Source organism: Actinomadura sp. 1N219, from assembly GCF_044326405.1.
Lineage (GTDB): Bacteria > Actinomycetota > Actinomycetes > Streptosporangiales > Streptosporangiaceae > Spirillospora.
Genome location: NZ_JBIRAY010000004.1, coordinates 337,640 through 395,310, shown reverse-complemented (window position 1 = coordinate 395,310; position 57,671 = coordinate 337,640). Strand labels below are relative to the sequence as shown.

Annotated in this window: 46 protein-coding genes and 1 pseudogene (1 of these 47 cut by a window edge); 23 read left to right on the top strand and 24 right to left on the bottom strand. The window is 70.4% G+C overall.

Annotated features, from left to right (window positions below):
• Positions 1-320: the 3' portion of a protein jag gene (locus tag ACH35V_RS16655; protein WP_395973244.1), read on the top strand. 169 nt of this gene lie to the left of the window's left edge; 320 of the gene's 489 nt are visible here — the last part of the coding sequence; its start codon lies off the left edge, out of view; it ends in the stop codon at positions 318-320.
• 312 nt (positions 321-632) lie between these two features.
• Here ACH35V_RS16655 and ACH35V_RS16650 read toward each other — a convergent pair whose 3' ends face one another.
• Entirely contained in the window at positions 633-1,097 is a 465-nt protein-coding gene (locus ACH35V_RS16650) for a DUF6458 family protein (RefSeq protein ID WP_395973242.1), read from the bottom strand.
• A gap of 318 nt (positions 1,098-1,415) precedes the next feature.
• Between ACH35V_RS16650 and rsmG the strand changes: the two genes are divergently transcribed.
• The 3 genes from rsmG (at position 1,416) to ACH35V_RS16635 (ending at position 4,323) form a co-directional block, all read left to right on the top strand.
• Positions 1,416-2,135: a 16S rRNA (guanine(527)-N(7))-methyltransferase RsmG gene (gene rsmG / locus ACH35V_RS16645; RefSeq protein ID WP_395973240.1), complete on the top strand. Its 720-nt coding sequence runs from the start codon at positions 1,416-1,418 to the stop codon at positions 2,133-2,135.
• Positions 2,136-2,419: 284 nt separating this feature from the next.
• Positions 2,420-3,298, top strand: coding sequence for a ParA family protein (locus tag ACH35V_RS16640; protein ID WP_395973239.1), 879 nt, complete (start codon positions 2,420-2,422; stop codon positions 3,296-3,298).
• On the top strand, positions 3,295-4,323 hold the full coding sequence (locus ACH35V_RS16635; RefSeq protein WP_395973238.1) for a ParB/RepB/Spo0J family partition protein: 1,029 nt from the start codon (positions 3,295-3,297) through the stop codon (positions 4,321-4,323). The genes ACH35V_RS16640 and ACH35V_RS16635 overlap by 4 nt, the downstream gene beginning before the upstream one ends.
• Positions 4,324-7,338: 3,015 nt before the next feature.
• Here ACH35V_RS16635 and ACH35V_RS16630 read toward each other — a convergent pair.
• Positions 7,339-8,280, bottom strand: coding sequence for a D-alanine--D-alanine ligase (locus ACH35V_RS16630; protein WP_395973237.1), 942 nt, complete (start codon positions 8,278-8,280; stop codon positions 7,339-7,341).
• 155 nt (positions 8,281-8,435) lie between these two features.
• Entirely contained in the window at positions 8,436-9,668 is a 1,233-nt protein-coding gene (locus tag ACH35V_RS16625) for a PLP-dependent aminotransferase family protein (protein ID WP_395973429.1), read from the bottom strand.
• A 367-nt stretch (positions 9,669-10,035) separates the two neighbouring features.
• On the opposite strand from ACH35V_RS16625, the gene ACH35V_RS16620 reads away from it, so the two are divergent.
• Positions 10,036-10,653, top strand: a complete 618-nt coding sequence (locus ACH35V_RS16620) for a GNAT family N-acetyltransferase (protein WP_131968986.1) — start codon at positions 10,036-10,038, stop codon at positions 10,651-10,653.
• Positions 10,654-10,816: 163 nt separating this feature from the next.
• On the opposite strand, the gene trxA is transcribed toward ACH35V_RS16620, so the two are convergent.
• Both trxA and trxB read right to left on the bottom strand, forming a co-directional pair.
• Positions 10,817-11,131: a thioredoxin gene (trxA, locus tag ACH35V_RS16615; RefSeq protein ID WP_395973235.1), complete on the bottom strand. Its 315-nt coding sequence runs from the start codon at positions 11,129-11,131 to the stop codon at positions 10,817-10,819.
• A gap of 503 nt (positions 11,132-11,634) precedes the next feature.
• The gene (trxB, locus tag ACH35V_RS16610; protein ID WP_395973233.1) at positions 11,635-12,588 is read right to left on the bottom strand and encodes a thioredoxin-disulfide reductase; all 954 of its coding nucleotides are present in this window, start codon (positions 12,586-12,588) and stop codon (positions 11,635-11,637) included.
• A gap of 256 nt (positions 12,589-12,844) precedes the next feature.
• On the opposite strand from trxB, the gene ACH35V_RS16605 reads away from it, so the two are divergent.
• A complete protein-coding gene (locus ACH35V_RS16605) occupies positions 12,845-13,435 on the top strand; it encodes a dienelactone hydrolase family protein (RefSeq protein ID WP_395973231.1) in 591 nt (196 codons plus the stop codon).
• Between the two features lie 77 nt (positions 13,436-13,512).
• On the opposite strand, the gene ACH35V_RS16600 is transcribed toward ACH35V_RS16605, so the two are convergent.
• The 6 genes from ACH35V_RS16600 to ACH35V_RS16575 all read right to left on the bottom strand — a co-directional run bounded on the left by ACH35V_RS16600 (position 13,513) and on the right by ACH35V_RS16575 (position 22,402).
• Positions 13,513-14,292: an anti-sigma factor family protein gene (locus ACH35V_RS16600; RefSeq protein ID WP_395973229.1), complete on the bottom strand. Its 780-nt coding sequence runs from the start codon at positions 14,290-14,292 to the stop codon at positions 13,513-13,515.
• Entirely contained in the window at positions 14,289-14,912 is a 624-nt protein-coding gene (sigM, locus tag ACH35V_RS16595) for an RNA polymerase sigma factor SigM (RefSeq protein ID WP_395973227.1), read from the bottom strand. The genes ACH35V_RS16600 and sigM overlap by 4 nt, the downstream gene beginning before the upstream one ends.
• Before the next feature lie 166 nt (positions 14,913-15,078).
• Positions 15,079-16,782 (bottom strand): protein kinase family protein, encoded by a 1,704-nt coding sequence (locus ACH35V_RS16590; RefSeq protein WP_395973225.1) that lies wholly within the window; start codon positions 16,780-16,782, stop codon positions 15,079-15,081.
• A 258-nt stretch (positions 16,783-17,040) separates the two neighbouring features.
• The gene (gene murJ, locus ACH35V_RS16585; protein WP_395973223.1) at positions 17,041-18,810 is read right to left on the bottom strand and encodes a murein biosynthesis integral membrane protein MurJ; all 1,770 of its coding nucleotides are present in this window, start codon (positions 18,808-18,810) and stop codon (positions 17,041-17,043) included.
• Positions 18,767-21,487, bottom strand: coding sequence for a DUF6049 family protein (locus ACH35V_RS16580; RefSeq protein WP_395973222.1), 2,721 nt, complete (start codon positions 21,485-21,487; stop codon positions 18,767-18,769). The genes murJ and ACH35V_RS16580 overlap by 44 nt, the downstream gene beginning before the upstream one ends.
• Positions 21,488-21,865: 378 nt before the next feature.
• Entirely contained in the window at positions 21,866-22,402 is a 537-nt protein-coding gene (locus ACH35V_RS16575; protein WP_395973220.1) for an aminoacyl-tRNA deacylase, read from the bottom strand.
• A 379-nt stretch (positions 22,403-22,781) separates the two neighbouring features.
• On the opposite strand from ACH35V_RS16575, the pseudogene ACH35V_RS16570 reads away from it, so the two are divergent.
• Both ACH35V_RS16570 and bioA read left to right on the top strand, forming a co-directional pair.
• Positions 22,782-24,221: pseudogene (locus ACH35V_RS16570) on the top strand (CCA tRNA nucleotidyltransferase); the annotation flags it as partial.
• A 371-nt stretch (positions 24,222-24,592) separates the two neighbouring features.
• Positions 24,593-25,906, top strand: a complete 1,314-nt coding sequence (gene bioA, locus ACH35V_RS16565) for an adenosylmethionine--8-amino-7-oxononanoate transaminase (RefSeq protein WP_395973219.1) — start codon at positions 24,593-24,595, stop codon at positions 25,904-25,906.
• Positions 25,907-26,314: 408 nt separating this feature from the next.
• Here bioA and ACH35V_RS16560 read toward each other — a convergent pair whose 3' ends face one another.
• From ACH35V_RS16560 to ACH35V_RS16545, 4 genes are all read right to left on the bottom strand, one after another.
• Positions 26,315-27,631: an MFS transporter gene (locus ACH35V_RS16560; RefSeq protein WP_395973218.1), complete on the bottom strand. Its 1,317-nt coding sequence runs from the start codon at positions 27,629-27,631 to the stop codon at positions 26,315-26,317.
• A 235-nt stretch (positions 27,632-27,866) separates the two neighbouring features.
• Positions 27,867-29,636, bottom strand: a complete 1,770-nt coding sequence (locus tag ACH35V_RS16555; protein ID WP_395973216.1) for an ABC transporter substrate-binding protein — start codon at positions 29,634-29,636, stop codon at positions 27,867-27,869.
• 179 nt (positions 29,637-29,815) lie between these two features.
• The gene (locus tag ACH35V_RS16550) at positions 29,816-30,895 is read right to left on the bottom strand and encodes an inositol-3-phosphate synthase (RefSeq protein ID WP_395973215.1); all 1,080 of its coding nucleotides are present in this window, start codon (positions 30,893-30,895) and stop codon (positions 29,816-29,818) included.
• Between the two features lie 73 nt (positions 30,896-30,968).
• Positions 30,969-31,604: a helix-turn-helix transcriptional regulator gene (locus ACH35V_RS16545; protein ID WP_395973214.1), complete on the bottom strand. Its 636-nt coding sequence runs from the start codon at positions 31,602-31,604 to the stop codon at positions 30,969-30,971.
• A gap of 35 nt (positions 31,605-31,639) precedes the next feature.
• On the opposite strand from ACH35V_RS16545, the gene ACH35V_RS16540 reads away from it, so the two are divergent.
• The 4 genes from ACH35V_RS16540 (at position 31,640) to ACH35V_RS16525 (ending at position 40,588) form a co-directional block, all read left to right on the top strand.
• On the top strand, positions 31,640-32,065 hold the full coding sequence (locus ACH35V_RS16540; RefSeq protein WP_395973212.1) for a DUF5318 family protein: 426 nt from the start codon (positions 31,640-31,642) through the stop codon (positions 32,063-32,065).
• A gap of 1,380 nt (positions 32,066-33,445) precedes the next feature.
• Positions 33,446-35,980 (top strand): transglycosylase domain-containing protein, encoded by a 2,535-nt coding sequence (locus ACH35V_RS16535; protein WP_395973211.1) that lies wholly within the window; start codon positions 33,446-33,448, stop codon positions 35,978-35,980.
• 426 nt (positions 35,981-36,406) lie between these two features.
• Positions 36,407-38,938 carry a transglycosylase domain-containing protein gene (locus tag ACH35V_RS16530; RefSeq protein ID WP_395973209.1) on the top strand — a complete coding sequence of 844 codons (2,532 nt, stop codon included), beginning with the start codon at positions 36,407-36,409 and terminating at the stop codon, positions 38,936-38,938.
• Between the two features lie 165 nt (positions 38,939-39,103).
• On the top strand, positions 39,104-40,588 hold the full coding sequence (locus ACH35V_RS16525) for a glycosyltransferase family 87 protein (protein ID WP_395973208.1): 1,485 nt from the start codon (positions 39,104-39,106) through the stop codon (positions 40,586-40,588).
• On the opposite strand, the gene ACH35V_RS16520 is transcribed toward ACH35V_RS16525, so the two are convergent.
• The gene (locus tag ACH35V_RS16520; RefSeq protein WP_395973207.1) at positions 40,585-41,580 is read right to left on the bottom strand and encodes a MerR family transcriptional regulator; all 996 of its coding nucleotides are present in this window, start codon (positions 41,578-41,580) and stop codon (positions 40,585-40,587) included. The genes ACH35V_RS16525 and ACH35V_RS16520 overlap by 4 nt on opposite strands.
• Positions 41,581-41,650: 70 nt before the next feature.
• Between ACH35V_RS16520 and ACH35V_RS16515 the strand changes: the two genes are divergently transcribed.
• On the top strand, positions 41,651-42,580 hold the full coding sequence (locus ACH35V_RS16515) for a phosphotransferase family protein (RefSeq protein WP_395973206.1): 930 nt from the start codon (positions 41,651-41,653) through the stop codon (positions 42,578-42,580).
• Between the two features lie 165 nt (positions 42,581-42,745).
• Here the strand turns inward: ACH35V_RS16515 and ACH35V_RS16510 are convergent, their stop codons facing one another.
• Positions 42,746-43,219 (bottom strand): hypothetical protein, encoded by a 474-nt coding sequence (locus ACH35V_RS16510; protein WP_395973205.1) that lies wholly within the window; start codon positions 43,217-43,219, stop codon positions 42,746-42,748.
• Between the two features lie 343 nt (positions 43,220-43,562).
• Between ACH35V_RS16510 and ACH35V_RS16505 the strand changes: the two genes are divergently transcribed.
• The gene (locus ACH35V_RS16505) at positions 43,563-44,030 is read left to right on the top strand and encodes a barstar family protein (RefSeq protein ID WP_395973203.1); all 468 of its coding nucleotides are present in this window, start codon (positions 43,563-43,565) and stop codon (positions 44,028-44,030) included.
• A gap of 159 nt (positions 44,031-44,189) precedes the next feature.
• On the opposite strand, the gene ACH35V_RS16500 is transcribed toward ACH35V_RS16505, so the two are convergent.
• From ACH35V_RS16500 to ACH35V_RS16490, 3 genes are all read right to left on the bottom strand, one after another.
• Complete coding sequence (locus tag ACH35V_RS16500; RefSeq protein WP_395973201.1) at positions 44,190-44,582, bottom strand: DUF4190 domain-containing protein; 393 nt, start codon at positions 44,580-44,582, stop codon at positions 44,190-44,192.
• Between the two features lie 260 nt (positions 44,583-44,842).
• Positions 44,843-45,610, bottom strand: a complete 768-nt coding sequence (locus tag ACH35V_RS16495; protein WP_395973199.1) for a deoxyribonuclease IV — start codon at positions 45,608-45,610, stop codon at positions 44,843-44,845.
• A gap of 119 nt (positions 45,611-45,729) precedes the next feature.
• Positions 45,730-46,029, bottom strand: coding sequence for a hypothetical protein (locus tag ACH35V_RS16490; RefSeq protein WP_395973198.1), 300 nt, complete (start codon positions 46,027-46,029; stop codon positions 45,730-45,732).
• A 220-nt stretch (positions 46,030-46,249) separates the two neighbouring features.
• Here ACH35V_RS16490 and ACH35V_RS16485 point away from each other — a divergent pair, with 220 nt between their 5' ends.
• The 6 genes from ACH35V_RS16485 (at position 46,250) to ACH35V_RS16460 (ending at position 49,697) form a co-directional block, all read left to right on the top strand.
• Positions 46,250-46,414 carry a hypothetical protein gene (locus ACH35V_RS16485; RefSeq protein WP_395973196.1) on the top strand — a complete coding sequence of 55 codons (165 nt, stop codon included), beginning with the start codon at positions 46,250-46,252 and terminating at the stop codon, positions 46,412-46,414.
• Between the two features lie 478 nt (positions 46,415-46,892).
• On the top strand, positions 46,893-47,183 hold the full coding sequence (rpsF, locus tag ACH35V_RS16480; protein WP_395973194.1) for a 30S ribosomal protein S6: 291 nt from the start codon (positions 46,893-46,895) through the stop codon (positions 47,181-47,183).
• Between the two features lie 53 nt (positions 47,184-47,236).
• Complete coding sequence (locus ACH35V_RS16475) at positions 47,237-47,815, top strand: single-stranded DNA-binding protein (RefSeq protein ID WP_395973192.1); 579 nt, start codon at positions 47,237-47,239, stop codon at positions 47,813-47,815.
• Between the two features lie 144 nt (positions 47,816-47,959).
• On the top strand, positions 47,960-48,196 hold the full coding sequence (gene rpsR / locus ACH35V_RS16470) for a 30S ribosomal protein S18 (RefSeq protein ID WP_019631633.1): 237 nt from the start codon (positions 47,960-47,962) through the stop codon (positions 48,194-48,196).
• A gap of 16 nt (positions 48,197-48,212) precedes the next feature.
• Positions 48,213-48,659, top strand: coding sequence for a 50S ribosomal protein L9 (rplI, locus tag ACH35V_RS16465; protein ID WP_395973191.1), 447 nt, complete (start codon positions 48,213-48,215; stop codon positions 48,657-48,659).
• A 162-nt stretch (positions 48,660-48,821) separates the two neighbouring features.
• Positions 48,822-49,697, top strand: a complete 876-nt coding sequence (locus ACH35V_RS16460; protein ID WP_395973189.1) for a peptidoglycan recognition family protein — start codon at positions 48,822-48,824, stop codon at positions 49,695-49,697.
• Between the two features lie 77 nt (positions 49,698-49,774).
• Here ACH35V_RS16460 and ACH35V_RS16455 read toward each other — a convergent pair whose 3' ends face one another.
• Together ACH35V_RS16455 and ACH35V_RS16450 are read right to left on the bottom strand one after the other, a co-directional pair.
• Complete coding sequence (locus ACH35V_RS16455; RefSeq protein WP_052357975.1) at positions 49,775-49,963, bottom strand: hypothetical protein; 189 nt, start codon at positions 49,961-49,963, stop codon at positions 49,775-49,777.
• Between the two features lie 101 nt (positions 49,964-50,064).
• Positions 50,065-51,390 carry an MATE family efflux transporter gene (locus tag ACH35V_RS16450; RefSeq protein WP_395973187.1) on the bottom strand — a complete coding sequence of 442 codons (1,326 nt, stop codon included), beginning with the start codon at positions 51,388-51,390 and terminating at the stop codon, positions 50,065-50,067.
• 327 nt (positions 51,391-51,717) lie between these two features.
• Between ACH35V_RS16450 and dnaB the strand changes: the two genes are divergently transcribed.
• The gene (gene dnaB / locus ACH35V_RS16445; RefSeq protein WP_395973185.1) at positions 51,718-54,441 is read left to right on the top strand and encodes a replicative DNA helicase; all 2,724 of its coding nucleotides are present in this window, start codon (positions 51,718-51,720) and stop codon (positions 54,439-54,441) included.
• A gap of 8 nt (positions 54,442-54,449) precedes the next feature.
• On the opposite strand, the gene ACH35V_RS16440 is transcribed toward dnaB, so the two are convergent.
• Positions 54,450-55,298 (bottom strand): ABC transporter permease, encoded by an 849-nt coding sequence (locus ACH35V_RS16440; RefSeq protein ID WP_395973184.1) that lies wholly within the window; start codon positions 55,296-55,298, stop codon positions 54,450-54,452.
• Positions 55,295-56,494 carry an ATP-binding cassette domain-containing protein gene (locus ACH35V_RS16435; protein WP_395973182.1) on the bottom strand — a complete coding sequence of 400 codons (1,200 nt, stop codon included), beginning with the start codon at positions 56,492-56,494 and terminating at the stop codon, positions 55,295-55,297. Before ACH35V_RS16435 ends, ACH35V_RS16440 begins: the two co-directional genes overlap by 4 nt.
• Before the next feature lie 65 nt (positions 56,495-56,559).
• Here ACH35V_RS16435 and ACH35V_RS16430 point away from each other — a divergent pair, with 65 nt between their 5' ends.
• Together ACH35V_RS16430 and ACH35V_RS16425 are read left to right on the top strand one after the other, a co-directional pair.
• Entirely contained in the window at positions 56,560-57,201 is a 642-nt protein-coding gene (locus ACH35V_RS16430; RefSeq protein WP_395973180.1) for a TetR/AcrR family transcriptional regulator, read from the top strand.
• Between the two features lie 40 nt (positions 57,202-57,241).
• Positions 57,242-57,670 carry an MmcQ/YjbR family DNA-binding protein gene (locus ACH35V_RS16425; RefSeq protein ID WP_395973178.1) on the top strand — a complete coding sequence of 143 codons (429 nt, stop codon included), beginning with the start codon at positions 57,242-57,244 and terminating at the stop codon, positions 57,668-57,670.
• Position 57,671 lies beyond the last annotated feature (1 nt).

Here is a 57,671-nt window from a genome sequence, read left to right as displayed (position 1 = left end):
TGGACGAGCTGGTCGGAAAGCGCGGCGAGGTCCTGGAGGCGCTGCAGGAGCTGACCCGCCTGGCCGTCCACCGGCAGACGGGCAACCGCACCCGGCTCATGCTCGACATCGGCGGCTACCGCGAACGCCGCCGCGCCGAGCTGACCAAGCTCGGCACCGATGTCGCGGACGAGGTCAAGCAGGCGGGCGAGCCGAAGCCGCTCGCCCCGATGACCCCTTTCGAGCGCAAGATCGTCCACGACGCGGTCGCCGCCGCGGGCCTGCGCAGCGAGTCCGAAGGCGAGGAGCCCGACCGCTACGTCGTCGTCTACCCCGCCTGACGACGTCCCGGGCGGCCTGATCGCCGGCAACCACCGCGCTCCAACGCCCACTCGCCCCACCCGGCCGATTCGCCCGCTCGAAGCCTCCCCTTGGCGGACGGCCCGAAGTTCGAGGGCTCACCCACCTGAACGGCCCCGGTGCTCCACCGCACCGGGGCCGTCCGCACATCAACCCCCACCCTCGCGCAAGGCGTGCCGCCACGTTCTTGGCGTCCCTGGTCGGGCCTGGTCGGGCCTGGTCGGCGCGAGGTCCTCGGCCGCCGGGTGTGCACCGCCGCCCAAAGCACACCGGGCGGGACCGGACCGTACGAATCAACGGGTCGTTCGACGCCACCTGCGCCTCTGCGGGACGGGCCGCGCGGTCGAATCGATGATGGACGGACTGTTCTCCTCCGCCGGATCCTGCGCGTGCGCCGGGTCCTGGGAGAACGCCGGGTCCTGGGCGACGTGGCCGCGCGGGGCTCCCTCGTCCGCCGGATGTTCGATCACACGTTCGACTCGTTCCGCTGGGCGGCCGACGGGCGCGGGATCCTCGATGATGTGCTCTTCGCGGACCACCGTGCCCGGCTCGTCGCCGTAGGCGGGGTCCGCACCGACGACGCGGCCGGTTCGGCGGCGCGGCCGCGTGTACTTCACGGTGAAACCCATGCTGATCAGCCCCACCAGGATGAGGATCCAGCCGACCAGGTGAATGTCAATGCCGCTGAGATCGACGCGGAGGGCAAACGCGAGGATCGCGCCCATGGCGATGAATGCGAGACTGACTCCGATTCCCATGTGTCGGGGCTCCCTTCCGGGGGACATCGGGCGACAAAGCGGGCCTCTACCCGACGAGCCCGAGTTATGCGGCGGGTCATGTGGTTCTCGCCATGACGCAAGGGTCGTCCAACCCCCGCGTCCGAACGCTATGCAGGGAAGTTGCACTGGGGCGTTTGCCTCGGTACGAGCCGCGAATATGCGCCGTGCCGGCATGTCGCGCGGCGGCGTTGCACCGGGACGACGTGTTGCGCAGGACCTTTCTCCCAGGTTGGGCTGGCCGGTTGGGTCAGCGTTGTGCGGGGGTGTTGTGCGGGAGCGTCGTGTTGGACGTTGCGCATGCACGGCTTCGTTGGTTTATGTGGAACGATTCGTCTGGTGGGGATTGGACGTGAGGTCGTCTTCGGTGACGCGCTGCCGGTCGCGGAGCGTTACGCGGCTTTTCTTGAGACGGCCGGGGTGGAGCGCGGGCTCATCGGTCCGCGCGAGGTCGATCGGCTCTGGGAACGCCATCTGATCAACTGCGCGGTGGTGTCGGAGGCGATTCCGGCGGACGCGCAGGTGGTGGACGTCGGATCCGGGGCGGGCCTGCCGGGTGTCGTGCTCGCGATCGTCCGGCCCGATCTGCGGATCGTCCTGCTGGAACCGCTGCTGCGACGCACCACGTTCCTGGACGAATGCGTCGAAATGCTCGACCTCGGCAACGTCGAGGTGCGGCGCGGACGGGCCGAGGACATGGTCGGAGAGATCGCGGTGGACGTGGCCACGGCACGCGCCGTCGCACCGCTCAAACGTCTTGTGACGTGGGCGCTTCCGCTGCTGCGCCCCGGCGGCGAACTGCTGGCGCTCAAGGGGGAACGGGCCGCGGCCGAGTTGGACGAGGCGGAGCCCGTCCTGAAGCGGCTCGGGGCGCGGAGCGCGGAACTGCTTCAGGTCGGGCGCGGTATGGTCGATTCTCCGACAACACTCGTCCGCGTGGTCGCAGGCCGGGGCGAGGCCGTCGGGCGACGACAGCGCGCACCCCGGCGTGCTAATGGGTCGAGGAAGAGGTCTTCATGAGCACGGGACCAGGGCTTGGCAGGCCTGACCGCGCCGACGAATCCCCCGACGAACAGCCGTCCGGCCTGGGCGGACCCGGTGTGGACTCCGCTCGGAGCGCGTCCTCCGCCGGGACGCGGGGGGAGGCGGACCCGGGCACCGCGCCAGGGACCGCGCCCTCCGGACACGCAATGTGGGGTACCACGACGTCCGGAACCGCGGAGAACGTCGGCTATGTACCGACGAACGCCGGCGCGCAGCCGCCGGGTCCGCGCAAGGGACCAACTCAGGGGGAGTCAGAACTCGTGCGCGAGGCGCTCAAGGACGCCAAGGTTTCACATGAAACAACGGCCACCGCGATCAAGCCGGTGCCGGGCCGCCGGGGCAAGGAGTGGCCGCGGCCCGACAGATGCCGCATCATCACCATCGCCAACCAGAAGGGCGGCGTGGGCAAGACCACCAGTTCGGTGAACCTTGCGGCGTCCCTCGCCATGCACGGCGCCCAGGTCCTCGTGGTCGACCTCGACCCCCAGGGCAACGCCTCCACCGCCCTCGGCGTCGAGCACCACGCGGAGATCCCCTCGATCTACGACGTGCTGATCGAGGACACGGCGCTCGCCGACATCGTCGTCCCGGCCGCCGAGATCCCCAACCTGTACTGCGCGCCCGCGACGCTCAACCTCGCCGGCGCCGAGATCGAGCTCGTCTCCAAGGTGGCGCGCGAATCGCGGCTGCGGCGGGCGCTGGACGCCTACGACACCGACAAGTACGACTACGTGCTGATCGACTGTCCGCCGTCCCTTGGCCTGCTCACCGTCAACGCCCTCGTCGGCGGGGACGAGCTGCTCATTCCCATCCAATGCGAGTACTACGCGCTGGAGGGCCTCGGGCAGCTGATCAGGACCGTCGACCTCGTCAAGGCGCACCTCAACCAGCAGCTGAAGGTGTCCACGATCCTGCTCACGATGTACGACGCCCGGACACGCCTAGCGGCGCAGGTGGCCGAGGACGTCCGGAACCACTTCGGCGACGTCGTCCTCAACACCGTCATCCCCCGCAGCGTCCGGGTCTCCGAAGCCCCGAGCTACGGGCAGTCCGTCATGACCTACGACCCAGGTTCAAGCGGCGCGCTCGCCTACAGCGAGGCCGCGTCCGAAATGGCCCACGGAGGAGCCGTCCAGTGAGCCAGCAGCGACGCGGCCTCGGCAAGGGACTCGGCGCCCTCATCCCCACCGCCCCGCCTCCGCCGACGCCCGCCGAACCGGGCAGCGCGGGTGAGCCGGGATTCCCAGGCGGGCCCGCGGTGGCTGGGACGTCCGGACCGTCCGGGACGACCGGACCGAACGGCACCGCCTCGCAGGATCCGGCGTTGGAGCCGATCGCGGGCGCGCATTTCGCCGAGCTTCCCGTCCGCTCCATCACCGCCAACCCGCGTCAGCCGCGCGACCACTTCGACGACGAGGCCCTGGAGGAACTCGCCGAGTCGATCCGCATCGTCGGGCTCCTGCAGCCGATCGTGGTGCGCAAGGCCTCGACAGGTGAGCACGACTATGAGCTGATCATGGGCGAGCGCCGGCTGCGGGCGTCCAGGCTGGCCGGGTTGGACGTCATCCCGGCGATCGTCCGCGACACCGGCGACAACGACCTGCTCCGTGACGCCCTCATGGAGAACCTCCACCGCCAGCAGCTCAACCCGCTGGAGGAGGCCGCCGCGTACCAGCAACTGCTGCAGGACTTCGGCGCCACGCACGAGCAACTCGCCGGACGCATCGGACGGTCGCGTCCGCACATCACCAACACGCTCCGTCTGCTGAACCTGCCGCCGGGCGTCCAACGCCGTGTCGCCGCGGGCGTCCTGTCGGCCGGGCACGCGCGCGCCCTCCTTTCGCTCGACAGCATCGAGGCCCAGGAGCACTTGGCCCAGCGAATCGTGCAGGAGGGCCTCTCCGTTCGCGCCCTTGAGGAACTCATCGCGATCCGCGAGGTCGACGAGCCAAAAGCTCCGCGTCAGGGACGCCGCAATAAACCCGTCGCCCCTGGACTCAAGGAACTGGCCGACCGCCTCTCCGACCGCTACGAGACCAAGGTCCGCGTCGACATGGGACGCAACAAGGGCAAGATCGTGGTCGAGTTCGCCACCCTGGAGGACCTGGACCGCATCATCAAATCCATGGCCCCCGATGAGGACAGCGGCCCCGGCGAAGCCTGACACCCTCGCCTCCTCCTGAGCGCCCCGGCAGCCCAAAACGGCTCCCCCGGGGCGCTTCGCTTCCCCGAAGCCAGATGTTTCCCGTGAAACATCCCCCCTCCGACGCCGTTCGGGCGCGCCTGCCATCGAAGCGGCGGCACGCAAATGCGCGCGGCCGGACGCCAAGCGGCTGGCCACCTGTCAGAGCACCCCGAGGATCAGCCAGCTTGTCTAGTCCCGGGCGATGCTTGACGGATGTTCCTGGTTTCATGGGGGCCTTGCGGGGCTCGGCCAACTCGATTGACCGCATCGCCATTTTGCTTCCAAGGGCATCGTGGGGCCGGGACTTCTCCCGATGCCTAGGTCGACCATGGCTGCGGCAGACCGCATCTCCCGGGAACGAGCGCCCGCCGCCGATAAGGTGCCCGTTCTCCCGGCTGACTCGCGCTCATATGTGCCGCCGGAGGTCACCATCTCGGTGCCGGCCGGGCCGGTCACCGGCCGCGGCGACGAAGCCGCGGCCCTGCGCACCCGCCTCGACTCAGACAGAACCCCGCGCCGCCACGCCGTCGAGTGCGGTACCAACCGTCCTACCGCGTCACCGGACGATCGCGATCCCGCTCCGACAGGCTTTGCGTCCGCCATCAAACCGCCGTGGAGATCGCCGTCGTCAACGAATGGCTCCACATCCTTCGGAACCGCCCTAGCCGCAGGGCACCAAGGCCGAGTCGGCCTTATGCCGACCACCGCGCGATGGCTCCCCGGCCGCTCCGCTCAGGCGTCCGGTACCCCGCGTCTGGGGCACCGCGTCTGGGGCACCGCGTCTGGGGCACCGCGTCTGGGGCACCGCGTCTGGGGCACCGCGTTCGGGCGACTTCCCTCGGTGCCGCGTGCGGGTGGTCGTTGCGGTGGGCACGCGCCGTGCGTAGCCATCACGGCCGCTCGTGGTTGGGCCCATGGGTGGTGCGCGATCCGAGCAAGGGACTGTGGGTGGTAGCTCCCCTCCGCTCATCTTGGGTTCGACCGATCCTCATGCGGCTCAACACGCGGCGGTTGGATGGTTGTTGCCGGGGCGCGGGCGCGGCGCCCCACGCCCCACTACCCCATCCTGCCTGGCCGCCTTCACCGAACCGCTCAGCAGGGAGCCCCACCGCCAGCAACGCACACTTCGCCGGAAGCACCTCCGTCGACCACCGTCCCGTTCAGGATCCTGGCAAGGCCCTCCACACCCCCGGCGCGGGCTGATCCACCACAGTGCTTTGCGATATCACCTACCGCCATTACAAACGCCGCACAGCAGTTGCATTGACGCTTGCTTGCGATCTCGCGGACAGTCCCCCTGCTTGTGTGTCTTCGTCGCCCAGAATCGGTTTCGCAGGCAGGGGTTCGTAGATGCCGCCGTGCGCTTGGGAGGGCAGCGGCTGCAGCGGTGTCGGAGAACTGACGCGGGCCTTCGTGCGGCGTCGGCCGCGAGTTCGTGTGAGGGTTTGCTGTGGAGTGCACCTACCTCCGCAGGCATGCCGCTCCAGCGTTCCGGCTGAGCCGCTCGTTGACGACCTCGGACCATTCCTGGCGGCGGATCAACCTCCGGCACGTCCGGCTGCGGCGTCTTCGCTGTGCGCGCGAGGCTGGGCGGACTGCGCTGATGTTTCACGTGAAACTGAGGCGCGCCACTCGGCACCTGGGTGCTGGAGCTCAGCCTCCGCGGCGGCAACGCGTTGGGTGCTTCCGCGAGAAGACTGCGACTTCGATCGCCAGCCCTCCCTCCCCAGTGCCGAGAGGAGTCGTGAGCGGCTGACATGGAGGGACCAGAGGCGCGTGAGGGCGGGCCCGCTTGCCTCTCTGGCCGCACGGGCTTCTCGTGAGCAATGCGCATCGTTGCCTGACGAAGCTGACTCAGCCTCGCTCTCCCCTGCCGTGAACGTTCGCGCGGTTGCGAACGTCAGTCTTCCGTTCCTGACCGGGTCGCAGACCTAAGGTCTGTCGCTCGAACGCCGTTGTGCTCGTCCGACCTAGTTTGGCGGAGTCGGCGGTACGGGAACCGGCGCTACGACCGGCTCCTCGGCCGTCTCGTGTGGTCACCGCTGTCCGCCCGGGGCCGTGCGATGTCGGGGAGGGGGCGTGATGAGTCGTCTGGAGCTCGCGTGTCTTCGCTCGTCTCTTCCTTGCGTTGTGCGTGCTGGGGCCCGCGCGAGTCCTTAGAGCATCGAATTCGCAACGGCAGGGAAAGTTCGTGGAGCGTCGAGCGGTCCGTCCCTGAGCGGTCCGCGGGAGGCGGTCGGCGCGTCGGGTCAACGCGGCTGCGGTGGGGCGCGTCGCGACACAAGGCGGCTGTGATGGACGACGGGGTCGAGTGCCTGCGGCTGGCGCGCCGGGCTCCCGGTGGCGTGGGGGCGGCGGCTGGCAGATCGGCTTGTTGGTGTCCGGTCGCCTGGTGCTTGGTGGCGACGTGTCGCGGTCGCGGGCGTCGCGGATGTCGCGGACGTCTGGAGTTGGAGTTTGTCATTGCGTCGGGTTCGTGGTCGTCCGGGCGCGGAAATGGTCTGCGTTCGCCGGCTATGCGTGCTCTGGAAGCGGCGGTCCTCGCGACATCGCGGTCTGCGACGTGCTGGTGGAAGTCGCGTTCGGAATCGCTGGTCTTGGAGCGGGCAGATGGCTCGGCGGGAGGTGCTCGGCGGCCGGTGTCGTGTGGCTTTCTGGGTGGCCGCCAGGTGCCGGGGACGCGCCGACGACTCCGGACAACGCCGTCGCCCGTGCCTGGCGAGTGCGACATCTGAAGATGCGACGTCCGGACATCTGTGCGCTCGCGAGGCGTTGTTGGGTGTCCGGTGTCGCTCGGACTTCGGGGGTGCTGGGAGGCCGGGCGGCAGGCTGTCCCGGAGGTGTTGGAGGGTGGCGTCAGAGTTGCTGGACGTCCGGGGCTGGTGCCGTTGCTTGATGGTTTGGGGGTGCTGGGGTGGTCTGCGGTTGGTGGCCTGTTGGGGAATGCGTGGCGCGGTGACGCCAGGTGGGTGTTTGGGGGGTGCTGAAGGGGGCTTAGGGGAAGCGGGAGAGGATTAGGTCTCGGCAGACTTCGCCTAGGTCCAGGCCGGCGACGCTGATGGCGCGAGGGAAGAGGCTCGTTTCCGTCATGCCGGGGGCCACGTTGACTTCCAGGAAATGGACCTCGCCGTCGGGGGAGACGATGAGGTCGGTGCGGGAGAGGTCGCGGAGGCCGAGGGCGCGGTGGGCGGTGACGGCGGCGGCGGTGGCGCGGGCGGTGGCGTCCTCGTCGAGGCGGGCCGGGGTGACGAACTCGGTGTCGCCGGCGTCGTAGCGGGCCGTGTAGTCGTAGAGGCCGCCGGGGGCGACGATCTCGACCGCGGGCAGGGCGGTCGGGGCTCCGTCGCGTTCGACGACGCTGACGGAGATCTCGGTGCCGGCGATGTAGCGCTCGACGAGGGCGGCGTCGCCGTAGGCGAAGCAGCCGACCATGGCGGCGGAGAGGTCCGCGGCCTCGTGGACGACGGATGCGCCGAGTGCCGAGCCGCCTCGCGTGGGCTTGACGAACAGCGGGAGGCCGAGGCTGCGGATGATGTGGTCGAGGACGGACGAGGCGCCGAGGTCGTGGAAGACCTCTTTGGGGAGCGCGACGGAGTCCGGTGTGCGGAGGCCCGCGCGGCGGACGACGGACTTGGCGGTCGGCTTGTCCCACGCGACTCGGCAGGCGTCCGGGCGGGCGCCGACGTAGCGGACGTCCAGGAGTTCGAGGACGTCGCGGATCGAGCCGTCCTCACCCGCCGCGCCGTGCAGGACGGGGAACACGGCGTCCGGGGGATCGTCAGACAGGGAGTCCAGGAGTGTCGCGTCCGCGTCGCGGAGTTCGACGGGGATGTCGAGGGCGCGCAGCGCCTCCGTGACGCGCCGGCCGGAGCGAAGCGAGACCTCCCGCTCGTAGGAGAGCCCGCCGGCCAGGACGACGACATGCCCGAGTTCCACTGGTGTGCCCCTCTAGATGGTGCCGTGACGTCGGAACGCACCGGCTCCCCCGATGTGAGCGCCGAGTCGTGCCGTCCAACACGATCATGCCTTCAGTCCTGCGCCGAAGGCCCGGCGACCCCGCCCGAGAGGCCGGTGCGTTTCACGTGAAACATTCAGACGACGTCCGGCCCCGGGGCCTGGACGCCGGTGGAGCCGCCCGCGATCGCACTGCCGAAAGTGTCCCGGAGACGGATCTCCTGTTCCACTACCGCGGCGAGGCGCCGGACGCCCTCGCGGATCCGGTGCGGCTCGGGGAAGCAGTAGGAGAGGCGCATGTGCCGGTGGCCGGTTCCGTCGGCGTAGAAGCCGGTGCCGGGGACGTAGGCGACCCGTTCGGCGATGGCGCGGGGTGCCATGGCCTTGGCGTCGAGGCCCTCGGGGAGGGTGAGCCAGACGAAGAAGCCGCCTGCGGGACGCGTCCACGTGCAGCCGTCCGGCATGAGCTGGTCGAGCGATTCGAGCATCGCGTCGCGGCGCGCCCGGTAGAGCTCGCGGAAGTCCTTGATCTGCTCCTGCCACGGCTGGGTGGCGAGGTACTCGCGGACGGCGAGTTGCGAGAAGTTCGACGGGCACAGGATCGCGGACTCGGCGGCGAGGACGAGCTTGGCCCGCACCGCGTGCGGCGCGAGCACCCAGCCGACACGGAGGCCGGAGGCGATCGTCTTGGAGAACGAGCCGAGGTAGATGACCCGCTGGGCGTCGTCCGCCCGGAGGGCCCGCATGGGCTCGTCCTCGAAGCCGAGGAGACCGTATGGATTGTCCTCGACGACCAGGACGTCGTGCTCGGCGCAGATTTCGAGGATCTCGGCGCGGCGGGCGGTGGTGAGGGTGACGCCCGCGGGGTTCTGGAACGTCGGGACGGTGTAGAGGAATTTGACCCGGCGGTGCTGTGCTCGGAGGTTCGCGAGGGTCTCGCGGAGCGCGGCGGGGATGAGGCCCGCCTCGTCGAGCGGGACGTGGACGACATCGGCCTGGTAGGAGGCGAACGTGCCGAGCGCGCCGACATAGGACGGCGCCTCGGCGAGGACGACGTCGCCCGGGTCCACGAAGATCTTGGTGATGAGGTCGAGCGCCTGCTGGGCGCCGACGGTGACGACGACGTCGTCGGCGGACGCCTGGACGCCCTCCAGCGCCATCACCTCGCAGATGTGCTCACGGAGCTGTTCGTCGCCCTGCGCGGAGCCGTACTGGAGCACCTCGGCGCCCTTGCCCGCGACGAGGTCGCCGACCATCCGGCCCACGGCGTCGAGGGGAAGCGCCGAGACGTACGGCGCGCCGCCCGCGAGCGAGACCACCTCGGGACGGGCGACCATCGCGAACAGAGCCCGGATCTCCGAGGGCACCATGCCGGCGGCACGGGCGGCGTAGCGATCGGTGTAGGCATCCGTACGCGAGTGCTGTTCCACGAGGCACCTCCGAGGTGGACTGGCTAGCCTGCAAAATACGGCATCGGACGAGGACACTTCCGGTGAACCCCAGGCGAGGCGTCCAGGCCGGTCGTTCCCGCTTCGTCCGCGAGGATGCCGCGTCCGGGCGGCGGGTGTTGCGAAGGTGTGCCGAGATGGGTGGCGGCCCCCTGTCCGATACGATGCCCGAGGGTCCCGGAATGTTGCCGGGAACTTCAGCGGAGCGGCGTTCCGTCCCGAGAAGCCGACGGCCCGGCCAGAGGTTTCAGGCTGGCGGGCGAGGATCGCAACAGGGGGTGCCGACCCAGTGTCGCGTCGTCTCGTCAACATCACGCTGGACAATCTGAACGATCTGCCGCACCGCTGCCGCGGGTGCGTGTTCTGGGAGCTGGACCCGGTGAGCCGGGACCGGGCGCTGGAGAGCGGCGACTCGGGCCTGGAGAAGGAGGCCTGGATCTCCTCGACGCTGCTGGAGTGGGGCAGCTGCGGCAAGATCGTGTACGTCGACAACGTCCCCGCGGGCTTCGTGATGTACGCGCCGCCGCTGTACGTGCCGCGCTCGGTGGCGTTCCCGACGAGCCCGGTCAGCGCGGACGCGGTGCTGCTGATGACCGCGCACATCCTGCCGGAGTTCGCGGGCGGCGGGCTCGGCCGGATGCTCGTCCAGGGCGTCGCGAAGGACCTCACCCGCCGCACGGTGAAGGCGATCGAGGCGTTCGGCGACCTGAAGGGCGAGGAGGGCGGGTGCATGGTGCCCGCCGACTACCTGCTGTCGGTCGGGTTCAAGACCGTCCGCCCGCATCACCGGTATCCGCGGCTGCGGCTGGAGTTGAAGTCGGCCCTGTCGTGGCGCGAGGACGTCGAGGTGGCGCTGGAACGACTGCTGGGCTCCATGACCCCGGAGGGGGCGCTACGACCCGTCTGAGGCGTTCTGAGCCGATTCATGCGTGTGGCCCGCACTCCGTCAGGAGCGCGGGCCACACGCTTTTCGCGCTCGCCGCGGGAGACGACGAGGTCCGGAAACGCTGCCGAGCACGATCGGTCGGCGGCGGGACGGGCCGGGGCGATGTGGACGGACGAGGGCGCCGTCAGATGAACTCGGCGAGATCGCGCAGGAGGGCGGCCTTCGGCTTCGCGCCCATGATCTGCTTGACGACCTCACCGCCCTGGTAGACGTTCAGCGTCGGGATCTGCATGACGCCGTACGACTGCGGCACCTTCGGGTTCTCGTCGATGTTGAGCTTGACGATCTCGATCTTGTCGCCGTGCTCCTTGGAGATCTCCTCGAGGATCGGCCCCACCATCCGGCACGGGCCGCACCATTCCGCCCAGAAATCGACGAGCACGGGCTTGTCGTTCTCCAGAACCTCGGATGCGAAGTCGGCGTCGGTCACGGCTTTCATGGTTCTCCTTCTCCTTCTCCTGTCGTGGCGGGCGGTGGACGACCCTCCCGCCCGATGTTGCCGGACGAGCGGGCCCGTCCAGCGAATTCATCGGCCGCCCGGCCTGTCGAGCCGCCGTCCAGCGTCCGGACCCTTCATTTGCGTTCTAGATCGAACCGTTGCGGCCCGGTCCACGCGGGCCTCCGCTCCGGCTCTACTTGCCCGGCTGGCTCGATCGATCGGCCTGGTCCGCTCATCTGGATCGGTCCCGGTTAGGGCGTGTGGTGCATTTATTTGTGGGCTGCGGGCCGGTTCGCCAGCCGTCGTCCATCCGCTTCCCGGCGCTGGTGCGCCGACCGGCCCCGGGTCGATCGGACGCAGCCGTTTCCGGGAGGGTGCTGCTTGCAGTGCTTGCGGGTGGCCGACCGTTGACCTTCGGGCCGCGGCCAGTGCTCAGCCAGGCTTGATCGGGTCCGAGTGAGTCGTACCGCTGGTGTGATCGAGGACGGTTTCGGGTGTGCGGCTCAGGCTTGCGGGACGGTTTCCGCGGCGTCCCGGTCCTGCAGCCAGTGCTCGGCGTCGATGGCGGCCGAGCAGCCGGTGCCGGCGGCGGTGACGGCCTGGCGGTAGATGTGGTCGACCACGTCACCGCAGGCGAACACGCCGGGGACCTTCGTCCTCGTGGTGGGGGCGTCGACGAGCAGGTAGCCGTCGGTGTCGGTCTCCAGCTGTCCGGCGAACAGTTCGCTGCGCGGGTCGTGCCCGATCGCGATGAACAGCCCGGTGACCTCCAGCGAGGACTGCTCGCCGCTCTTGGTGTTGCGGACGGCGACGCCCGTGACCCGGTCGTCGCCGTGGATCGCGGTGACCTCGCTGTCCCACAGGAACTTGATCTTCTCGTTGGCGAACGCCCGATCCTGCATGATCTTGGACGCGCGGAGCTGGTCACGGCGGTGGATCACGGTGACGGAGCGGGCGAACTTGGTCAGGAAGATCGCCTCCTCCATGGCGGTGTCGCCGCCGCCGACGACCGCGATGTCCTGCTCGCGGAAGAAGAAGCCGTCGCAGGTCGCGCACCAGGAGACGCCGCGTCCGGAGAGGCGCTTCTCGTCCGGCAGGCCCAGCTCGCGGTAGCCGGACCCGGTCGCCACGATCACGGTCTTGGCGAGGTAGGTCTCGTCGCCGACCTTGACGATCTTCGGGTCGGCGGTGAGGTCGACCTCGGTGACGTCGTCGGTGATCAGCTCGGCGCCGAAGCGTTCGGCCTGCTTGCGCAGGTTGTCCATCAGGTCGGGGCCCATGACGCCGTCCGGGAACCCGGGGAAGTTCTCCACGTCGGTGGTGTTCATCAGCGCACCGCCGGCCGTCACCGAACCCTCGAACACCAGCGGCTTGAGGTCGCCTCGGGCGGCGTAGATGGCGGCCGTATAGCCCGCGGGGCCCGAGCCGATGATGATGACGTTACGGACGTCGCTCACTGTTTCTGCCTCTCCTCATTGGCCGTCCTGCCGCGCGACCTGGCCTGCCAATCGCGTCAACCGATCCTAGGCCCCGGGGATTCCCGGCACGCCGCAGCCGACCCACCCACCTCGCCGATCGTCCGGCAGCCGTCACCAATACCGCAGGTCGCAGGGGGCTGTGAGGCGCCGAGGGGCCGGGCTTGCGCGGTGCGCTCTGCGGAGGCCGGACGGCTCGGGCCATTGGACGGTCCTCGGTGGTCATAGGGTGAGACGCATGGCGCGTGTTCTCCTTCTTCACTCGATGTACGGGCTGCGGCCCGCGGTTCTGCAGGCGGCGGACAGGCTCCGTTCGGCGGGGCACGAGGTCCACGTCCCGGACCTGTACGACGGGCGGGTCGTCGACGACGCCGAGGCCGGCATCGAGATCAAGGAGGAGATCGGGCGGGACGAGCTGCTGCGGCGCGCGGTGGCAGCGGCCGCTCCGCTCGTGGGCGACGGCGGCGACAGTGGCGATGGCGGTCTCGTCTACGCGGGGTTCTCGCTTGGCGGGTCCCTCGCCCAGAACCTTGCGCTCGCCGACGCGAAGGCGGGCGGGCTGCTGCTGATGCACGGGACGTCCGACATGGCGGACGACGCGTCCACCGAGATCCCGGTGCAGCTCCACGTCGCCGACCCGGACACCTTTGAGCCGTCCGACTGGCAGAACGCCTGGTACCTGCGGATGCGGAAGGCGGGCGCGGACGTGGAGGTCTTCCGGTACCGGGGCGCCGGACACCTGTTCACCGACCCGGACCTGCCCGACTACGACGCCGAGGCCGCCGAACGGGCCTGGACGATCGCCCTCGACTTCCTCGCCACTCTCTGACCGCGGAAGGAACCGCGCGGAAGGAAAGGCCATGGACGGTGGCGGGGTGCCGGTGTCCATGGCCTTTGGGTTTGTGGTCAGGCGTCCTTTATCTTCTTCAGCACGTTCTGGTTCTGGGACGAGCAGTCAGGGCCGACGACCCACACGTTCAGCTTCCCAGGCGTGTCGCCGGCGACGGCGATGACCGTGGCCGGGTTTCCTTCGTACTCCGCCTGGTCGACCAGGACGGGCTTCCGCTCGCCGACGAGGCCGAGGACGCATCCGCGGAGCCGCGTGTCCGGCGCGTCGGCGGCGCTCAGCTTCTGGTTGCCCGCCACGATCTCGCCGACCTGCGCGGCGAGCGTCCCGGAGCGGTAGTCGGTGCCGCTGCGCGCGACCGCGAACGCGGGCGCGGGAGCCGCGTTCGGCGCCAGGCCCTGGCTTTCCTTCTGGTTCCCGGTGACGCCGGAGCGTGCGTTGTCCTGCGGTGGGGCCGATGCCTGGCCGTGATCGCCGCTGGTGTTGTCGAGGGCGACCGTTCCGATCGCCGCTCCGCCGCCGAGCACGACCACTGCCGCGGCGGCGGCCGACAGGATCCGCCAATGCCGCCGTCCGCGCCGCTCCTCCAGGCTCACCACGGCCGCGGTGTTCAGCGACTCCGCTGCGATGGCGGTGTCGATGCGTTCGGCCAGTTCGGCGGGCATGGACGGCGCGGGTGCCTCCGCCAGGAGCCGGGACACGTCCGCAAGGTCGGCGGACAGGTCGCGGCAGTCGGCGCAGGTGTCCAGGTGCGCGCTGACGGAGGCGGCTTCGTCGTCTTCGAGCAGTCCTTCGGCCAGGTCGGCGAGGACGTCGTAGTCAAGGTGTGCGGGGTTCACTTGGGCATGCCACCTCCTTCCACACCTCCGACGTTTTTGCGTTCCCGTCGGTTCCGGTGATGACCGAGAAGGGGAGCGAGCCTGGCGCGTCCCCGCGCGCAGCGGCTCTTGATCGTGCCCGGCGGGACCTCCATGACCTGCGCGGCGTCGTCGACGGAGTAGCCCATCATGTCGACCAGGACGAGGGCGGCGCGCTGCTCGTACGGCAGCTGCTCGAGCGCGGTGCGGACGTCGAGGGACACGCCGTGCGCGTCCGTCGGGTCGGGCATCTTCGGCGCGACGGCGTCGAACGTGGCGTCGTCGCCCATCGGCGTCGCCGGGCGGACGGACTTGCGCCTGACACGGTCCAGGCAGGCGTTCACGACGATCCGGTGCAGCCAGGTGGTGACGGCGGCGTCCCCGCGGAACCGTCCGGCGGCGCGGAAGGCGGAAAGGCAGGCGTCCTGCAGCGCGTCCGCGGCCTCCTCCGGGTCGCCGAGCGTGCGCAGCGCGACGGCCCACATGCGGTCCCGGTGGCGGTGGACGAGTTCGGCGAAGGCGTGCGGGTCCCCCTGGGCATGGCGGGCGAGGAGCTCCTTGTCGGGCACCTCGTCGACGCGACGCATGCTCACCGACGTCATGAGCGACCGCTTTCTCGTTCGGGACGCCCGGGACGTGCCGGGTTTCCGCGACCGGCTGCTGGGGTTGGCACCACAGGTTCCTGGGGGCGAAGGGACATCTGCTTACAGGCACGATACAGACATGCGCCGGTCCACGTCACAGCCCTTGCCGTCGCGCGGAAGGGGCTCAGCCGGCGGCCCCGAAGACGGTGATCTCGCCCAGCTTGCCCTTGTACGACGAGGGAAGCCGCGTGAACCAGACGAGCACGTACTGGCCGGTGGCCTGCGGGTTCGCGACGACGGTCAGCTCGCCGCCGTTGGCGGGCTGCTGGCCGATCTCCGTGAGGGCGGTCGGGGTCTGCGAGTTCCCGACCTTGACCTGCAGCATCCCGCCGGTCTCCGGCGAGTGGACCTTCACGTTGGCGATCTTGACGGGGCGGCCCAGGTCGAGGAGGACGCCGAGGCCCTTGGAGTAGTTGCCGAAGTGGGCGTCGCGGTAGCTCTGTGTCTCCCACTTGCCGCCGGGACTGCCGTCGATGACGGACTGGAGGTTCTTGCCGATCGCGGTGTCGGGGTGGTCGGGGCGCGACTGCTGCGCCTCGGCGATGTTCACCACGTCCAGCTTCACCGTCTGCGGCTTGGCCGACGTGCTCGGCTGGCCGTTGTCGGTGACGCCGTTGCCCTTGGGGTCGTCCTCGCCGCCGGTCAGCGCCCAGACGCCGAGGCCGACGATGACGGTGAGCGCAGCCGCGGCGACGCCGAGGAGAGCGCGGTTGCCGCCCGGACGGCGGGGAGCGCCGTGCGCGCCGTGTCCGCCGTGGCCGTGCGCGGGCGCCGTGCGGGTGGACGTGGACGACGGCGGGTGCGGGGCGTCGTGCCGGTTGCGCACCCGAGGCGGCGGGACGTGCGACGACGCAGGCTGCTCACCTGTGGGTGCATGGTGCGGCTGCGTGGACCCCGGCGTCGACGACCTGGAACGGCGGCGGGGCGTCCCGTGCGGCGTGGGCCGCCCGGAGGGCCGCTGCGCGGGCCGCTGAGCGGGCCGGGACGGTGGCGAAGCGGGCGGCGGCGAAGCGGGCGATGGCGGCTGGGTGTGGCCGAGGCCGGCGAACAGCGGCAGCGGGGTGCGGGGCACGCCGCGCAGCGCCTTGGCCAGGTCGGCGGGGGACGCGAGCGGCTCGGCCCGTCCGATGCCGAGGCAGCGGCACACGATCGCGTCGATCGCGTGCGAGATCCCGGCCTGGACCTGGCGGGGCGCGTACAGGACGGCTTCGCCTTCACCGTCGGCGGTGGGCGCCGCGGGGAGGTCGGATCCGCCGCCGTCGCCGGGCCAGTGCGCGGTGAGCGCCGCGTACAGCATCCGGCCGAGGCCGCGGACGTCCTCGCCCGCGGGGTCGTCGGCGTACCGGTCGGCGAGGACGGCGTCGGTCGCGATGCCGAGGATCTTGACGGTGCCGCCGGTCGTCCAGACGAGGTCGCGGGGGGCGAGGCAGAGGTGCGCCAGCCCGGCGGCGTGCGCGGCGGCGATCGCCTCGGACGCCTCGTACAGCAGCGTCGCGGCGCGTCCGGGTTCGAGCGGCGCCTTGGCGAGCATGCCCTCCAAGGTCTCGCCGACGACCCATTCGCTGACGACGTAGGCGCTCTCGCCGCTGTCGTCGGCGTCGAACACCTGGGTGAGCCGGGGGTCGTTCAGCCGGCTGGCCGCGCGGGCGGACGTGACGACCTCGGCGATCCGGGGGAACTCGGGCTCAAAGGTGCGGACGGCGACCGCCCGCGCGAGGATCTCGTCGATGGCCTTCCAGAGCGACGATCCGCCCGAGTCGCTGATGCGCTTTTCGAGCCGGTAGCGACCGGCGAGACGTGTGCCGGGCTCGATGACTGAGGTGCTCACGGCAACGTCCTGGACAGGTGGTCAGATCCCATGTTCGTGGCGTGGCAGCTTACGCCTCCGACCCTCCTCTTTGCGTTCCCCAGGGTGTCGCCCCGCAAGCCGTGGTCCCCCACATGGTAGTGGCTACTCGTTCAAGTGGCCGCCTTATCGCCGCGCGTCCTTTTTACTTTGCCTCTTTACTTTGCCTGGCCTTCCCAGTGGGCGCACGCCCAGTGCGCGCACGGCTGCCCGGGGTCAGCGGCCGGCCGGGGGCGGGGGTCAGCGGCCGGGGAGTTTGCGGGCGAAGGTGGCGATCACCGCCTGGACCTCGTCCACCCGCATCAGCTTGGCGAAGACGAGGTACAGCAGGCCGCCGCCGGCAGAGCCGACCGCCAGGGTGACCAGCGCTGGGATGAGCGTGCTGGTGTCGCCGACCGCGTCCGCGACGGTGTGCGTGGCGTAGGCGAACCCGACCAGCGGCCAGATCGCGACGAGCAGCTTCAGGTGCCCGCCGACGATGCGCCGGCCGTCGATGCCGCCGAGCTTGCGGCGCAGCACCAGCCAGCAGGTGAGCGCGCCGACCGTGTTGGTGACCGCGAAGCCGCCCGCGATGCCGACCACGATCCACTTGACGCCGAGGACGTTGTAGGCGGTGAACGCCATGATGATGTTGGACGTGACGGAAACCACGCCGACCAGCGCGGGCGTCCGGGTGTCGCCGTGGGCGTAGAAGACCCGCAGCATCAGCTGGTACGTGGAGAACGGCACGAGCGCGATCGCGAACATCTGCATGACGCGCGCGATGACCAGGGCGTCCTCGGACGAGGTGTTCCCGTGCGCGAACAGCACCGTGGTGATCTCCGGGCCGAGCACCAGCATCAGCGCCGCCGCCGGCATGATGATCACCGAGGAGAGGCGGAGCCCGCTGGAGAACGCGGCGCGCACGTCGGCGGTCTTGCCCTCGGCCGCGAACCGGCTCATCCGCGGCAGCAGCGCGGTGATCACCGAGACGCCGACGATGGCGTAGGGCAGCTGGAAGAGCTGGTAGGCGTTGAAGTACGGCGTGTAGCCGTAGCCTTCGCCGAGCCCCTCGTCGACGGCGAGGTTCCCGGCCCGGTTCGCGAGCGCGGTGACGACGGCGAACCCGGCCTGGGTCGCGAGGACGTAGACGAGCGTCCAGCCGGCCATCCGCCCGACCTCGCCGAGCTCGCCGCGCTGGAAGTCGAGGCGGGGCCGCCACCGGAACCCGACCCGGCGCAGCGACGGCCACAGCGCCACGGTCTGCAGGACGATCCCGCCCGTGGTCCCGATGGACAGCAGCAGCATCTGCCCGTCGGTGATGTTGGACGGATCGACCCGTCCCGTCGTGACCGCCAGGAACGCGCCGCCGACCGCGATCACGACGAGGTTGTTCAGCACCGGCGCCCACATCGGCGCGCCGAAGCTGCCGCGCGTGTTGAGGATCGCCCCGGCGAACGCGCCGACGCCGTAGAAGAAGATCTGCGGCAGGAAGAACTGCGCGAACAGGATGGCGACCTTCCGCTGGTCGCCGGTGTAGCTGCCCGCGAGGACGTCGATGAACAGCGGCGCGCACAGGACCGACACGACGGTGAGCACGCCGAGGCCGATCACCGCGAGGGTGAACACGCGCTGCTCGTACCGTTCGCCGTAGGCGCGGTCGCGTTCCTTGGCGCGCACCAGCAGCGGGACGACGACGCTGGTCAGGATGCCGCCGAGCAGCAGGTCGTAGATCTGGTTGGGGATGGTGTTGGCGGTGTTGTAGCCGTTGGCGAGCAGCCCGGTGCCGAGCGCGGCGACGATGACCGCGGTGCGCAGGAAGCCGGTGATGCGGGACGCGAGCGTCCCCACCGCCATGATCGCGCCGGAGCGCAGGATGCCGCCGGAGCCGCCTCTCCCGCCGCCGTCTGGGGGATCGGCGGACGGGGCTGTGTCCACTACCGTTTCGGCGCCGCCCGCGCCCAGGCGGCCGCCGGGGACGGGGATGTCAATCGCCGTCTCGGCTGCGAGGTTCCCAGCGACTGGCGGCATGTTTCCCGCCGCCGCCCCCGCCACCGGGGGGCGTGCCGTCGGTGGCCTGTTCGGATGTCCCGCCGGGTTCCGCTGGGGCTGAGGACTCTGCGGCCCCCGTCCCGGTCCCGGTCCCGGATGGCTCTGGGGCGGTGGGTTCTGGGGCGGTGTGTTCTGCGGGGGCGGGCCCTGACCCTGGGGGTAGCCCCTGCCCTGAGGGTAGCCCTGTGACGGGTAGTGGCCCGGTGCCTGTTGCTGGGGAGTGCCAGGGGTCGGATAGCCCTGACCCTGGGGGTTGCCCTGCGCCGGGTAGCCCGGTGCTTGCGGAGTGCCCTGGCCCTGTGGGTGGTTCTGCGTCGGGTAGCCCGGGCTCTGCGAACCCGGGCTCTGCGAACCCCGGGAACTCGGAGGCGGGACGTGCGGACCCGGGGCCGGGGCCGGGGGCTGCGAATTCGGACGCGGGTCCTGAGAATCCGGAGCCGGGCCCTGGGAACCCGGGGCCGGCGTACCCGTTCCCTTGTTCCGCCGTCCCCGCCGATCCCGTCTCGGTCGACCCGTCACCGCCTGCCTCCGCTTTCCGGCGGCGCCTTGCTCTGATGGCCCGCACTCCGACGCCCACGAAGAGTACGGCAAGTCCGCCGCCGGTGATGAGCAGGGCGAGTCGCCCATACCCGGTGGTTCGGACGGTGATGGTCTCGCCGTCCCCGAACGTCCGGCCGCCCGACTCCGGGATCATCAGCTCCAGGCGCACATGGAAGTTGCCGTTCCCGGCCGCCTTCGCCGGGATCCACCGCTGGGCCCGTTCCCCGGGCCGGAGGTTGATCACCGCCTCGTCGGGGTCGAGCGCCCCGAGCCGCAGCTTGGCGCGGCTCTCCGACGTCGGGACCGCGACGAGGCGGACCCGGACGGCCTGGTTCTTCAGCGTGTTCTCGACGAGCACCGGCAGCTTGCCCGAGCTGCCGCCCATCAGCACCCGTTTGTTCTTGGTGGTGACGATGCGGACGCTGTCCATGTCGTCGTCGAGCTCTCTCGCCAGCTCCCTCCGGGCCGCCTTGGCGCGGCCGGGCATCGTCCGCCATGCGACCGACTGCAGCCGCAGGAGGGCGCGCTCGTAGGAGATCTTGATGTCCCCCGTCATGATCGCCCGGAACTGCGCCGCCTCCTGGGCGATCTCGCGCGTTTGCGTGAGGTGCGCATCGCTGAGCTCGAACGCCTCGTAGTCGTCGTTGTAGCCGTTGAAGACCCTGCCCTGCGGCTCCGCGGACTCGATCTTGCTCAGCGGCATCTCCCGCAGCCAGGGCGCGTCCTTGGTGTAGGTCAGCAGCTTCTCGGCAAAGCCCGGCGCCGGATTCCACTGCCGGTCGGGCGCGACGACGACGCTGCGCCGCAGGTTCGGCGTCTCCGCCGCGATCATCGCGGTCTCGGCGAGGAACCGCTGCTCGGCCAGCGCGGCCCCGGCCGCGGTCGCCGTCCCCTTGCTGACGATCTGGTTGAGCTTGTCGTCGTAGAGGACGGCCGTCCGCTTGCCCTCGTTCGTCTGGAGTGTCGTGGTGGCGTTCGGCGGTGTCCCCGGCGGCGGGTTCTGGAACTGCGAGCTGCTCATCAGGAACGTCCCGCCGTCCTTCAGCGAGTGCTGGGCGAGCTGCGCGAGGGTGCCGGGGCCCGCGACGCCGTAGGGCGGCCAGGCGACCTGCGCGTCCGCCGGACGTCCGAGGACCTTCGGCACGACGCCGGTGTTCCGCTCGTCGAGCGCGGCGCCGATGTCGCGCGTCGTCTTGTGCCGGACGAGCGCGACGACGTCCGGGTCGCCGTACGGGACGGTGAAGTAGGGGTCGCCCTTCGCGGCGTTCTTCAGCGCCGCCGTCCAGGACGCCGCGACCGTGCTCTTCTCCTTCTCGGCCGCCTTCCCGCCGAACGACCGCACGGTGTACTCGCCGGACGCCATCTGCTGGACGTCGTCCAGCAGCGCCGGATCGATCGCCCAGGTGATCGGCGTCGTGCCGGCCGCGGCCGCGTTGACGAGCTTGCCGAGCCGTCCGTCGCGCGACATCTCCTTGGTGAGCTGGTCGTCGAAGAACGTCCGGTCGTTGGTGCGGTGCATCCGGTCGATCAGCGGCCAGACCCAGCTGATCGCCACCGGCTGGAACTGCCGGTCCTTCGGCATGAACGTCAGGAAGGTCGTCAGCCCGCCGACCACCTGCTGCGCGGAGTTCAGCACCTCGACGCCCACCGGGTAGACGCCGGGCGTGGCCCCGGGGGCGCGTAGCTGCAGCGCCTTGGTGGTGGTCTTGAACGTCCAGGACTGGGTCTTGCCGGGCTGGACGATGCCCGTGAGCGGCAGCTGCTGTGGGGCGACGGCGGGCAGCAGATTCGGCTGGCCGGACGAGAACTGGTCGAGCTGGCTGCGGCTGGTGACGGGCTGCGCGCTGTACCGCAGCCGCATGGTGAGCCCGGTGAGCTGGTCGTCGGTGCGGTTCTTGGCGAGGCCCGAGATCTCGATCTTCGAGTTCTCCCGGACGGGCTTCGGGTCGATCTTGGTGAGGGCGATCCCCACCGGGGCCTTCTGCTGCGCCAGCGCCGCGGTCTCAGGGGCCCGCTGCGCCTGCGCCGAGGCCGAAAACGCCAGGGCGGCGGGCGCCGCCATCGCGATGCAGGGCAGCAGGGCGGCCAGCGCGACCGCGCGCTTGACCGTTCTCACGCCGGGTCCGACCCGGAGCCGCCCGGAACCGCGCCGTCGTCCACGGATCCGGCCGCCTGGGGACGGCGGGCGTCGTTTTCCCGCACCACGGCCCCGATGGTAGTCCGCGACGCGGGCCCATCAGACCGTCCCGTCCACCTGTGGCGTGTATTCGGCCACATGCCCGCGATCGCCATGTCACCAGTGCCCCCAAAACCCCCACAGACCGCAGACGCCCCGCCCGATGCCGCCCTGCGGGGCGGTCAGGCGACGGGATGGCGGGGTCGCGGGCGGTGCGGGTGGTCAGGCGACGGGGTGGCGGGGGTCTCGGGCGGTGCGGGTGGTCAGGCGAGGGGGTGGTCAGGCGAGGGGGTGGCGGGGGTCTCGGCGGCGCGGAGGTCAGGCGACGGGGTGGCGGGGGTCTCGGGCGGTGCGGGACGGGGACGGGGAGAGGTCGGCCGGTTTCGCCTGGCAGAGGGCGTACAGGGTGCGGCCCCGGATGCCGAGCGCCGTCGACGCCTCGCCGGTCGCCGTGTAGACGACGTCGTCGGCGGGGAGTCCGCGCACGACGCGCTGATCGATGAGGAGCGGCATGTCGTCCGGCAGGAGGAGCGGGCAGACGAGGCCCGCCGCGTACTCGGTGACGGCGTTGACGACGTCCGCGTGGGCTGGCCGGACGGTCTCCGCGCCGACCGTGCGCCGGACGGCGTCCAGCGGCGGCCGCTCGCCCGCGGGCACGATCGCCCCGGCCAGGAACGGGCGCCTCGGACGGCGGCCGTCGCAGGAGTAGACGCATGTCACCAGGCAGCGGTCCGCGGGCAGCCCGAGCGCCTTGGGGAGCTCGTCGGCGTGGGCCAGCGCGACGGGCAGCCGCACGATCTCGTGCACGGCCTCCCATCCGAGCAGCGCGCGGTGGATGGTGAGAGCGTCCTTCATGATCGGCTCCATCCCGCGGGGTTCTCTCCCCGCTCACCCCCGGAACTGGTTTCCCTGTCTCCCCGTGCTGTGCACGCTGCGGGGCATCTCCACATACCCGAGACGGCCGGATCAACCCTGCGCGCGCATCGCGCAAACCCTCCCGATGCGCCGCTGCCGCACCTGCGGCGGACCGGGGCCCTTGGGGATCCCGCTACCGTTGTCGTGCGGGAGGCTCACCGGCGATCGCGCTGGCGTCATCGGGGTGCCCAGAACGTAACTCGGGGATCGCCGCATGTGAAGGGTCTCGTCCTGCTTCGGCCCCGCAAGGACTCCGTGCCGGCTCCCGTTGATCGCCAGAAAGTCCTTTGTCAGCCCGTCTATCAAGGAAATACGCTCGATGGTCGTGCCCAACCAGAACGTGACCTCCGAGGCCTCGCGGCGCACCGCGATCGCCGAGCTGCTGCGCCGGATCGCGCCCGCCGCCGACGACCTCGGCGCCCTGTTCGCGGCGGCCGGTCACGAGCTGGCGCTGGTCGGCGGCCCCGTCCGGGACGCGCTGCTGCGCCGTCCGACCAAGGACCTCGACCTCACCACCGACGCGCCGCCCGAGCGCACCCTGGAGATCATCCGCGGCTGGGCGGACGCGCACTGGACGATCGGCATCGAGTTCGGCACGGTCGGGCTCCGCAAGGACGGCGTCGAGCTGGAGATCACGACGTACCGCAGCGAGTCCTACGACCCGAAGTCGCGCAAGCCCGACGTGTCGTACGGGACGTCCCTCGTCGAGGACCTGCGCCGCCGCGACTTCGCCGTCAACGCGATGGCGGCGCGGCTGCCCGGGCACGAGTTCGTCGACCCGTTCGGCGGCCTCGTCGACCTCCAGCGCAAGGTCCTCCGCACCCCAGGCCGCCCCGAGGACTCCTTCAGCGACGACCCGCTCCGCATGATGCGCGCCGCCCGGTTCGCCTCGCAGCTCGGCTTCACCGTCGCGCCGGACGTCGTCGCGGCGATGAGGGACATGTCGTCCCGCATCGAGATCGTCTCCGCCGAGCGCGTCCGGGACGAGCTGTCCAAGCTGATCTGCGGCCGGTACCCGCGGCAGGGCCTGGCGCTGCTCGTCGACACGGGCCTCGCCGACCAGGTGCTGCCCGAGCTGCCCAAACTGCGGCTGGAGATCGACGAGCACCACCGGCACAAGGACGTCTACGAACACTCGCTGATCGTCCTGGAGCAGGCCATCGCCCAGGAGCAGGAAGGGCCCGACCTCGTCCTGCGCCTCGCCGCCCTCCTGCACGACATCGGCAAGCCCCGCACCCGCCGGTTCGAGCCGGGCGGACGGGTGTCGTTCCACCACCACGAGGTCGTCGGCGCGAAGATGACCCGCAAGCGCCTGACCGCCCTGCGCTACTCGAAGGACGTCATCACGGACGTTTCCCGGCTGGTCGAGTTGCACTTGCGGTTCCACGGCTACGGCACCGGCGAGTGGACCGACTCGGCCGTCCGCCGCTACGTCCGCGACGCCGGACCGCTGCTCAGCCGCCTGCACAAGCTGACCCGCGCCGACTGCACGACCCGCAACAAGCGCAAGGCCGACCGGCTCCGCCGCACCTACGACGACCTCGAACTGCGGATCGAGCGCCTGGCGCAAGAGGAAGAGCTGGCCGCGATCCGCCCCGAGCTGGACGGAAACGAGATCCAGGACATCCTCGGCATCACCCCGGGCCCGCTCGTCGGCAAGGCCTACCGCTTCCTCCTCGACGTCCGCCTCGACCGCGGCATGATCGGCAAGGAAGCCGCCGCCGCAGCACTCCGCCACTGGGCCACCACCGAAGGCATCGTCCTCCCCACCCCACCCGAACAGCCGGACCCCAACCAGCCCGAGAACGCCACATCCCAAGCCACCCCTCCCGAGGCAACACCCCCAAAGCCCAACCCGTCCAAGGACCCGACCACCGAGCCCGCACCGCCTGACAACGGAACCTCACCGCCCGACCAGCCTGAGAATGACGCGTCCGAGGGTGGAGCGTCGGTGGGCGGGTCGTCTGAGGGGTCGGCGGCTGAGGGGCGGGCGTCGCGAGGCGCGTCGCCTGGGGGTGCGTCGGCTGGGGGTGCGCCGTCCGAGGGTGGGGCGTCCGGGGGTGCGCCGTCCGGGGGTGCGCCGTCCGAGGGTGGGGCGTCCGAGGGTGGGGCCGGCGGGGGGCGGGGGTAATGGTCTCGTTGCAGCTTGGGCGGATGAGTCCGCAGGCGGCCGAGCGGATGCTGGAGTTCGATCGGGAGCACATCTGGCATCCGTATTCGCCGATGCCCGCGTCCGCGCCCGTGCAGCCGGTGGTGTCGGCGGACGGTGTGCGGCTGACGCTCGCGGACGGCACCGAGCTGATCGACGGGATGTCGTCGTGGTGGGCGGCCGTGCACGGCTACAACCACCCGAAGCTGAACGCGGCCGTGACCGGGCAGCTCGGCAAGATGGCGCACGTGATGTTCGGCGGGCTCACCCATCCGCCGGCCGTGCGGCTCGCGGAACGGCTCGTCGAGATCACGCCGGCGCCGCTGACGAAGGTGTTCTTCGCCGATTCCGGGTCCGTCGCGGTCGAGGTCGCGATCAAGATGGCGTTGCAGTACTGGCGATCGCAGGGACGCCCCGAGCGGCGCCGGCTGCTGACCGTACGCGGTGGATATCACGGCGACACGTTCGGCGACATGGCCGTCTGCGACCCCGTCAACGGCATGCACCACCTGTTCAGCGACGTCCTCGCCCGGCACGTGTTCGCGCCGCCGCCACCGCTCGGGTACTCCGCCGAACCCGACGCCGAATACCTGGCCGAGCTGTCGCGGCTCGCAGCCGAGCATGCGGACGAGCTCGCCGGGATCATCGTCGAGCCCATCGTGCAGGGTGCGGGCGGCATGCGGTTCTACGCGCCCGAGTACCTGAGCGCGCTGCGGGACATCGCCGACGAGCACGGGCTCCTGCTCGTCCTGGACGAGATCGCCACCGGGTTCGGCCGGACGGGTGAGCTGTGGGGCTGTGACCACGCCGAGGTCGTCCCGGACATCATGTGCCTCGGCAAGGCCCTCACCGGCGGCTACATGACCATGGCCGCCACCCTCTGCACCGACCGTGTCGCGCACGGGATCACGTCCGGGGAAGCGGGCGTGCTCATGCACGGGCCGACGTACATGGCCAACCCGCTGGCCGCCGCGGTCGCGTCCGCGTCCATCGACCTGCTGCTGTCGCGCGGCTGGCAGGACGAGGTCGACGCCATCGAGGCGATCCTGACGAGCGAACTGCGCGCCGCCGCCGATCTCAAGGGCGTGGCGGACGTCCGCGTCCTCGGCGCGATCGGGGTGGTGGAGGCGCGCGAGCCGGTGGACGTCCCGTCCGTCCAGGAGATCGCCATGGCGCACGGCGTCTGGCTCCGCCCGTTCGGCAAGCTGATCTACACGATGCCGCCGTACATCTGCACGGACGATGAGGTCCACCACATCGCCGACGCCCTCAACGCCATCGCCGAGTCCCTTTAGGCGGACCGAGTCACCCCGGGCCCTCAGACCCCCGGGCCCCGGCACCCCTCGGCTCCGTCTTTGGCGTGGCCGCGACCCTGCTGCCCGCCCTGCTCAGCCGCGACCCTGCTGCCCTGCTCAGCCTCGGCCTTGCTGCGCTGCTCAGTCGGGGCTTCGCTGCGCTGCTCAGCTGGGGCTTCGCTGCGCTTCTCAGCCGCGGCCTTGCTGCCTTGCTCAGCCGGGGCTTCGCTGCGCTGCTCAGCCGGGGCCTTGCCGTCATGCTCAACCGCGGACTTGGCCCTGCCCGAGGGCGGGGCCCTGGCTCAGTCGGCGGGCCCTGGCCGGGCAGCGGCTTCATGGTGTCAATGTCGTAACGCTGCGTCATGAGTTGACCACATCATGTGCCTACGACAAAACGCGCCGGGGGTGTTAGCGGAGGGCGTGAGTGGCGGGGCGGTGGCGGGTTGCGGCTGTTCGGTAGGCGACCGCGCCTGCGGCGTAGGCGGTGATGACGGCCAAGAGGGTGAGGCCGGCGCGTCCGTCTGAGGGGAGCCAGGTCGCGGCCGCCGCTGCCGCTGCGGCGAACATGGCGTTGAAGAGCATGTCGTAGACGGCGAACACCCGTCCGCGATAGGCGTCCTCGATCGTCTCCTGGAGGGTCGTGTCGACGCAGAGCTTGACGCCTTGCGACACGACGCCCAGGACGAACGCGCCCGCTGCCCAGGGACGCTCGGCGAACGGCATTCCGAAGGCGAGCAGACCCACGGCCGCGGCGCCGAGCAGCCATGCGATCCACGCCTGCTTGCTGATCCGGCGCACCACCGCCGGAGTGATCAGGGCGGCCGTGAAGTAGCCGGCGCCGGAGACCCCGAGCATGATCGCGAAGGTTTGCAGGCCGGTGTCGGGGTCGTCCGCGAAATGGTTCCGGCACAGCAGCAGCGTCATGATCAGGACGACGCCGTACAGGAACCGGTGGAAGGAGATCGCGCCGAGCGCCAGCGCCGCCTGCGGCCGGCGCGCGATGTGCCGCGCCCCGTCCACGAGGCCGTCGATCACGGTGCCGAGCGCGTCGCGGATCCGCGGCGAGTCTGACCGGGGGGTGCCGGGCAGGGCGTCCTTGGATGGATGCGGCCCGAGCAGCCTCTTCGGCAGCAACGTTGCGATCAGTCCCGCGGCGAGGAACAGCCCGGCGGCCGAGCCGAGGATCAGCGCCGTCCCGTGGTTTCCGGCGCCGAAGACGCGCCGGAGGAGGTAGCCGACGCCGCCGCCGATGAACGCGATGACCGTCCCGGACGTGACCGAGAACGCGTTCGCCGTCACCAGATGGTCGCGCCGCACCACGTGGGGAAGCGCCGCCGACAGCGCCGCGAGGAAGAACCGGTTCACGCCGAGGACGGCGAGCACCCCGATGAAGAAGGCCGGGCCGTCCTGTCCGGCCGCCACCATGAGCGCGACGGCCAGGACCAGCACGGCACGCAGGATCGGCGTCCACACCAGGATCTGCCGCCGCTGCCACCGGTCGATGAACACTCCGGCGAACGGCCCGAGCGCCGAATACGGCAGCAGCGTCACCGCGAACGCCGCCGCAGCTTTGGCCGCGGTCGTCTGCCGCTCGGGCGAGAAGAACACGTACCCCGCGAGAGCTACCTGGAAGACGCCGTCGGTCATCTGCGAGGCGATCCGCGTCCCGTAAAGCCGCCGGAAATCGCGTCCGCGCAGAATCTCCGGCAGTTCGGCAGCCCTCACCAGATCAATGTACTCACCATCACCACTGCGGAACGCACCGCGTTGAGCGACGACAGCAACCACCACCGCAACCACGCAACGACCTCAACGCCTGCGATCGCGTCCGAAGGCAGGTTCGAGCTTGCGAGAACCTGATCGCGCAGCGAGCCGCCAGGCGAGTCGAAGCGATGCCAGCGATCGCGCGCGTTTCTCGACGATGGAGGCCCGCCAGGGCCGAAGGAGGAGAGAAAGGCAATTAACGCAGCCAAAGGCGGGTGTAGTCGTAGCCGGCGGTGGTGGGGAGGAAGCGGGGGCCGTGGACGCGGGCGGAGCGGAAGATCGTCTGGGCGCGGTTGAGCAAAGGGACGATCGCGGCGTCCGCCATGATCTGCTGGTCGGCCCGCTGCCAGGACTGGGCGGCTCGGGCCGGGTCGGGGGCGGTGAGGGCCGCGTCGATTAGGGCGTTGACCTGCGGATTTTCGTAGCCGCCGTAGTTGGTGGAGTTCTGCCCGTAGGCGCGTCCGTCGAACAGCGGCTGGATGATCGAGCGGCCGTTGTTGCCGTACCAGTCGGGCGTCCAGCCGGGGGCGGCGATGTCCCATTCGCCGGCGGCGGCCTTGGCGGGGGTGGCGATCGTGGCGGCGTAGAAGGAGCCGCCGGAGTCGGCGGTGAGCTGGGTCTTCACCCCGCAGGCGTCGAGGTTCTCGGCGATGGACTGGGCGATCAGCTTGTGGACGCTGTTGGTGCGGTACGGGAATTTCAGCGTGAGGGCGGAGTGGCCCGTCCGGGCGAGGAGTGTGCGGCATTTGGCCGGGTCGCCGGAATCGTTCGGGGTGGCGTAGTGGTCGGCGGGCGCGTACCCGGCGTTGCCCGGCGGGATCACCGTGTGCAGGGCCTTCGCCACCGCCGGGCCGCCGACGATCTTGATGAGCGCGCTGCGGTCGACGGCGTACTCCAGCGCCTGCCTGACCTCCCGCTTGCCGAGCGCGCCGCCGTTGCCGGGGCTTCGGGTGTTGAACACCAGGTAGGGGCTGTTGCTCGGCGTCTCCATGATCGCGAAGCGGGGGTCGTCGCGGAGCCGCGGGATCGCTGAGGTCGGGACGGGCTGATCCCATGCGAGGTCGGCGACGCCCTGCTCGATCTGCTGCTGGACGGAGTCCGGCGAGTCCTGCCCGAGCGTGATCCGGATCTTCTCCACGTGCCGTCCGCGGAGCGGGTCACTGCCAGGCCGCCACGCGGGGTTGTGGGTGAGCAGATAGGACATGCCCGGCTTGTACTCGGTGATCTGGTACGGGCCGTCCGAGATGGTGTGCTGCCGGAATTCCGGTCCGTCCGGGATGTAGCGGTCGTACTCCTGCGGCGCGGCGGCGGTGGACGGCAGCGCGAGCAGGTGGAGGAAGTCGCTGGCGGGCCGCTCTAACCTGAACACGAGCGTCTCGTCGTCTTTCGCGCTGACCCCGTCGAACCCGTGGTCGCGCTGGTAGGCGGCGATCGCCCCGGCGTCACGCGCGTTGACGGCGCCGAAGCCGCGGCAGAACTCGTCCATGCCCTTGAGCGTGGACGTGAAGTAGCCCTTGCCGCCGGACGGCGACGCCGGGTTGCACAGCCGTTCAAAGCCCCGGACGAAGTCGTGCGCCGTCACCGGCCGGGGCGGCTTCGTGTTCCACCAGACGTCCTTGCGCAGCCGCACGGTATAGGTGCGGCGGTCCTTGCTGATGTCGCCGTTCTCGCGTGTCGGGATGCGCGCGGCCACGTCGGGGTGCACGGGGATCGTCTCCTGGAAGGTGTTGGACGCCCGCGTCCCGAACAGCGTCCGCGCGAACGTCCGGACGAGCCCGTAGGCGCCCACGCTCGCGACGGACGCGGGGTCGAGGTGCTCGACGTCGGACGAGCCGACGATCCGCAGCGTGCCGCCGTCGCGGGGCCGCCCCTCCGCGGACGCGTCGTCACCTCCTCCGGCGCACCCGGTCAGTCCGATCACGAGCACCGTCAGCCCCGCCGCCACCTTGTTCATCTCGCGTGCCATCGCGTTCTCACCTCAAGACTCGGAACTTGGCGCGCAGTAACCGACGGTGTCACAGTAGGGCCAGAGGGTGACAAAGGACCGGTACATCACCGTTTTCTCTAGAGATCTCCAAAGAAGTAAGGACGCCCTGACAGTGGATGTCCACTGCCAGGGCGTCCTTTGGGAACGTGCGGTGACCGCTAGCGGTCGACCTCGCCGCGGATGAACTTCTCGACGGCGAGGTGCGCCTGGTCGTCGTTGTACTGCTCGGGCGGCGACTTCATGAAGTAGGAGGACGCCGACAGGATCGGCCCGCCGATGCCCCGGTCCTTGGCGATCTTCGCGGCGCGCACCGCGTCGATGATCACGCCGGCGGAGTTCGGGGAGTCCCAGACCTCCAGCTTGTACTCCAGGTTGAGGGGCGTGTCGCCGAACGAGCGGCCCTCGAGCCGGACGTAGGCCCACTTGCGGTCGTCCAGCCACGGCACGTGGTCGGACGGGCCGATGTGCACGTCCGCCTTCGCCATCTCGTGCGGGATCTGCGACGTCACCGACTGCGTCTTGGAGATCTTCTTCGACTGGAGGCGCTTGCGCTCCAGCATGTTCATGAAGTCCATGTTGCCGCCGAAGTTGAGCTGGTAGGTGCGCAGCAGCTCGACGCCGCGGTCCTCGAACAGCCGGGCCATCACGCGGTGCGTGATGGTCGCGCCGACCTGCGACTTGATGTCGTCGCCGACGATCGGGACGCCCGCGTCCGTGAACTTCTGGGCCCACTCGGGGTCGCTGGCGATGAACACCGGCAGCGCGTTCACGAAACCGACCTTGGCGTCGATCGCGCACTGGGCGTAGAAGCGGTCGGCGTCCTCGGAGCCCACCGGCAGGTACGACACCAGGACGTCGACCTTGGCGTCCTTCAGCGCCTGGACGACGTCGACCGGCTCGGCGTCCGACTCGTCGACCATGTTCAGGTAGTACTCGCCGAGGCCGTCGAAGGTGTGGCCGCGCTGGACGGTCACGCCGGTCGGCGGGACGTCGGCGAACTTGATCGTGTTGTTCTCGCTGGCGTGGATGGCCTCGGACAGGTCCATCCCGACCTTCTTCGCGTCCACGTCGAACGCCGCGACGAACTCGACGTCGCCCACGTGGTACTCGCCGAACTGGACGTGCATCAGGCCGGGAACTCGCGTCTCCGGGGCCGCGTCCTTGTAGAACTCGACCCCCTGGACGAGCGAAGAGGCGCAGTTGCCCACACCCACGATGGCTACGCGCACCGAACCCATCCGGTTGCTCCTTCTCTTTTGCGGAACATGTGGTGTTTCTTCACCCGACCCCGGGGTCTTCAGGCCGCTTCTCTCAGCGGCCCTCGTCCCGAGGCATGTCCTGTCTGGTTTCTGAAGATCTGTTATCTGAAGATCTGGCTTGCTGTTCCTGCTCGGCCCGCTCGCGTCCGATCAGCTCGTTGAGCCACCTGACCTCGCGTTCGACGGACTCCAGCCCGTGGTTCTGCAGTTCCAGGGTGTAGGAGTCGACCCGTTCGCGGGTCCGCGCCAGGGCGGCGCGGACGCTCTCCAGTCGTTCCTCCAGCCGGCTGCGCCTGCCTTCGAGGATCCGGAGCCGGACGTCGGCGCGGGTGTGCGAGAAGAAGGCGAAGTGCACGCCGAACCCCTCGTCCTCCCACGACGCCGGACCGGCCTCGGTCAGGAGCTGCTGGAGGCGCTCCTTGCCGTCCGCGGTGAGCTTGTAGACGATCTTCGACCGGCGGCTCTGCAGCGCCAGCGGCGTGTTCGGCTCCTCCGGCCGGTCCTCGATGATCAGCCCGTTCGCGAGCAGCTGCTTGAGGCACGGGTAGAGGGACCCGTACGAGAAGGCGCGGAACATGCCCAGCAGGGTGTTGAGCCGCTTGCGCAGCTCGTACCCGTGCATCGGGGACTCGTGCAGCAGTCCGAGCACGGCGAGCTCCAGCACGCCCGCGCCCTTCCTGGCCGCCATCGTCCCACCTCCGCAGAGCCGGATGTCTCGACCCGATGTATCGAGTGAATGTATCGGCTCGATACATCGCCAAGATACGTAGTGCGGCCCGTCCTGGCAAGTGGGGATCCGCCGGGACGCCGCGCGGGGACGTGCCGAGCCCGTCCGCGGCCGCCCCGTTGGACCACAAAAACGGAGAATTCAGGGTGTATGTGGTGGAAGTGTGTCAAAGTTGCGCGTGGAACCACCTGGCGACGGCGTACGTGCTCGGCCGCGGGGAGCAGAGCCCCGGGCGGCAGACGAACAAGGAGGATCCACCCGCCACCGCGTCTGGTCGGGGCGTTGACCAGCCAGGACATACCTTCGCCCTGCACTTGCTCCCCCCGCTCACCAGCCCGCACAGTACGCTTCGGACGGCGCACAGCCGCTCTAAGCCGTGGGTGACCCCGGCCCCTCGGCAACTAACCGTTGTCCCCTGTTGATGAGGTCGCGTGAGTAATCCAAGCCAGCCCCGACCGGAACCCGGGTCGCAGAGGCCGGGCGGGCAGCAGAACCCCCGTCCCGGCGATTCCGGCGACCCCGGGCAGCCGGGCGTCCACCGCGAGTCCACCGCGCCAGGCGCGGCAGAGACACCGGCTGGACCGCAGGACCACGCCCCGAGCTTCATGGGCGGCCCCTCCGCCCCGGGCCCGTCCGTCCCCGGACCCTCCGTCCCGTCCGAGTCCGGGACGCCGCCCGGCCACGGCATGCCCAGCGAGCCAGGCGCCCTCAGCGGAAACGCCGCCTCCGCCGGCCCGAGCGTGCCATCGGAGCCGAGCACTCCTGGCAGCTCCCCGTTGACCGACCCGGCTTTCCCCGGCTTGCCACCGTCCGCCGGTTCTGGAATGCCAGGCGGGACGAGCGGAGGCGCTGCCCCGACGGGATCGAATCCGTCGAGTGATTTCGGCTTGCCGAGCGAGTCCGGCTTCCCCGGCTTGAGCCCGTCCGCCGGGTCCGGAACCCCAGGCGGGACGAGTGGAAGCGGTGCGTCGGGCGGTTCCGGCGCGCCTGGTTTCCCTGGCTTGGAATCGTCCGCCGGACCTGGGACGCCGGGATTCCCGGGTGGCGGCGCTGGGTCCTCGGCCGGGTCGAGCTCGTCCGGCGACTTCGGTTTGCCGGGCGACGCGGGTTTCCCCGGCTTGGGGCCGTCCCAGGATTTTGGAATGTCAGGCGGGACGAGCGGAGGCGCTGGGTCGGCGGGATCGAGCCCGTCTGGTGACTTCGGTTCTCCGAGCGAGGCCGGTTCTCCCGGGTCGGGTGGTGTACCTGGCGGCGGGCTGGGCGGCTCATGGACGGGCGGAGCCCCGAGCGGATCCGGCAACCCGAGCAACCCGAGCGGCCCTAATGGCCCGGGTGGGGCTACTGCGCCTGAAGGGTTGGGCGGATTTGGTGACGCGGGTACGCGAGGCGGCCCCGGTGGGTCCGGGTGGTCGAGTGGCCCTGGCAGCGCGGGTGGTCAACGGCCCTTGAGCGGGCCGGAGGTGCCTGGCGGCCGGGCGGCAAGCCCGGGGACTCCGGGTGGAAGTGGTGCGGCCGGAGGGCCGAACGTGCCTGGTGGCATGGGGGCGTCCGGTGGTGCTGGTGGGCCGGGTGCGCCGATGAGGTCGCCTATGGGTGATGCCATGTCCGGCGGGCGCGGCCCGGGTGGGCCTGGTCCGGGGCGGCCTGGAGTGAGTGGGCCCGGTTCGGGGCGGCCTGGGGTGAGTGGGCCTGGTGGGCCGAATGTGCCTGGTGGGCCTCGGACGCCTAACGCGTCCGGTATGGGAGGGGCTCCTCGGCCGGGTGCGGGGAGGCATGCGGCCGGTGCGGCCGGTGGTCCGGGGATGGCCGGTGCCGGGGCCGGGATGGCCGGGTTCGGGACGACCGGGAACGGCGTCCGGGAGAAGCTCGGCGAGCTCGGGAAGCTCGGTCAGGACCTCGGGTCGAAGGTCGCCGGGAAGTTCCGCGGCGGCGGCACGCGTGCGTCGCATCGAGCGGGCGGCCCCGTAGGACCGGGCGGGCCCGGACGGCCCGGCGGTCCGGGCGGCCCTGGCGGGCCGGGGGGACCGGGAGGGCCCGGCGGACCTGGGCCCAACAAGACGAGCTTTATCGATCACCTGCGGTCCCGGGGCGAGGGGTGGCGCAAGTACATCCCGTCCTGGAAGGTCGTGGCGGGTGTCTGCGGGCTCGGGTTCGCCGGGTTCATCACGCTGATCTGGGTCGCGTACGCGAACACGCCGACGCCCGCGGAGCCCACGGTGGCGGGCGTCGAGGACCAGGCGTCGATCTTCTACTACACCGACGGCAGCGAGATCGGACGGATCGGCAAGAAGCGGCAGAGCGTCGAGCTGAACAAGGTGCCGCCGATCGTCCAGGACGCGGTGCTCGCGGCGGAGAACCGCAGCTTCCGCACCGACCCCGGGTTCTCGGTCAAGGGCACGACGCGGGCGGTGTGGAAGAACCTGACCGGCGGGTCGGGCGGCGGCTCCACGATCACGCAGCAGCTGGCGAAGAACTACTACTCCGACCCGAACAACCGGACGATGAACCGGAAGTTCAAGGAGCTGTTCATCTCGCTGAAGCTGGAGGACAAGCACACCAAGGACGAGATCCTCAAGCTGTACCTGAACACCATCTACATGGGCCGCGACACGTACGGCATCCAGGCGGCGTCCCGCGAGTACTTCGGGACGGACGTGTGGAAGCTCAAGCCCGACCAGGCGGCGTTCCTCGGCGGCATCATCCAGAACCCGAACCGGGACCCGGGCCAGGAGGGCAACCGGGCGTGGGTGACCGCGCGGTACCAGTACACGCTCGACGGCCTGGTCAAGATGGGCAAGCTCGGCCAGGGCGACGCCGACAAGTTCAAGCAGCGCCTGCCCAGGATCAAAGAGGCGGGCACGGGCAACCAGCTGTACGGCGGCCAGCGCGGCTACATGCTGATGCGCGCGAAGGAGGAGCTGAGCCGGCTCAAGATCGACGACAAGGAGCTGACGACCAAGGGCCTGCGCGTCTACACGACGTTCGACCGCAAGCGGATGGAGATGGCCAAGCGGGCGGCGGAGCGGACCGTCCCGCAGGTGAACCCGAAGAAGCTGGCGAAGAAGAAGATCCGCGTCGGGCTGGTGTCGGTGAACACCGCGAACGGCGAGGTCGTCGCGTTCTACGGCGGGCCCGACTACCTGGACCAGGCGTTCAACAACGTGTGGCAGGGCAGGGCGCAGGCGGGGTCGGCGATGAAGCCGTACGTGCTGGCGACGGCGCTGAAGCAGAACTACAGCCTGAAGAGCATGGTGGAGGGCCGGTCGAGGATCCCGCTCGACGGTGAGGGCAACGTCGTCTCGCGGAGCGATCCCAACGCCGTGATGGTCCCGAACTCCCACCGGGTGCCTCCGGCGGTCAACCTCATCACCGCGACGGAGGAATCGGTGAACACCGCGTTCCTCCAGCTGATGGGCAAGGTCGGCATCGAAGAGGTGATGGAGACGGAGACGGACGCCGGGATCGCGTCCGATCTGCTCAAGCCGCACAAGTGCTGCCTGAACCTGGCGCTGGGCGTCAACGACATCCGTCCGATCGAGCAGGCGGCCGGGTACGCGGTGTTCGCCAACGGCGGCGTGTACCACCAGCCGCACGTGATCCGCCAGGTCAGGCAGTCCGACAACAAGACGGTGCGGCTCAGGCCGAAGTACGAGAAGCGCCGCGTCTTCACCCCGAAGGTCGCGGCGGACGCCACGTACGCGATGCAGCAGGTCATCCAGGGCGGCACGGCGACGGCGGCGCGGCTGCCCGACGGACGCCAGGCCGCCGGCAAGACCGGCACGACCGACCGGAACGTGTCGTCGTGGTTCATCGGATACGTGCCGCAGGTGTCCACGGCGGTGACGCTCTACAACGACTCGGTGGGGCCGAACGGGAAGAAGAAGTCGGTGATCCTGCCGGGGATCGGCGAGGTGGAGGGCGGCACGATCCCCGCCCGCATCTGGCGGTCCTACATGTCGGACGCGCTGCGCGGCGTGGAGGCCAGGCAGTTCCCGCCGCCGGCGTGGGGCGGGATCGTCCAGAGGTGGGCGAAGCCGCCGGAGAAGAAGGACGACAGGCCGCCGTGGTGCGACAGCCCGATCGGCGAGTACGACCCGCGCTGCAAGGGCGACGGCGGCGGTGGCGGCGGTGGCGGCGGAGGCAACAAGCCGCCGTGCCAGTCGCCGTTCCCCGACCCCAACTGCAACCCGAACAAGCCGCCGAGCTACCCGGCGCCGCAGTGGTGGTGCAACACGCACCCGGGCCACCCCGCGTGCCGGATCCGGGGCGGTGGCCTCAACGAGCCCAGTACGGCGGGCCTCGCGCCGCTGTACCCAGTGTCGAGGCCGCCGGAATGAACCGGTGGGCCGTCCCGTCCGAACCGTCCCATGGAGGCGGTGGTGTGACATGAAGCATGTTCCCGAGTCGCCGCACGCCAGGGGGCGTGACGGAGTGCGTCCGGAGCTCCGGGGGGAGGCGAGGCTCGACGCCTCGGCCCCCGCGCCTCCGGGGGCGCAGTACTCTCTGACGACGCACAGCCGTACCCCAGTTGATGAGGTCGCGTGAGTAACCGAAGCCCATACGGACCGGAATTCGGAGATGGCCCCGACCGGAGGGCGACCCCCCGCTCCGGCGGCTCGGGCCCGCCCGCCGGTGCGCCGCGCGGCGGATCGTCCGGCGCCTCCGGCCGGGCCCCGCGCCCCGGCGGCAGGTCGGGCGGACGGAGCGGCGGGCCGGCGCGGATCGGAGGCGGCGGCGGACGGCGCCGCGGCACGCCTTCATCGATGCGTTCGGGTCCGGGCGGCCGGCCGGGCGGTCCCGGACGGGCCGGTGCCGCGGGCGGCGCGGCAGGCCCCGGCGCCCCAGGCGGCCCCGGCGGTCCAGGCGGCCCCGGCGGTCCAGGCGGTCCTGGCGGCCCAGGCGGACGCGGGCCCGGCGGAGGCGGAGGCGGCGGCTTCGGTCGGCGCGGCGGCTCCGGGGGCGACGGAGACGAGAGCTTCTGGGGCGGCAGCGGCGGCTCAGGCGGCAGGCGCGGCGACGGCCTGCGCGACGGTCTCGCCTTCTGGAACCGCCGCGGCAAGGGGCCGAACGGCGACGACCCGGAGAAGACCGGCTGGCGGCGGTACGTCCCGTCCTGGAAGGTCATCGTCGCGGTCGTCAGCGTGCTGATCCTCGGCATGGCCACGCTCGTCGTCGTCGCGTACGCCAACACCCCCATCCCGACCGAGAAGCAGCAGGCCGCGCTCCGCCAGGAGTCGCTGATCACGTTCTCGGACGGGGCGCCGCTCGCCCGGATCGGCACCCACCGCGAGGACATCCCGCTCGACAAGGTCCCGAAGCACGTCCAGAACGCGATCCTCGCCGCGGAGGACCGCAACTTCTGGCACGAGCCGGGCATCTCCCCGACCGGCATCGCGGGCGCGATGTACCGGGCCGTCGCCGGCGGCGAGGTCGCCGGCGCCTCGACGATCACGCAGCAGATGGCGCGGAACTACTACGCGGGCCTCAGCCAGGACAGGACGGTCAGCCGCAAGCTCAAGGAGATCCTCATCTCGATCCGTCTCGGCAAGGAGATGGACAAGAAGACGATCCTCCAGCTGTACCTCAACACGGTCGCGTTCGGACGCAGGTCGTACGGCATCCAGGCGGCGTCCCGCGCCTACTTCCACAAGCCCGTCACCGAGATCAACGAGTCCGAGTCGGCGATGCTCGCCGCGCTGATCCAGCGTCCGGGGTACTTCGCGACCTTCGGCCCGGCGTCCAACCCGGCCAAGCAGGCGCTGATCGACCGCTGGAACTACGTCCTCGACGGGATGGTCGAGCAGGGCTGGCTCGACCAGACCAAGCGCGCGTCGGCGAAATTCCCGCAGACCCAGGAGAACTGGAGCGACGTCCCGGACGACGAGAACACCGGCTACCTCCAGGACCGCGTCCTGGCCGAGCTGAAGACGCTCGGCATCGACGAGCAGATGCTGGAGACCGGCGGCCTCCGGATCAAGACGACGTTCAACCGGGGGATGCAGGACTACACCAACAAGGTCGTCAAGCAGATCAGGAAGGAGAACGGGCTCGGCAGCGACATCCAGTTCGGGCTCGCCGCCGTCGACCCGAAGACGGGCGGGGTGGTGGCCGCCTACGGCGGTCCGGACTACCGCAAGCAGCAGTTCGACAACTCCTTCCAGGGCAACGTCCAGCCGGGGTCGTCGTTCAAGCCGATCGTGCTGGCCACCGCGCTCGACCAGGGCATCAGCCTGCAGACGACGATGGACGGCAGCTACAAGCGGACCATCAACGGCGCGACGTTCACCAACGACGCCAGGTCGGAGAACGGCGTCTACAACCTCAAGCAGATGACGGCGATGTCGATCAACACGGCGTACGTCGAGCTGGGGCAGAAGGTGCAGCTGTCCAACGTCATCGAGATGGCCAAGAAGATGGGCATCCCGAAGAACACCAAGAACCTCAACCCGACGTACACCTCGCTGCCGCTGGGCGTCATCGACACGACCCCGGTCACGATGGCGTCGGTGTACTCGACGTTCGCCGCCGGGGGCAAGCACCGGCCCGCGCACGTCATCTCCGAGATCGCCACCAACACGGGCCACCCGGTCACGAACAAGCACGGCGACGTCCTGGAGAAGCTGCCGTGGCAGAAGCCCGAGACGGTGTTCTCCGACGGGGTCGCGGCCGACGCGACCTCGGCGATGCAGGCGGTCGTCTCGTCCGGTACCGGTAGGCGCGCGAGCCTCGGCGCCCGTCCGGTGGCGGGCAAGACCGGTACGACGGACGAGAACAAGTCCGCCTGGTTCGTCGGCTACACGCCGCAGCTCGTGACGTCGGCGGCGATGTGGCGGTCGGACAAGAACGGGAACCGCAAGTCGCTGGTCGGCGTCGGCAACTACAGCCAGGTCTACGGTGGTACGGTTCCGGCCGACCTGTTCAAGCGCTTCATGACGAAGGCGCTGGACGGCAAGGAGATCGCGCAGTTCCCGCCGCCCGTCAACGGCGGCGAGCTCGCCCCGTGGGCGAAGCCGAAGCCGGCCCCGACGACGACGGCGCCGTCCCCGACGGAGCGGCCGACCTGCCAGCCGGGGCAGCCGCTGCCGAACTGCCAGTCGCCGTCCCCGGGCCCGTCGTTCCCGACGGACCCGCCCACGGGAGGGGGGCAGCCCTGCAACGAGTACGGCCTGCCGCTCGGCTGCAACCCGAACCTCCCGCCCGAAGGGGACAAGACGTGGTGGTGCGAGAAGCCCGAGAACAGGAACCATCCCGCCTGCAGGCGGGAAGAACCGAGTGACCCGAATCCGCCTAATTAGCGATTAGCGATTAGCGCGGCCGGGCGTTGGCCCCCGGCACTTGGAACGGAACGGAACGGAGCGGAGCGGAACGGCTCGGAGCCCGCAACGGGGTCCGGGCCGTTCCGCGTTCCCTGTGCGGTCGCGGCGCGCGGGCGGCTGCGATGACCAATAGTCTTGCTGTCCATGGCGTCGTCTTCTGAAAGGCTCGGGATGCCCGCCGCCGGAACCGACAACGACGAGGCGGACGGCCCCGGCGGCCCCTCTGGCCCTTCCGGCTCTTCGGCCCCTGGTCGGCTGGCGCGGCTCGCCCCCGTCCTGACGGGTCTCACGGCCTTCGTGTGCATGCTGGGCTGGCTGCAGAAGCGGCCGTGCGCGTCGGCGAACTTCGACTTCATCAAGACGACGACGAACGCCTGCTACACCGACATCTACCCGCTCTACTACGTGCGCGGGCTGAACGACGGCAAGCTCCCGTACTTCGACTCGTTCACCGGCTCTGACATCCACTACGTCGAGTACCCGGTGCTGAGCGGCGGCTTCATGCAGCTGGCCGCGTGGCTGGTGAAGCCGTTCGGCCTGGGCGAGCGCGGAATGGCCTTCTACAACGTCACCGTGCTGCTCCTCGCCGCCCTGGCGGTGGTCGCCGTCCTCGCCACTGCGTACGCGGCCGGACGGCGCTCCCTGCGGACGGGCCTGATGGTGGCGCTGTCCCCGGCCCTGCTGCTCACCGCCTACATCAACTGGGACCTGCTCGCGGTGGCACTGTCCGCGCTGGCCGTCGCCGCGTGGTCGGCGCGGCGCCCGGCGCTCGCGGGGACGATGCTCGGCCTCGCGATCGCGGCGAAGTTCTACCCGCTGCTCCTCCTCGGCCCGCTGGTCCTGCTGTGCGTGCGCGCCGGGCAATGGCGCGCCCTCGGACGGATGCTCGCCGGGACGGCCGGCGCATGGCTGCTGGTCAACCTGCCCGTGATGCTCTTCGCATGGGACGGCTGGAAGGAGTTCTACACCTTCAGCCAGGAACGCGGCGTCGACTGGGGCTCCATCTTCTTCTACCTCCAGGACCACGGGCTGGAGAAGTCCACGTCCGACACCGGCACCCTCAACCTCCTCGGCACCGGGACGTTCCTCGTCCTCGCCGCCTGCATCGCGGTCCTCGCGTTCACGGCGCCGCGCCGCCCGCGCCTGCCGCAGCTGATGTTCCTCGTGCTGGTCGCGTTCATGCTGCCGAACAAGGTCTGGTCGCCGCAGTACGTCCTGTGGCTGCTGCCGCTCGCGGTGCTGGCGCGTCCGAAGGTCCCCGCGTTCGTGGTCTGGCAGGCGGGCGAGATCGCCTACTTCTTCGGCATCTGGTGGTTCCTGCTGTCGGTGTCCGCGCAGACGCCGGGCGCGGACCTCTCGGACACCGTGTCGGCGGTGCTCAGCCTCGACGCCCCGGCGGGCGGCATCAGCGAGGACGTCTACCACCTGGCACTGCTCGCGCGCTTCGTGACCGTCCTTGCCTTGGCGGCCCTGGTGGTGTTGGACGTGCTGCGCCCGTCCGGCGACCTGGTGCGCACGGACGACGCAGACGACCCGGCAGGCGGCGTCCTGGACGGCGCCCCCGACGTGATCTCGTTGGGACGCTGGCGCGGCACCCACCACGCCAGCGTCCCGATCCCGACGCCCTAACGCCGCCCGCCCAGGCCGCGCGCGCCGCCTTCGCTGTCAGCGCTGTCCGCACCGCTGGCGCGGAGTGCCTCGATGAACCACTCGAAACACGGTGTCATCGTCGGCTGGACGGGCCAGCCGTTGATGACGGCGAGCAATTGCCAGTACCGCTCCGCCCTGCGGTCAGTGCCGATCTCCATGCGTTCCAGCAGGTCGCGCCTGAACGCGGCGTCGTCGGTGGCGTCGGACGCGGCCGCGTAGGCCCCCGCCAGGTCGTCCGCGACGGGACGGGCCGCGTCCGAATCGGGTGCGACGCCGTCCGCGATGGCCTGTTCGATCTTCTCCCGCGTCAGCTCGGCGAGACGCACCGGATCGTCCGGGTAGGAGCCCCGCGAGATGTCGGCCGCCTGGGCCTCGGCCATCCGGCGAATGGCCGCGCGGAAACCGGGGTCGCCCACCAGCTCGGCGAGTTCCACCCACGCGTCCACCTGGTCGGGTTCGGGGTCGTCGGGCAGTTCCGGCAGCGCGGACCGCATCTTCGCCGCGAAGCCGGGGTCGAGGTCGAGCCCGGCGAACGACTCGTCGATGAAGTCGGTGATGATCCGCCGCCGTTCCTCGTCGGACAGCCGGGCGAGCTTGTGCATGAGTTCTATCTCCTCTGGATCGGATCCGCGTTTCGCGACCGCCCGCAGCACGGCCCGGCGCAGGCGCAGCGTCCTGATCTGCACGTCCAGCGCCTCCGCGTGCGCCGCCGCGACCTCCCCGACGCCGATCTCGCGGTCCAGCACCCGCCGGACCGTGCCGAGGTCGACGCCGAGGTCGCGCAGCGTCCGCACCAGGTCGATGCGCGCGACGGCCGCCACGTCGTACAGCCGGTAGCCGGCCGCGGTACGGCCGGACGGCGGCACCACGCCCTCGTCGGAGTAGAACCGGATCGTCCGCACCGGAAGGCCGGTGCGGCGCGCCAGTTCCCCGATCGTGTAGAGGGTGTCGCCGTCCATGCCGTCCACCATGAGGGCTCCAGTGACTAGAGACTCAACCCGCCATCATCATGAATCGTCGGGAGTCGAGAGGAGTGCTCGGGTGACCAGGAACGTCGTCCTGCCGGACGGGTGGGAGCCGAAGGTGCGCGCGGCCGTCGCCGATGTCAGGCCCGACCTCGCGCGCCGCCCGCTGCGGCCGCTCGGCGCCGGGTTCGAGAGCGTGGCGCTGCTGCTTGAGGCCGATCCGCATTCGTACGTGCTGCGCTTCCCGCGCGGCGAGGACGGCGCGGAGGGCATCGCCTGCGAGGCCAGGCTGCTGCCCGAACTCGCCGGGCTGCTCGACGTCCCCGTCCCCCGGTTCGCCTTCACCGCCCCGAACCCGCTCGGACCAGGGGAGTTCTGCTGTTATCCGGTGGTGCCCGGGGAGTCGCTGTCCGAGGAGGAGTGGCATGCCCGCGGGCTGCTGGACGAGCCGGAGCCCGTCCGCCAGATCGCGGGCCTGATCGAGGCGATCCATTCGTTTCCCGTGAAACGTGCGCGCGAACTCGGCGTCCCCGAGGCGGATCCGCGCGCGGAGTTCACCGCGGACCTGCGCCTCGTCCGCGCCGAGGTCGTCCCGCTGCTGCCGCCCGACCAGGCGCGGCTCCTGCTCGACGCCTACGAGCACTACCTCGCCGACGACGGGAACTTCGACGGCCCTCCCACGCTGATCCACGCCGACATCAGCCTGGACCACCTGCTGATCACCGGAACGCGCGTCACCGGGCTGATCGACTTCGGCGACGCGCGGATCGGCGACCCCGACTACGACCTGTGCTTCCTGTGGCCCGAGACGAATCGTGCGTTCGTCCAGCGGCTTCAGGCGGAGCGGGGCCGGCCGTTCGACGCGCGCCTGGAGGGCAAGCTGCGCTTCTGGGAACTGGCCGACCCGGCCACCGACGTGCTCCACGGCATCGAGCACGACCTACCGGACGTCCGCGACGAGGGCCTCACCCTGCTGAGCACCCTCCTCACCCCCGCCCACCGCTAACCCGCGCAGGATCGTACGGTGCTGGACGTTCTCGCTCCGCCCCCGCGTTCCTGCCGCTCCGATTCAGGCGCTCCGATTCAGGCGCTGCGGGGTTCAGGCGCTGCGGGTTCTGCGGGGACTGCGGGGACTGCGGGTTCAGGGACTGCGGGTTCAGGGACTGCGGGTTCAGGCGCTGTGGGCAGGGTCGGCGATCGTGGGTTCGGTGCCTTCGCGGCGGGCGCGGCGGACGTCCTGGACGAACTCGCGGGAGAACATCGCGGAGAGCGTGGCGACGCCGCCCCTGTGGACGCGGATCTCGCCATGCCGGATCTCGCCGGTGAGCCGGATCCGGCGGCCTTCGCCGTTCTCGCCCGTCCAGTCCTTGACGCGGCCGCGGCCGGGGTAGCGCAGGTCCCAGTGGTCGATCCGGGCGTCCTGCGGGACGAGCAGCTTGACCATCGCGTGGTCGAGGTCGACCTCGACGTCGATGTCGCCGTCCGGGATCTGCGGGGAGCGCAGGTCGAGGACGACCATGCCGCGGCGGGCGCGCACCTCGAAGCGGCGATCGGCCGTCCAGTGGCCGAGCTTCTTGACGTTCCGGTAGTGGGCCTGGACGCGGGTCACGGCGTCGGCGGCAGTGGTCGTGGGCGTGGCGTTCATCTCTGTGTTCCTTCCGGAATCGGGCAACTGCCTCGCTGAGAGAGTGGCTCGTTCGGTGAGTCTCTCGATATAAGAGAGAATAGTGCATGAGCGAAGACTGTCAAGCCCGGGTTGGTGGCTGACTCGATCGACGCAGGTCAGCGCGTCGGTGAACGTCCGGCTGCGAACGTTGTGCGACGATCTCGGACGCACGTGGCCCCCGAGCGCCGGGACAGCGTGGCCGGAATCTGCCCATATTGGGGGATTCCGTGGGCGTTGCCCGGGGATGATCGCGGTCGGCGGGGTGGGCCGCCGCCGCCCCGGGCCCCGCGCACGCAGGGCGCAGGAACTGCCGGGAGATGACGTGGACGCGAACCAAGCACTGGACGTGCTGCTCGCGGGACGGCTGAAGCCGGGCGTCTACCAGTGGCGGACGCCCCCGGTGCCGGCCGCGATCGGCGACACGAGCTGGATCGAGCGCGCCGAGGAGGCCGGCCGGCGCGGATTCCACCTCGACGGCCGCCGCGCCCGCGACAGCGCCTCGTTCCTGCGGCTGTGCGCCGACGTCTTCGAACTGCCCGAAGGACCGGCCGCCGACTGGGACGCGCTCGGCGACTCCCTGGCCGACCTTTCGTGGACCCCCGCTAAGAACGGCTACGTGGTGCTGTACGAGTCATGGGCCGAACTGGCCGACACCGACCAGCAGGCGTTTCGCGCCGTCCTGGACATGTTCGCCGGCGTGGTGAAGGCGTGGCAGGACACCCCCACCCCCATGACCGTGCTGATGTCGAGCGTGGGCGTGGAAGTGGCAGGCGTCCCCCGCCTCGCCTGACCGGTCGTCCCCGTCCGACCTGGAAAGACGCTTGGTTCAGCTTGAAAAGCGCCCATCCGGCCTGGCAAGACCCCCGTCTGGTCTGGCTTGACCCCCGTCTGGTCTGGTTTCTTGACGCCCGTCTGGTCTGGCTTGACGCGCGTCTCGCCTGGACGGGCGTCAGTAGGTGGACGTTCCGCTGGTCCCCACGATCGCCGCCCACAAGCCGATGTAGAAGATCCAGAAGATGATCCAGCCGACCGTGACGATGTAGCCGAGGATGAGCCCGGCGACGGCCATCCCGTGGCCGCCCTCGCCCGTCCGCTTGATCTGGCCCTGCGCGACATGGCCGAAGATGATCGCGAGAATCGACGTCAGGCCGCACGCGAGGAAGCCGATGAGCCCGCAGACCATCGACGCGGTCGCCATCCCGTTGGTGGGAGGAGCGACCGGCACGTGCGACCCGCCGTAGTAGTGGTGCTGGACGGACGGGGGCTGCGCGGGCTGGGAGTAGTGCTGGGCGTACGGGTCGTGAGTGCCGTAGCCGTACGGGTCGTAAGGGGGCTGTGACATGTGGTTCCCGATCGGTTCGCGCGCCCGCCGCCGGTAGGTTCGCGCGTGCGCTGTGGGCTGGGTTCCGAATTATGCCAGTGTGATGTGACCTTCGGACTTTGTCGTGATGCTGGTCCTCCGCGGTTTTAGATGCCGATCCCGGCCATCGGGTTCCCCCCGTCCAGCCACGACCTCTGCCTCTCCTCACGCCGACTTCAGCGCCGTAGCCGCGTCGCCGCCGCGGCCGTCTCGTCGCCTCAGCCCGCCCCGCCGCCTCGCCCTCAGAGCTTCGAGCGCAGCCACGAGATGTCGTCGGCCTGGCCTTCCGCGGGCGTCTCCACCACGACCGGGGCGCCTGCGCCCCTGACCACGGCCAGGATCAGTTCCGTGTCGATGGTGCCGTTGCCCAGATTGGCGTGGCGGTCGGCGCCCGACCCGAACGTGTCGCGGCTGTCGTTGCAGTGCACCAGATCGATGCGGCCGGTTATGGCCTTGATCCGGTCGACGGCGTCCACGAGTTCCTCCCCCGCCGCATGCGCGTGGCAGGTGTCGAGGCAGAAACCGAGCTTCGACTCGAGCCCCGGAACCCCGGACAGCACCTCCCACAGCCTGGAGATCCGGTCGAACTTGCGCGCCATCGCGTTCCCGCCGCCCGCGGTGTTCTCGATGTAGACCGGGATCGGGCACTCGACCCTCTCGAACACCTTCCGCCAGTTCTCGAAACCCAGCTCGGGATCGTCGTCGCTCAGCACATGCCCGCCGTGCACGATCAGCGCCTTCGCGCCGATCGCCGCCGCCGCCTCCAGCTGCTGCGTGAGGTTCTTGCGGCTCGGGATGCGGATCCGGTTGTTGGACGTCGCGACATTGATCGTGTACGGGGCGTGCACGTAGACGTCCACCCCGGAACCCGCCAACGCCTCCACGCCCTCCGGCAGGACGGGCTTCTTCCATCCCTGCGGATCACCCAGGAAGAACTGGACGACGTCCGCGCCGATCGCGCGGGCGTTGTCGAGCGGGTTGGTCTGGTCGACATGGGCTCCGATGCGCATGACCCGAGCCTAGCCCCGCCCTACGACACCCCGCGGAACGTCCTCAAGACGTGCCCGACGCAACGCGTGCGCCCAACGCGATCCGATGCGGGCGGGCAGGCGGGCGAGGCGTCAGTCGATCAGATCGAGAAGCCGCCGTTGCTCAGGGCGAAGGCGGTGCCCATGAACGAGGCCACCATGCCGATGACGTTCAGCCATCGTTCGTTCGTCGTCGCGGAGATCATCTGGGAGTACAGCGCGAGCGGCAGGCCGATCACCCCGGCGACGGCCCCGGGGAAGTGGGTCGCCGGGATCCAGCCGAGGACGAGGGCGGCGAGACCGATCGTGACGGCGGCGACGGCGAGAACGTCCTGGAACCGGTGCGGCTCGGTCCGCGCGCCGGCGGTCTGCCGCTTCGCGCCTGCTGCCTCCTGTGGCATCGGGATCCTCCTCCAGGTCAGGTCTCCCGCGACGGGGGCACATGGTGCGCGCGGGACCGGACGGACCACGCCCATAGGAGTTCCCGGCGAGGCCGGAGATCAACCGGCGGAGGCGGGCGGAAAATGTCGGCGGGAGGGGGTACGGTCGAACATGGATTCGAAAACGTCGGCTCGGTTCGGCCCCCGAGGGGAAGCGGGGGAGAGCAGGAGGTGCACCATCGTGACGAAAGCGGAGTTGGGGCTCATCGGTGACGCGGAGCTCGTGGAGGAGTTGTCCGTGCTGACCACCCAGGCCGCCCGCATGCGCGCCCGGATGGCCGACATCATGGCGGAGCTGGAACGCCGCCGCTGCGCCAAGACCGTCCAACCAAGAGCGAGACGCTGAGACACCCACCACCACCAGGACCGGCCGCAGCCCCGGGCACGGCAGGCACGCAGCCCGGACAAGGGCGGGCGCGTAGGCCGGGCAGGCAGGCCGGGCAGGCAGGCCGGGCAGGCAGGCCGGGCAGGCAGGCCGGGCAGGCAGGCCGGGCAGGCAGGCCGGGCAGGCAGGCCGGGCAGGCAGGCCGGGCAGGCAGGCCGGGCGCGGGCGCCGGGTGCGGGGGCCGGGTGTGGGCGCTCTCGCGTCCTGGCATGCGGTGCGGGGTGGTGATTTTCGCGTTCGCGGGAGGTGAATCCCTTCGCTGTGCTGGCGTTCTACTTCGGGAAGCGGCTCGTACGCTGCCGACTGTTGGTAGCCTGTATCGGTCTCGCGGCGGGCGCGCCCGGCGATCCGGGTTCCGGCGCCGCCGCGGGAGACGCAACAGCCCTCCTGTCACGGAGAGACCGTGACCGCACCAGTCCAGAGGAGGTAGGGACACAGCATGCGTCGTTACGAACTCATGGCCATCCTCGACCCCGCCGTCGACGAGCGCACCGCGAACACCGCCCTCGACCCGTTCCTGAAGGTCGTCAAGGACGGCGGCGGCAGCGTGGAGAAGGTCGACGTCTGGGGCCGCAGGCGCCTGGCGTACGAGATCCAGAAGAAGTCCGAAGGCATCTACGCGGTGGTCGACCTCTCGGCCGAGCCTGCCACGGTCAAGGAGCTCGACCGGCAGCTCAACCTGAGCGAGTCGATCCTCCGCACGAAGGTCATCCGCCCCGAGGTCCACTGAGCCAGGCGCCCCGCGTCAGGCCCAAGGCCCTCACAGCAGCCGGAGCGAGCCCCATGGCAGGCGACACCGTAATCACGATCGTCGGGAACCTCGTCGAGGACCCGAATCTGCGTTTCACCCCCAGCGGCCAGGCGGTCGCGTCCTTCCGCATCGCCTCGACCCCGCGGTTCTTCGACCGCCAGGCGGGCGACTGGAAGGACGGTGAGGCGCTCTTCCTGACCTGCAACGTCTGGCGGCAGGCCGCCGAGAACGTGGCCGAGACCCTGCAGCGCGGCATGCGGGTGATCGTGCAAGGTCGCCTCAAGCAGCGGTCGTACGAGACCCGCGAAGGTGAGAAGCGCACCGTCTTCGAGGTCGAGGTCGACGAGGTCGGCCCGTCGTTGCGCAACGCCACCGCCAAGGTCAACAAGACCCAGCGGCAGGGCGGCGGGTTCGGTGGCGGCGGTGGCGGCGGCCAAGGCGGCGGTGGCGGTGGCGGCTTCGGTGGCGGCGGCCAGCAAGGCGGTGGCAGCGGCTTCGGAGGCGGCCAGCAGCAGGGCGGGGGCGGAGCCCCGGCCGACGACCCCTGGGCCACCAGCGGTGGTGGCGGCGGTGGCGGTGGCGGCGGGTACTCCGACGACCCGCCCTTCTAGCCGCTGGAGCCGTCCCGCCGAGCACTTCGGCCGACTGCCCGCTTCGTGCATGGCCGACCGCCTGCTTCGGGCGTGTATTACCAGCAAGATCAAATGACAACGTCCATTCCCGCGTGAGCGGGGCTCTCCCAAAGGAGCACCACGATGGCGAAGCCACCTCCCCGCAAGCCGAAGAAGAAGGTTTGCGTTTTCTGCCAGGAGAAGATCTCCTACGTCGACTACAAGGACACCGGGCTGCTGCGGAAGTTCATCTCCGACCGCGGCAAGATCCGCGCCCGGCGGGTGACCGGCAACTGCACTCAGCACCAGCGGGACGTCGCCACGGCGATCAAGAACGCCCGCGAGATGGCGCTGCTGCCGTACACCAGCACCGCGCGCTGAGGCAGGGGGAAAGACGATGAAGCTCATCCTGACCCAGCAGGTCTCCGGGCTCGGCGAGCCCGGTGACGTCATCGAGGTCCGCGACGGCTACGGCCGCAACTACCTCGTCCCCCGCGGGTTCGCGATCAGGTGGACCCGGGGCGCCGAGAAGGAGATCGACTCGATCAAGAAGGCGCGTTCGGCCCGCGAGATCGCGACCGTCGAGCACGCCAAGGAGGTCGCCGGCCGGCTCCAGGCGCTGCGGGTGACGCTGCGCACCCGCACCGGGAGCGGCGGCCGCCTGTTCGGCGCCGTGACGGCCGCCGACATCGCCGACGCGGTCCGCGCCGCCGACGGGCCCGACCTGGACCGCCGCCGCATCGAGATCGGGAACCCGATCAAGACGGTCGGCACCCACCGGGTCAGCGTCCGCCTGCACAGCGACGTCAACGCCACGATCGACGTCAACGTCGTCGAGGCCTGACGCACGTCAGCCGAACGGCCCCCGCGTCCATCCGGGCGCGGGGGCCGTCGTGCTTTTTCCGCGTTTCATGTGAAACGTCCGCGAACCGCCCTGGGCTTGTTCTATCCGCAACGTCCAACTACGTTCCGTAAGGAGAGTATCGCGGAATGTAAGGGGGACGGTGTGAACGCGTATTCGGAGGAGGACGCGGACGCCCGGGAACGCGACCGTTCGCCGGTGACGCGACGCTCGCTCATCGGCGGCGTCGTGGGGGCCGGGCTGCTGGAGATGCTGTCGGTGGCTTCTCCCGTCCAGAATGAGGCCATGGCTGCCGATCTTTCACCCGGACCGGCTGGGGCCGCCGGGCATACCGGGCTGGGACGCGCAGGGCCGGGTGAACGTCCGGGAACAGGCGAAACAGTCCTCTTCACGGCGGACGCCCCGCGCGTCTACACCCGCGCCCAGTGGAACGCTCGGGCGCCGCGCCGTCCCGCCAAGGTGGTCGGACGCCGTCCCGACCACATCATCGTGCACCACACCGCCACCGCGAACTCCAAGAACGGTTCGCGCGCCCATGCCTTCGCGCTGTCCCGGCTCATCCAGGACATCCACATGGACAGGAACCGCTGGGACGACGCCGGCCAGCAGCTCACCATCAGCCGCGGCGGCTTCGTGATGGAGGGCCGGAACAGAAGCCTCAAGACCATCCGGGACGGCGACCTCGCCATCGGCGCGCAGGTCCTGCATCACAACGAGCACACGATCGGGATCGAGAACGAGGGCACGTACATGACGAAGGCGGTCCCGCGCCGCCTGTGGGGTTCGCTGGTGGAGGTGTGCGTCTGGCTCTGCCGGGCGTACGACTTGGAACCTTCCAAGGCCATCGTCGGGCACCGCGACTACAACAAGACCGCCTGCCCCGGCGACGTCCTCTATGCCCGCCTGCCCGCCCTTCGCCGTGCTGTGGCGAAGCGGCTCGACGGGTCGTCATCGTCCGACAACGCCACCGGAGACGACGGGATCCTGCCCGCCCTCCCGCCCTTGGACGACCTGACCTGACCCCGCCCACCCGACCTGGCCCGCCCACCTGACCAGACTCCGCCTACCTGACCTGACCCCGCCCACCTGGTGTGACGTCAGGTTTCGGGGGTGGTGTAGCGCGTGCGGCGGCGGGCGATCTCCGGGTCGATGCCCTCGACGAGCGACCAGATGCCCGCGACCCTCTCCACCAGGGTCTCGGGAGGCAATCCGGCCAGGCCCTCCGCCGCCAGGTCGTCGATCGCCTGCGTCAGACGGGCCATCCGCTCGCCGTGCGTGGAACACATGTTCGAATAGTAGCGAGTGTGATGGCCGGTGCGGGTGCGGTTCGAGGAATTCGTCGCCCGGCGCTGGTGCGTCCCCGGAGCCGGGGGCCTGCGCGTTGCCGTCAGCGGACGGCGCCGGTGACCATCCAGCGGTCGCCGCGGGCGCGCAGCCCCAGGGTGAGCAGCCGGGTCAGCATCCACAGGCCTATCGCCGCCCAGAGTCCGGTCAGTCCCGCGTCCGTCCGGTAGAGGACGATCGCGGCCGGCAGGAAGACGACCGTCGCGATGAGGGTCGTCACCGCCAGGTAGGCGCCGTCGCCCGCGCCGATCAGGATGCCGTCCAGGACGAACACCACGCCCGCGACCGGCTGCAGCAGGGCCACGACAAGCAGCGAGGCGAGCAGCAGATCGCGGACGCCGTCGTCCGACGTGAACAGGCCCGGCAGCCACGGCCGGACGGCGAGGATCAACAGCCCGAAGGCCACCCCGCAGACGACGCCCCACCACACCATCCGCCGCGTGACGGCCCGCGTCCCCGCGAGGTCGGACGCGCCGAGGTAGCGCCCGGTGATCGCCTGCCCGGCGATCGCGATGGCGTCGAGCGCGAACACCAGCAGCGTCCACACCTGGAATCCGACCTGGTAGGCGGCGATCTCCTCGTCGCCCATCCGCGCCGCGATCGACGTCCCGACGATCAGGACGATGCGCAGCGCCGCCGTCCGGACGAGGAGGCCGAAGCCCGCCGTCGCGGACGTCCTCAACCCGACCATGTCCGGACGAACCGGAGCCCCATGCCGGCGAGCCGCACGCAGCACGACGGCGACGTACACGGCCGCGCTGGCCGTCTGGGCGACCACGGTGCCCCACGCCGAGCCCGCGATCCCCCACTCCAGGACGAGCACGAACAGCACGTTGAGCAGCAGGTTCAGCGAGAACCCGCCGATCGACACGACGAGGGGCGTCCGGGTGTCCTGCAGACCGCGCAGCACGCCCGTCCCGGCCAGGACGATCAGCATCCCCGGGATCCCGAAGAGGCTGACCCGCAGGTAGGTCTCGGCATAGGGGGCGACATCGGCGGACGCTCCGAACGCGTCCACCACCGCTGGGACCAGCGGCAGGCCGATCACGATCAGCGCCACGCCGATGGCGAGCGCGAGCCACATCCCGTCGATGCCCTGCCGGACGGCCGCGCGTATGTCCCCGGCGCCGACCTGCCGTGCCACCCCTGCCGTCGTCCCGTAGGCGAGGAAGACGCACAGGTAGACGAGCGTGCTCAGGGCCTGACCGGCGACTCCGAGCCCGCCCAGCGGCGCGGTGCCGAGTCGCCCGACGATCGCCGAGTCCGACAGCAGGAAGAGGGGTTCGGCGACGAGCGCGCCGAAGGCCGGCACGGCGAGGCGCAGGATCTCGCGGTCGTGCGCGGACGCGAGCCGCCGGGGAGTGGACACCGCGTCGAGGCTACCAGCCTGTAACTCACATAAGAACTTCACACCTTACATAGCGAACTTTCTTTCCCGCACACCCGGTGGACGACGTTTCCGCACTTCAAAGGGCTGTCGTGGCCGTCGTCCACGGCGAATCCACAAAGTTGTCCACAGGTCGTGCACAACGGAACCGGCGTGTCTGCACAGGCGGTCCACAGGCTCGTCCACAGGACGCTTTGCTCCCGGCCGCGTGGCCTCGGGAGAATGTCAGACGCTTCAGGTAGACGTGAGATGAACGGTCGGCGATGGGCGGACGGGGCCGCCGGCGACCGAGATGAAGGGGGTGCGACGGTGAGCGTGGCCGAGATCGGACCGTCCGAACCCGAGTTCGAACGCACCCCACCGCACGACATCTCCGCCGAGCAGGGCGTCCTCGGCGGGATGCTGCTCTCCCAGGACGCCATCGCCGAGGTCATCGAGCTCCTGCGCACGCCCGACTTCTACCGTCCCGCGCACCAGATCGTCTACGACACCATCCTCAACCTGTACGGCCGCGGCGACCCCGCCGACGCCGTCACCGTCGCCGGCGAGCTCACCAAGAACGGCGAGATCGGACGCATCGGCGGCGCGCCTTACATCCACACCCTGATCTCCCTCGTGCCCACGGCGGCCAACGCCGGGTACTACGCCAAGATCGTCCATGAGCGGGCGATCCTGCGGCGGCTGGTCGAGACCGGCACCCGCATCGTCCAGATGGGCTACGCCGCAGACGGCGCCGACGCCGACGAGGTCCTCGACCGCGCCCAGGCCGAGGTCTTCGCCATCGCCGAGAAGCGCGCCGGCGAAGACTACGTCGCCCTCAGCGAGATCATGCCCGGCGCCCTGGACGAGATCGAGGCGATCGGCAGCCGCGGCGGCCAGATGGTCGGCTGCCCCACCGGCTTCGCCGACCTCGACGCCCTCACCAACGGCCTCCACCCCGGCCAAATGATCGTGGTCGCCGCAAGACCTGCCATGGGGAAGGCGACTAGTCTCGATACGCCCCTTCCTACCCCATTTGGGTGGACCACCATGGGAGAGGTGTCCGTCGGCGACTACTTGATCGGAGCCGATGGCAAACCGACACGTGTCGTCGCCGCGACCGAGGTCATGCACGGCCGTCCCTGCTACGAGATCGAGTTCTCGGACGGCGAGGTCATCGTCGCCGACGCCCAGCACCAGTGGCGCACCAGTGCTTCGCCCGGCTCTGACTCGCGTCCCCTTCATTGGAGCGTGAATCGGACGCTGAACTGGTCTCACCGATCCGGCGTCCAGATCGCACCGGGCGTCGTGACGGTCGGGGACGGGCTCTCCCTCGTGGATGAGGCTCGCCGGTGCGGGGCGATGTCGACAGTGCTGACCAGGTTCCGTGAAACCCTGCGGCCGGCCACTCAGGAGCAGGACGGTGATGCCGACGCCCTTCCTGACCACCGGCGTCCCGAGCACCAGGCGCTTCAGGCGCTTCAGACGCACAGGGCGCCCGGAGCTCCTCGTGTGTTCGCGCAGGGATGCGGTGTCCTCACAGGCGAGCGGGGCGGAGCCGGTGAGCACGGGCAGCTAGGGCGTAAGAACGAGGTGCGGCGCTCGTCCTGGAAAAAGGCGACGACATATCGGCCGCGGATCAGGACGACCGAGGAGATCTTCGCGACGCTGCGGCGCGGCGCGGCCGGACGGACGAACCACACGGTCGAGGTGGCGGCTCCGTTCCAGCTTCCCGTGGCCGTGCTCCCCGTCGAGCCGTATGTCCTAGGTGCCTGGCTGGGCCGCGGAGACAAGGACCGTGCCCAGCTCACCCGTGTCGAGGATGAGGTCGTCGCCGAGATCGAAGCAGCGGGCCAGCACGTCTCCTGCGAAGTGTCGCCGGGGCGGTATGAGCTTCCCGGACTGCTCGACCAGCTCGTCCGGCTCGGCTTGGTGCACGACAAGCACATCCCGAGCGTCTATCTGAGGGCCTCCGAAGGGCAGCGGCGGGCGTTGCTGGCGGGGATGCTCGATACCGACGGGCGCATCTCGAAGACCGGGCGGGTTCAGCTCGCCTTCACGGGCAGACGCCTGGCAGAAGACGCCCGCGAGCTGATTCTCAGCCTCGGCCATCGAGCGACGATGACGCCGAAGCAGGTTGAGAAAGATTCAGCAGAGGCCTCCGTCCGCTACTGGATCGAGTTCACGCCTGCGGAGACGGTGTTCCGGTTGCCGCGTAAGGCGGCGCGGCAGCGTGCGGTCGTCGACCCGAAGGCGCGGGTGCGGTACATCGTGGACGTCCGGCCGGTGGAGAGCGTGCCGGTGCGGTGCGTCCAGGTCGACAATGCCGACCACATGTACCTGGCCGGACGGTCCTGCATCCCGACCCACAATTCCACGCTGGCGCTCGACTTCGCGCGGGCGGCGTCGATCAAGCACGGGCTGACGTCGGCGTTCTTCAGCCTGGAGATGGGGCGGAACGAGATCACGATGCGGCTGCTGTCCGCGGAGGCGCGGGTGGCGCTGCACGCGATGCGGTCCGGCACGATGCAGGACGAGGACTGGACGCGCCTCGCACGGCGGATGAGCGAGGTCGCCGAGGCCCCGCTGTTCATCGACGATTCGCCGAACATGTCGATGATGGAGATCCGCGCCAAATGCCGCCGGCTCAAGCAGCAGCATGATCTGCGCCTGGTGATCGTGGACTATCTGCAGCTGATGACGTCGGGGAAGCGCGTCGAGAGCCGCCAGGTCGAGGTGTCGGAGTTCTCCCGTTCGCTGAAGCTGCTGGCCAAGGAGCTGGGCGTCCCGGTCATCGCGTTGTCGCAGCTCAACCGAGGTCCCGAGCAGCGAACGGACAAGAAGCCGATGGTGTCCGACCTGCGCGAATCGGGATCGATCGAACAGGATGCGGACATGGTGATCCTGCTGCATCGGGAGGACGCCTACGAGAAGGAGTCGCCGCGGGCAGGAGAGGCAGACCTGATCGTGGCCAAGCACCGCAACGGCCCCACCGCCACCGTCACCGTCGCCTTCCAGGGGCACTACAGCCGTTTCGTGGACATGGCGCAGTAAGCCGACGATCAGCGTTGCTTGGCGTAGAGGTGGAGGGTGAGCGGGGCGGACACCGCGGTGATGGCGGCGGTCGCGATGAGCGTCCAGGCGAGTGATCCGCCGGCGCCGCCGGTGGCGTTCATCAGGTCCCTGGCCGTGGTCGCGACGTGGCTGAGCGGGTTGACGTCCACGAAGGCCTGGAGCCAGCCGGGCATGGTTTCGGGTTCGACGAAGATGTTGCTGGCGAACGAGAGCGGCATGAGCACGACGTTGGCGATGCTGATGACGACGGCCGGGTCGCGCACGAGCAGCGCCACCGCGGCCCACAGCAGTGAGAGGGAGAGCCCGAAGGCGACGATCAGTGCCACCGCGGCGAGCACGCCCGGCGCGCCGCCGTCCGGCCGATAGCCCATGATCAGTCCGAGGACCACGACGATGGCGGACGCGAACAGGTAGCGGGCGGCGTCGCTGAGCAGGCCGCCGAGCACGAAGGCGCCGCGCCAGACGGACAGGGAGCCGAAGCGCTCGAAGGCCCCGGTCGTGACGTCCTGGGCGAGGCGGGCGCCGCCGTACATGGTGACGATGGCGATGCTCATGCTCAGCGTGCCCGGCAGGAGGACTTCGAGGTAGGCGCCGGGCGAGCCGCTGACCGCGCCGCCGAAGAGGTACGTGAACAGCACGGTGAACAGGATCGGGATGGCCACCGAGTCCACGAGTTGCTTGGGGTCGTGCTTGATCTTGAGCAGGGCGCGCCGACCGAAGGTCGCGGAGGCGGTGAGCGCCCCGGCGCGGCGGCGCGGCCGGGGCGCAGCGAGCAGGATGTCGATCTGGTGGGTCTCCGCCCCGAAGGCGCGCGAGACGACGGCCGGGCTGCTCATGCTTTCCTGTTCCCTTCGTTCTCGGTGGTGGCGGGGTCACCCTCACGGCCGGACGTGCGGCTGTGGGCGGAGCCGTCCGTATGGCCGGTCGTGTGGCCAGGGTCGGCGTTGTCCGTGTGGCCGGTGGTGTGGCCGCGGGTGGAGTCGTTCGTGTGGGCGGTCGTGTGGCCGGGGGTGGGTTTCGTCGTGTGGGGGTCGGGGTGGTCGGTGGCGGGGGCGGTTTTGTGGGCGGTTAGGGCTAGGAAGGCTTCGTCCAGGCTGGGGTGGCCGAGGGTGACTTCGGTGACCGCCACCTGGGCGTCGGCTAGGCGGGTCATGGCGTGGCCGATCCGGCGGGCCACGTCCGTTGGGTCGGTGGGGGCGGTGAGTGGGACGGAGAGGGCGAGTGGGTCTGCGGCTAGACGGACCGTCCCGTCCAGGGTGTCGGCCAGGACCTGCCGTGCTCGCGGACGTGCCGCGCCGTCGAGGAGCCGGACGTGCAACGTGCCCGAGCCGACCCGGGATTTGAGCTGGGCGCTGGTGCCTTCGGCCACGACCCGGCCGCGGTCGATGACCGCGATCCGCTCGGCGAGCTGGTCGGCCTCGTCTAGGTACTGGGTGGTGAGCAGGACGGTGGTGCCCGCTGCGGCGATCCGGCGGACGAGCTCCCACACCCGGCCGCGGCCGCGCGGGTCGAGTCCGGTGGTGGGCTCGTCGAGGAACAGCAGGTCGGGGGTCACGATCAGGCTGGCCGCGATGTCGAGCCGGCGGCGCATCCCGCCCGAGTACACGCCGACCGGGCGGGCGGCCGCGTCGGTGAGGTCGAACGCGGTGAGCAGGTCGTCGGCTCGTCGCCGGACGGCGGCGCGGGACAGGCCGTGCAGGCGCCCGAGGACGGACAGGTTCTCGTATCCGGTGAGGTCCTCGTCCAGGGCGGCGAACTGGCCGGTCACCGCGACCCTGGCCCGGATCGCGTCCCGTCCGCCGATCACGTCGTGGCCGAGGACGCGGGCGGTGCCGCGGTCGGGCCGGGTCAAGGTGGCCAGGGCGCGGACGGCGGTGGTCTTCCCTGCTCCATTAGGGCCGAGGAGCCCGAACACCTGACCGCGCTGGACCGTGAGGTCGAGTCCGTCCAGCGCCCGGTTTCCGCCGTAGGCCTTGACCAGGCCGCGCGCCTCGATCGCCGGGCCGTCCCCCTCCAAGCTGTTCTTTGACATGCTGTAAGAGTTAGCTATCTCTTACGGCTTGTCAAGGTTGCGTCCGGGCGGATATCTTCGTCGGGATGGGTGACACGCTCGGCGCGGCCGCCAAGACGACTCGCTCCCGGCGGTCCGACGCCCGGCGCAGCATCGACGCCATCCTCAACGCGGCGCGCATCGTGCTCGGCGAGCGGCTCGACGCGAGCATGGAGGAGATCGCGACCGGGGCCGGCGTCACCCGCCAGACCGTCTACGCGCACTTCCCCTCGCGCGACGCCCTCATCGCCGCGCTCATCGAGGTCGCGGCCGCCGAATACCTCGCCCTGCTCGACGACGCCGGACTCGACACCGCCCCGCCCGCCGACGCGCTGGCCCGGTTCCTCGACGCCGGCTGGCGGTTCATCGGCCGCTATCCCCTCATCCTCAACCCCACCCTGACCGGGATCCCGCGGCCCAAGACCAACGACCCCCACGACGTCGTCCCGCCGCGGCTCGAACGGCTCATCCGCCGAGGCCAGGGCGCGGGCGACTTCGATCGGTCGCCTCCCGCCGCCTGGCTCGCCGCCGCCGTGATCGGCCTCCAGCACGCCGCCGCGGCAGAAATCGCCGACGGACGCCTCACCGCGGACGAGGCTGCGGCTTTGTGCCTGGAGAGCACTCTGCGCCTCTGCGGCAGCGGCAGCGGCGGTAGCGGTAGCGGGGCGGCGGGCGCGGGCGGTCGGTGACGGCCGCCAGGGCCGGGCAGCCTAGGTTTACGCTGCTGGTATGTCGGTCAGAACGCGCCGAGCCAGGGTCGAGGACGTCCATGAGCTGGCCCTGGGGATGCCTCATGTCACGGTCGAGCACGGGAAGGGCGGGAATCCCGTCTACCAGGTCGGCGGCAAGTCGTTCGTGTTCTTCCGCACTCCCCGTCCGGACGCGGTCGATCCGGAAACCGGCGAGCGCTACCCGGACGTGATCGTGTTCTGGGTGCCGTCCGAGTCCGACAAGCTCGCGCTGGTGCAGGACGAGGCGTCGCCGTTCTTCACGACACCGCACTTCAACGGCCACCGGTCGGTGCTGCTGCGGGCGAGCCGGATCGGTGAGCTCACGCTGCGGGAGCTGACGGAGATCGTCCAGGACGCCTGGCTGTCCCAAGCGTCGCGCAGGCGAGGGACGGCCTGGCTCGACGCCCACCCGTCCCCAGCCGAATAGA

What these genes read in the sequence shown, in the direction of transcription:
- ACH35V_RS16650 (WP_395973242.1), bottom strand. Translation starts at nt 1,097, where the DNA reads ATGGGAATCGGAGTCAGTCTCGCATTCATCGCCATGGGCGCGATCCTC.
- rsmG (WP_395973240.1), top strand. Translation starts at nt 1,416, where the DNA reads ATGCACGGCTTCGTTGGTTTATGTGGAACGATTCGTCTGGTGGGGATT.
- ACH35V_RS16625 (WP_395973429.1), bottom strand. Translation starts at nt 9,668, where the DNA reads ATGGTGCCCTCGGAGATCCGGGCTCTGTTCGCGATGGTCGCCCGTCCC.
- trxA (WP_395973235.1), bottom strand. Translation starts at nt 11,131, where the DNA reads ATGAAAGCCGTGACCGACGCCGACTTCGCATCCGAGGTTCTGGAGAAC.
- ACH35V_RS16605 (WP_395973231.1), top strand. Translation starts at nt 12,845, where the DNA reads ATGGCGCGTGTTCTCCTTCTTCACTCGATGTACGGGCTGCGGCCCGCG.
- sigM (WP_395973227.1), bottom strand. Translation starts at nt 14,912, where the DNA reads ATGACGTCGGTGAGCATGCGTCGCGTCGACGAGGTGCCCGACAAGGAG.
- murJ (WP_395973223.1), bottom strand. Translation starts at nt 18,810, where the DNA reads ATGCCGCCAGTCGCTGGGAACCTCGCAGCCGAGACGGCGATTGACATC.
- ACH35V_RS16575 (WP_395973220.1), bottom strand. Translation starts at nt 22,402, where the DNA reads ATGAAGGACGCTCTCACCATCCACCGCGCGCTGCTCGGATGGGAGGCC.
- bioA (WP_395973219.1), top strand. Translation starts at nt 24,593, where the DNA reads ATGGTCTCGTTGCAGCTTGGGCGGATGAGTCCGCAGGCGGCCGAGCGG.
- ACH35V_RS16555 (WP_395973216.1), bottom strand. Translation starts at nt 29,636, where the DNA reads ATGGCACGCGAGATGAACAAGGTGGCGGCGGGGCTGACGGTGCTCGTG.
- ACH35V_RS16550 (WP_395973215.1), bottom strand. Translation starts at nt 30,895, where the DNA reads ATGGGTTCGGTGCGCGTAGCCATCGTGGGTGTGGGCAACTGCGCCTCT.
- ACH35V_RS16545 (WP_395973214.1), bottom strand. Translation starts at nt 31,604, where the DNA reads ATGGCGGCCAGGAAGGGCGCGGGCGTGCTGGAGCTCGCCGTGCTCGGA.
- ACH35V_RS16540 (WP_395973212.1), top strand. Translation starts at nt 31,640, where the DNA reads ATGTATCGAGTGAATGTATCGGCTCGATACATCGCCAAGATACGTAGT.
- ACH35V_RS16535 (WP_395973211.1), top strand. Translation starts at nt 33,446, where the DNA reads ATGGCCGGTGCCGGGGCCGGGATGGCCGGGTTCGGGACGACCGGGAAC.
- ACH35V_RS16530 (WP_395973209.1), top strand. Translation starts at nt 36,407, where the DNA reads ATGCGTTCGGGTCCGGGCGGCCGGCCGGGCGGTCCCGGACGGGCCGGT.
- ACH35V_RS16525 (WP_395973208.1), top strand. Translation starts at nt 39,104, where the DNA reads ATGGCGTCGTCTTCTGAAAGGCTCGGGATGCCCGCCGCCGGAACCGAC.
- ACH35V_RS16520 (WP_395973207.1), bottom strand. Translation starts at nt 41,580, where the DNA reads ATGGTGGACGGCATGGACGGCGACACCCTCTACACGATCGGGGAACTG.
- ACH35V_RS16510 (WP_395973205.1), bottom strand. Translation starts at nt 43,219, where the DNA reads ATGAACGCCACGCCCACGACCACTGCCGCCGACGCCGTGACCCGCGTC.
- ACH35V_RS16500 (WP_395973201.1), bottom strand. Translation starts at nt 44,582, where the DNA reads ATGTCACAGCCCCCTTACGACCCGTACGGCTACGGCACTCACGACCCG.
- ACH35V_RS16495 (WP_395973199.1), bottom strand. Translation starts at nt 45,610, where the DNA reads ATGCGCATCGGAGCCCATGTCGACCAGACCAACCCGCTCGACAACGCC.
- ACH35V_RS16490 (WP_395973198.1), bottom strand. Translation starts at nt 46,029, where the DNA reads ATGCCACAGGAGGCAGCAGGCGCGAAGCGGCAGACCGCCGGCGCGCGG.
- rpsF (WP_395973194.1), top strand. Translation starts at nt 46,893, where the DNA reads ATGCGTCGTTACGAACTCATGGCCATCCTCGACCCCGCCGTCGACGAG.
- ACH35V_RS16475 (WP_395973192.1), top strand. Translation starts at nt 47,237, where the DNA reads ATGGCAGGCGACACCGTAATCACGATCGTCGGGAACCTCGTCGAGGAC.
- rpsR (WP_019631633.1), top strand. Translation starts at nt 47,960, where the DNA reads ATGGCGAAGCCACCTCCCCGCAAGCCGAAGAAGAAGGTTTGCGTTTTC.
- rplI (WP_395973191.1), top strand. Translation starts at nt 48,213, where the DNA reads ATGAAGCTCATCCTGACCCAGCAGGTCTCCGGGCTCGGCGAGCCCGGT.
- ACH35V_RS16455 (WP_052357975.1), bottom strand. Translation starts at nt 49,963, where the DNA reads ATGTGTTCCACGCACGGCGAGCGGATGGCCCGTCTGACGCAGGCGATC.
- ACH35V_RS16440 (WP_395973184.1), bottom strand. Translation starts at nt 55,298, where the DNA reads ATGAGCAGCCCGGCCGTCGTCTCGCGCGCCTTCGGGGCGGAGACCCAC.
- ACH35V_RS16435 (WP_395973182.1), bottom strand. Translation starts at nt 56,494, where the DNA reads ATGTCAAAGAACAGCTTGGAGGGGGACGGCCCGGCGATCGAGGCGCGC.
- ACH35V_RS16430 (WP_395973180.1), top strand. Translation starts at nt 56,560, where the DNA reads ATGGGTGACACGCTCGGCGCGGCCGCCAAGACGACTCGCTCCCGGCGG.
- ACH35V_RS16425 (WP_395973178.1), top strand. Translation starts at nt 57,242, where the DNA reads ATGTCGGTCAGAACGCGCCGAGCCAGGGTCGAGGACGTCCATGAGCTG.